31 protein-coding genes and 8 pseudogenes are annotated in these 41,810 nt (G+C 63.2%); 21 read left to right on the top strand and 18 right to left on the bottom strand.

Annotated features, from left to right (window positions below; translation table 11 throughout):
• Window positions 1-215 (top strand): hypothetical protein (locus FHS00_RS17605; protein WP_221188900.1); only part of this gene is annotated, 215 nt, incomplete at its 5' end.
• A 138-nt stretch (window positions 216-353) separates the two neighbouring features.
• On the opposite strand, the gene FHS00_RS17025 is transcribed toward FHS00_RS17605, so the two are convergent.
• A complete protein-coding gene (locus FHS00_RS17025) occupies window positions 354-596 on the bottom strand; it encodes a hypothetical protein (protein ID WP_183475291.1) in 243 nt (80 codons plus the stop codon).
• Between the two features lie 21 nt (window positions 597-617).
• Window positions 618-870: pseudogene (locus tag FHS00_RS17020) on the bottom strand (integrase core domain-containing protein); the annotation flags it as partial.
• Between the two features lie 68 nt (window positions 871-938).
• Between FHS00_RS17020 and FHS00_RS17015 the strand changes: the two are divergent.
• Both FHS00_RS17015 and FHS00_RS17010 read left to right on the top strand, forming a co-directional pair.
• Window positions 939-2,039 (top strand): annotated as a pseudogene (locus FHS00_RS17015) (IS3 family transposase); the annotation flags it as partial.
• 94 nt (window positions 2,040-2,133) lie between these two features.
• A protein-coding gene (locus FHS00_RS17010; protein WP_183475290.1) for an IS3 family transposase occupies window positions 2,134-3,239 on the top strand; the annotation gives its coding sequence in 2 pieces (ribosomal slippage) (window positions 2,134-2,386 and window positions 2,386-3,239; 1,107 coding nt in all).
• Window positions 3,240-3,322: 83 nt separating this feature from the next.
• Here the strand turns inward: FHS00_RS17010 and FHS00_RS17005 are convergent.
• Window positions 3,323-3,793 (bottom strand): DMT family transporter, encoded by a 471-nt coding sequence (locus FHS00_RS17005; protein WP_183475289.1) that lies wholly within the window; start codon window positions 3,791-3,793, stop codon window positions 3,323-3,325.
• A gap of 509 nt (window positions 3,794-4,302) precedes the next feature.
• On the bottom strand, window positions 4,303-4,650 hold the full coding sequence (locus FHS00_RS17000) for an arginase family protein (protein WP_343064616.1): 348 nt from the start codon (window positions 4,648-4,650) through the stop codon (window positions 4,303-4,305).
• 54 nt (window positions 4,651-4,704) lie between these two features.
• On the opposite strand from FHS00_RS17000, the pseudogene FHS00_RS16995 reads away from it, so the two are divergent.
• The 3 genes and pseudogenes from FHS00_RS16995 to FHS00_RS16985 all read left to right on the top strand — a co-directional run.
• Window positions 4,705-4,970, top strand: a pseudogene (locus FHS00_RS16995) (IS5/IS1182 family transposase); the annotation flags it as partial.
• 435 nt (window positions 4,971-5,405) lie between these two features.
• Window positions 5,406-5,672, top strand: a complete 267-nt coding sequence (locus tag FHS00_RS16990) for a helix-turn-helix domain-containing protein (protein ID WP_183475288.1) — start codon at window positions 5,406-5,408, stop codon at window positions 5,670-5,672.
• A complete protein-coding gene (locus FHS00_RS16985) occupies window positions 5,672-6,991 on the top strand; it encodes a type II toxin-antitoxin system HipA family toxin (protein WP_183475287.1) in 1,320 nt (439 codons plus the stop codon). The genes FHS00_RS16990 and FHS00_RS16985 overlap by 1 nt, the downstream gene beginning before the upstream one ends.
• 599 nt (window positions 6,992-7,590) lie before the next feature.
• On the opposite strand, the pseudogene FHS00_RS16980 reads toward FHS00_RS16985, so the two are convergent.
• From FHS00_RS16980 to FHS00_RS17885, 4 genes and pseudogenes are all read right to left on the bottom strand, one after another.
• Window positions 7,591-8,599: pseudogene (locus tag FHS00_RS16980) on the bottom strand (IS110 family RNA-guided transposase); the annotation flags it as partial.
• A gap of 113 nt (window positions 8,600-8,712) precedes the next feature.
• Window positions 8,713-9,078 (bottom strand): annotated as a pseudogene (locus FHS00_RS17805) (IS5 family transposase); the annotation flags it as partial.
• 250 nt (window positions 9,079-9,328) lie between these two features.
• Window positions 9,329-9,469, bottom strand: coding sequence for a hypothetical protein (locus tag FHS00_RS17800; protein ID WP_246391436.1), 141 nt, complete (start codon window positions 9,467-9,469; stop codon window positions 9,329-9,331).
• 185 nt (window positions 9,470-9,654) lie between these two features.
• A complete protein-coding gene (locus FHS00_RS17885; protein WP_183475286.1) occupies window positions 9,655-9,996 on the bottom strand; it encodes a squalene/phytoene synthase family protein in 342 nt (113 codons plus the stop codon).
• A gap of 55 nt (window positions 9,997-10,051) precedes the next feature.
• Here FHS00_RS17885 and crtI point away from each other — a divergent pair, with 55 nt between their 5' ends.
• The 3 genes from crtI to FHS00_RS16955 all read left to right on the top strand — a co-directional run bounded on the left by crtI (window position 10,052) and on the right by FHS00_RS16955 (window position 14,477).
• Window positions 10,052-11,602 carry a phytoene desaturase family protein gene (crtI, locus tag FHS00_RS16965; protein WP_183475285.1) on the top strand — a complete coding sequence of 517 codons (1,551 nt, stop codon included), beginning with the start codon at window positions 10,052-10,054 and terminating at the stop codon, window positions 11,600-11,602.
• Window positions 11,599-13,137, top strand: a complete 1,539-nt coding sequence (locus tag FHS00_RS16960; RefSeq protein ID WP_183475284.1) for a phytoene desaturase family protein — start codon at window positions 11,599-11,601, stop codon at window positions 13,135-13,137. The genes crtI and FHS00_RS16960 overlap by 4 nt, the downstream gene beginning before the upstream one ends.
• Window positions 13,138-13,985: 848 nt before the next feature.
• Window positions 13,986-14,477: a fasciclin domain-containing protein gene (locus tag FHS00_RS16955; protein ID WP_183475283.1), complete on the top strand. Its 492-nt coding sequence runs from the start codon at window positions 13,986-13,988 to the stop codon at window positions 14,475-14,477.
• A 70-nt stretch (window positions 14,478-14,547) separates the two neighbouring features.
• Here FHS00_RS16955 and FHS00_RS18005 read toward each other — a convergent pair.
• Window positions 14,548-14,721 (bottom strand): annotated as a pseudogene (locus tag FHS00_RS18005) (integrase core domain-containing protein); the annotation flags it as partial.
• A gap of 177 nt (window positions 14,722-14,898) precedes the next feature.
• Between FHS00_RS18005 and FHS00_RS16945 the strand changes: the two are divergent.
• Together FHS00_RS16945 and FHS00_RS16940 are read left to right on the top strand one after the other, a co-directional pair.
• On the top strand, window positions 14,899-15,594 hold the full coding sequence (locus tag FHS00_RS16945) for an SOUL family heme-binding protein (protein WP_183475282.1): 696 nt from the start codon (window positions 14,899-14,901) through the stop codon (window positions 15,592-15,594).
• A gap of 31 nt (window positions 15,595-15,625) precedes the next feature.
• Window positions 15,626-15,952 (top strand): annotated as a pseudogene (locus FHS00_RS16940) (integrase core domain-containing protein); the annotation flags it as partial.
• 625 nt (window positions 15,953-16,577) lie between these two features.
• Here FHS00_RS16940 and FHS00_RS16935 read toward each other — a convergent pair.
• The 7 genes and pseudogenes from FHS00_RS16935 to FHS00_RS16905 all read right to left on the bottom strand — a co-directional run bounded on the left by FHS00_RS16935 (window position 16,578) and on the right by FHS00_RS16905 (window position 29,919).
• Window positions 16,578-16,835: a hypothetical protein gene (locus FHS00_RS16935; protein WP_183475280.1), complete on the bottom strand. Its 258-nt coding sequence runs from the start codon at window positions 16,833-16,835 to the stop codon at window positions 16,578-16,580.
• Window positions 16,836-17,446: 611 nt separating this feature from the next.
• On the bottom strand, window positions 17,447-17,794 hold the full coding sequence (locus FHS00_RS16930) for a hypothetical protein (RefSeq protein ID WP_183475279.1): 348 nt from the start codon (window positions 17,792-17,794) through the stop codon (window positions 17,447-17,449).
• 999 nt (window positions 17,795-18,793) lie between these two features.
• Window positions 18,794-20,725, bottom strand: coding sequence for a PAS domain S-box protein (locus FHS00_RS16925; RefSeq protein ID WP_221188899.1), 1,932 nt, complete (start codon window positions 20,723-20,725; stop codon window positions 18,794-18,796).
• Between the two features lie 657 nt (window positions 20,726-21,382).
• Complete coding sequence (locus FHS00_RS17925) at window positions 21,383-23,872, bottom strand: DUF3131 domain-containing protein (protein WP_183475278.1); 2,490 nt, start codon at window positions 23,870-23,872, stop codon at window positions 21,383-21,385.
• Window positions 23,869-26,724 (bottom strand): trifunctional glycoside hydrolase family 18/polysaccharide deacetylase/glycosyltransferase family 2 protein, encoded by a 2,856-nt coding sequence (locus FHS00_RS16915; protein ID WP_183475277.1) that lies wholly within the window; start codon window positions 26,722-26,724, stop codon window positions 23,869-23,871. Before FHS00_RS16915 ends, FHS00_RS17925 begins: the two co-directional genes overlap by 4 nt.
• A gap of 1,057 nt (window positions 26,725-27,781) precedes the next feature.
• A pseudogene (locus tag FHS00_RS16910) lies at window positions 27,782-28,943 on the bottom strand (IS30 family transposase).
• A 184-nt stretch (window positions 28,944-29,127) separates the two neighbouring features.
• Entirely contained in the window at window positions 29,128-29,919 is a 792-nt protein-coding gene (locus FHS00_RS16905; RefSeq protein WP_183475276.1) for a class I SAM-dependent methyltransferase, read from the bottom strand.
• Between the two features lie 119 nt (window positions 29,920-30,038).
• Here FHS00_RS16905 and FHS00_RS16900 point away from each other — a divergent pair, with 119 nt between their 5' ends.
• The 7 genes from FHS00_RS16900 (at window position 30,039) to FHS00_RS16870 (ending at window position 36,288) form a co-directional block, all read left to right on the top strand.
• Window positions 30,039-31,100: an AraC family transcriptional regulator gene (locus tag FHS00_RS16900; protein ID WP_221188898.1), complete on the top strand. Its 1,062-nt coding sequence runs from the start codon at window positions 30,039-30,041 to the stop codon at window positions 31,098-31,100.
• A gap of 139 nt (window positions 31,101-31,239) precedes the next feature.
• Window positions 31,240-31,731, top strand: coding sequence for a peptidase associated/transthyretin-like domain-containing protein (locus FHS00_RS16895; protein ID WP_183475275.1), 492 nt, complete (start codon window positions 31,240-31,242; stop codon window positions 31,729-31,731).
• Window positions 31,732-31,757: 26 nt separating this feature from the next.
• Complete coding sequence (locus FHS00_RS16890) at window positions 31,758-32,342, top strand: ferric reductase-like transmembrane domain-containing protein (RefSeq protein WP_246391434.1); 585 nt, start codon at window positions 31,758-31,760, stop codon at window positions 32,340-32,342.
• 104 nt (window positions 32,343-32,446) lie between these two features.
• Window positions 32,447-33,361, top strand: coding sequence for a YghX family hydrolase (yghX, locus tag FHS00_RS16885; protein ID WP_183475273.1), 915 nt, complete (start codon window positions 32,447-32,449; stop codon window positions 33,359-33,361).
• A 294-nt stretch (window positions 33,362-33,655) separates the two neighbouring features.
• Window positions 33,656-34,063, top strand: coding sequence for a TadE/TadG family type IV pilus assembly protein (locus FHS00_RS16880; protein ID WP_183475272.1), 408 nt, complete (start codon window positions 33,656-33,658; stop codon window positions 34,061-34,063).
• A gap of 4 nt (window positions 34,064-34,067) precedes the next feature.
• Entirely contained in the window at window positions 34,068-35,405 is a 1,338-nt protein-coding gene (locus FHS00_RS16875) for a TadE/TadG family type IV pilus assembly protein (RefSeq protein WP_183475271.1), read from the top strand.
• 250 nt (window positions 35,406-35,655) lie between these two features.
• The gene (locus FHS00_RS16870; RefSeq protein WP_183475270.1) at window positions 35,656-36,288 is read left to right on the top strand and encodes a tyrosine-type recombinase/integrase; all 633 of its coding nucleotides are present in this window, start codon (window positions 35,656-35,658) and stop codon (window positions 36,286-36,288) included.
• Between the two features lie 191 nt (window positions 36,289-36,479).
• Here the strand turns inward: FHS00_RS16870 and FHS00_RS16865 are convergent, their stop codons facing one another.
• Together FHS00_RS16865 and FHS00_RS16860 are read right to left on the bottom strand one after the other, a co-directional pair.
• Window positions 36,480-36,827 (bottom strand): antibiotic biosynthesis monooxygenase, encoded by a 348-nt coding sequence (locus tag FHS00_RS16865; protein ID WP_221188897.1) that lies wholly within the window; start codon window positions 36,825-36,827, stop codon window positions 36,480-36,482.
• Window positions 36,828-36,962: 135 nt separating this feature from the next.
• Window positions 36,963-37,856, bottom strand: coding sequence for a LysR family transcriptional regulator (locus FHS00_RS16860; RefSeq protein ID WP_183475269.1), 894 nt, complete (start codon window positions 37,854-37,856; stop codon window positions 36,963-36,965).
• Between the two features lie 147 nt (window positions 37,857-38,003).
• On the opposite strand from FHS00_RS16860, the gene FHS00_RS16855 reads away from it, so the two are divergent.
• From FHS00_RS16855 to FHS00_RS16845, 3 genes are all read left to right on the top strand, one after another.
• Window positions 38,004-38,447, top strand: coding sequence for a YybH family protein (locus FHS00_RS16855; RefSeq protein ID WP_183475268.1), 444 nt, complete (start codon window positions 38,004-38,006; stop codon window positions 38,445-38,447).
• Between the two features lie 61 nt (window positions 38,448-38,508).
• Window positions 38,509-39,423: a sulfotransferase domain-containing protein gene (locus FHS00_RS16850; RefSeq protein WP_221188896.1), complete on the top strand. Its 915-nt coding sequence runs from the start codon at window positions 38,509-38,511 to the stop codon at window positions 39,421-39,423.
• Window positions 39,424-39,860: 437 nt separating this feature from the next.
• A complete protein-coding gene (locus tag FHS00_RS16845) occupies window positions 39,861-41,024 on the top strand; it encodes a sensor histidine kinase (protein WP_183475267.1) in 1,164 nt (387 codons plus the stop codon).
• Window positions 41,025-41,810 lie beyond the last annotated feature (786 nt).

Genomic DNA, 41,810 nt, shown 5'->3' with positions numbered 1-41,810 from the left:
ATGGCTCTTCTCAGGAAATGGAGGGCGTAGAAGCCAAGCGTTCCGTCGAGCAGCAGGCAAGACTAAGGCGGCTTTGGGCCGCCAGGGTGGCGAGGAGGAAAATTGAACTCGCCCTATGCCTGTTTCATGAGGCAGCCACAAATCGGCAGCTTTGGGTCGAAGAAATAGCTGATAAAATCACTGACATCCGTCCGCCGGCCCATGGTCACCCATAGCGCAATTAGAAATGGGCTTTGGCCTGCTCCTCCGGGTGTTCAGGGACCTGTGGCTGAAAAGGGCCGTACAAATGGTTCAGCCGACCTCTTTCACGAAGCGCAGTCTGCCTCGAAAGCCTCCCCCGCCCTAAAGCTAGATCACTCCGCCAGCCGATAGTGATCGATGTGGAGATTGTCTTCCATGCCTCGCTCGTCACAGGCCATCATTTCCATGTTGGAGGTGCCGTCGATCTTCCCGCCTGCGATGATTGAGGCGCCTTTCCCGAGCGCGTTGGATGTGAAAATAGCATCACCCCGAGTAATGATCTGCCCCCCGTGCATCTGCATGTTGCTCGAGAAGCTCACTCCGCCGATGGCGAGCAGCTGGGTGAGCTGCCCCACCTGAGTGCTCCAGGTCAATTGTTAGTGCATGGTCGGTCTCCGGTCGATGGGCACGATGTTTTCCGGTGCCGGCGGGCGGTATTCCCAAGGCGCTGTGCGGTCGCACGGTGTTGTAGTGCCTCCGCCATCGCTCGATCAGGATCTGCGCCTCGCGCAGTGAGTAGAAGATCTCCCCATCGAGCAGCTCGTTGCGGAAGCGGGCGTTGAAGCTCTCGCAATAGCCGTTCTCCCAAGGTGATCCGGGTTCGATGAAGGCGGTCTTGGCACCGACGGCTGGTCTGCCCCCACTGAAGTGCTCCGCCCACTGAGATAGATTTATCTCGTCAGGAGGAGGACGAAGCGATGGGTGGAAAGCGCGAGAAGCCCGAGGACATCGTGCTGAAGCTGCGGCAGATCGAGGTGCTGCACAGCCAAGGCATGCCGGTTGCCGATGCGGTGCGCCAGGTCGGGATCACGCAGCAGAGCTACTACAGGTGGCGGCGGCAATACGGCGGCATGAGCCGGAGCCAGCTGAAGCGGCTGAAGGAGCTCGAGAAGGAGAACCAGCGGCTCCGGCGGGCGGTCTCCGATTTGACGCTCGACAAGCTCATCCTGGCCGAGGCGGCGCGGGGAAACTTCTGAGCCCCTCGCGCCGCCGCCAGTGCGTCGACCATGTGCGGCAGGAGCTGGGGGTGTCCGAACGCCGCGCCTGCCGCACGCTGGGCCAGCACCGCTCCACGCAGAGAAAGGTGCCGCGTGGCCGGCCGGACGAAGCGCGCCTGACGGCGGACATCATCGAGCTGGCGCGCCAGTATGGCCGCTACGGCTACCGCCCGATCGCCGCGCTGCTGAACCAGTCCGGCTGGCGGGTGGACCTCAAGCGGGTCGAGCGCATATGGCGGCGCGAGGGGCTGAAAGTCCCGCAGAAGCAGAAGAAGCGAAGCCGGCTGTGGCTGAGCGACGGCTCGTGCGTCCGTCTGCGGCCAGAGCGACCGAACCACCTCTGGTCCTACGACTTCGTCCAGGACCGGACGCATGACGGCCGAGCCTACCGCACCCTCAATATCATCGACGAGTTCACGAAGGAGGCGCTGATGATCCGTGTCGACAGAAAGCTCAACTCCACCGACGTGGTCGATGCCCTGACGGACCTGTTCATCCTGCGCGGGCCGCCCGAGTTCATTCGCTCAGACAATGGCCCCGAATTCGTGGCCACGAAGGTGCGGGACTGGATCGAGGCCGTCGGTGCCAAGACCGCCTTCATCGAACCCGGATCGCCTTGGGAGAACGGCTACTGCGAAAGCTTCAACGCCCGCTTCCGCAACGAGCTGCTCGACGGAGAGATCTTCTACACGCTGCGCGAGGCTCAGATCCTGATCGAGCGATGGCGGAGGCACTACAACACCGTGCGACCGCACAGCGCCTTGGGAATACCGCCCGCCGGCGCCGGAAAGCGTCGTGCCCGTCGACCGGAGGCCTGACCTGCTTCCGGGAAACTGGACCGCCGGCTCTGGGAAAAGTCTCGTAAACTGCCGGGCAGGCAACGCGAGGAAGACCGATGCGGACATCTCGGTTCAGCGAACAGCAGATCGCCTTCATCCTGAAGCAGGCGGATGACGGGCTTAGCGTCGAGGAGGTCTGCCGGAAGGCCGGCATCTCCCAGCAGACCTACTATCGATGGCGCAAGAAGTATGGCGGGCTGATGCCCTCCGAAGTGAAGCGGCTGAAGATGCTCGAGGACGAGAACAGCCGCCTGAAGCGGATGGTGGCGGACTTGTCGCTCGACAAGGCGATGTTACAGGACGTGCTGCAAAAAAAGCTGTAGCGCCTGCGCGGGGCCGGCAGTTGGTCGACTACCTCCAGGGCGCGTTCCGGGTCTCGATCCGGCGCGGTTGCGCGCTCCTGGGCTTGCAGAAATCGACCTATTACTACCGGGCACGCCGACCCTCGCAGGCGGCATTGAGACTGCGCATTCGCGAGATCGCGGAAACGCGGGTGCGCTACGGTTACCGGCGCATTCATGTATTGCTGAGACGAGAGGGCTGGGCCGTGAATGCCAAGCGCGTCTACAGGCTATATTTCGAGGAAGGCTTGCAGATTCGAAACAAGCGGCCGAAACGCAAGGTCGCCGCGAAGCTGCGGGAGGACCGGCGCCCGGCCAGTGGGCCGAACGATGTCTGGGCGATGGACTTCCTGTCGGACCAGCTCTTCAACGGCTCGAAAATCCGAGTGCTGACCATCGCCGATGCCTTCACGAAGCTGTCTCCGGCCATCGACGTGCGGAGCCGCTACACAGCTGCGGACGTGGTCGCCACGCTCGAACGTGTCACGCGCGAGCATGGCATCCCCCGCTCGATCCGGGTCGACCAAGGGCCGGAATTCATCTCCAAGGACTTCGATCTCTGGGCCTGGATGAACGGCGTCATCCTCGACTTCAGTCGGCCTGGAAAGCCAACGGATAACGCTTTCGCCGAGGCGTTCAACGGGAAGGTCAGGGCCGAGTGCATCGACCAGAACTGGTTCTTGTCCGTCGAGGACGCCCGGCTAAAATGCGAGGCATACCGCCACGAGTATAATCACGAGCGACCGCACAGCTCGATCGGCAACAAGACCCCGATCGAGTTCATGAAAGCCATCAGCATCACCTGCCCGTTGATGGCTTAGAAGACGGGAAAGACCTCAGGGCCGCGGTCCAGCGTTCGGGGCAAGTCCAGGCCGACCATGCCCTAACAATTAACCTGGAGCACTCAGTTGGGGCAGCTCACGGCACCGGGGCGCGCGACCATCACGATCCCGATAAAGCCGAGGATCGCCGCGATGGCGCGCGGCCGTGTCAGCCTTTCGCCCAGAAGCAGCGGCGATAGCACCAGCACCCAGAGCGGTGCGGTGAACTCGAAGGCGAAGACCTGCGCCAACGGCAGCGCAGCGAGCGCGTAGAACCACAGGTTCTGGGCGCTGAAATGGGCGATGTTGCGCGCCAGATGGAGGCCGGGGCGGCGCGGTGTCACCTCGTGCCAGCGGCGCCCAAAGCTCAGGACGAGGGCGACGATCACCATGCCGATCAGGGACCGCCAAGTCATGATCTCGAAGGTGTCGAGCTCGATCGACACAGCCCGGCCCGCTACCGCCATCGAGGTAAAGGCCGTCACGGCGCCCATCATCCAGAGGGCTGCACGCAGCGGCGCCGTATCCAATGGCCGGGCAATGCTGGGGGTCATCTCTTGGTGCTCCTCAACCGCAGCATGGATTTTTAGGTTTTGGTAGTATGGGTCGCTGGAGTTGCACAATATCTCGGACAAAAGACGCCATCTTATATCGATGGCAGAGTGCGCCGAGATCGCCCGCTAAATTTAGAGACCGGCCTATACCTTACTGAGCGTCGTTCCCGCCACCACAGCTTTGATGTTGCGCATTTTCAGCAGCAGCGCCGCCAATGGACGGGCCTCGCGCTTTAAGGATCGTCTCATTGGGCGCAGTCTCGGGGTCAAGGGCGATTTCGGCGCCGGAACTGGTGATGACGGTCAGTGGCAAGGATCGTTAGCAGGGATGGCCTGTGGCCTCGTCTTCGACGTTCCAGTGTATATTGAGACGCTCAGCTCGGCCGGAACACTGCTTCCCAGCAACATCATTGCCACCGGCACGCTGGTCAGGAGGCATTGGCTACTAGTCGCCGAATTACCTGAAGCCAAGCGACGAGGTGGCGATTTCGATCACCGGGCTCGCCACGCTAACGAACCCGATCGGCTGAGACCGGCCTAGACGATTGCCTGGCGAGACCGGGACGGCGGCTTCGCTGACTAGAGCCTGAAGCCGTGCATCGGCGCAGGCGGCTGCTGCGGCACCCCGGACAGGACGTCTCCTGCGTGCCGGTGCCCGGGGCGAGGCCGGGCGACAGGCTGTCGATGTCGAAAGAGAGGTAGACCGGCGCGTCGCCCACGAGGTCGCGGACCGGTGTCATCAGCCCGTCCAGTGAGCGACTGCGGATTCCCTCTGCGGGGACGACCCTCCAGTCCTGCTCGCGGCCCCACGCGAAATCGCCCGGCGCGTAGCCCGACCCGCGCAAGCCGATCTGCACAACCTTGTCGTTTTGCAGGCAACCATTCTCCCTGGCGCGGCGGAACGGCGTGCCATGCGCGCGGTCGAGTTCTCCTCGAGCCGCCAGGGCGACAGCCCGCTGCTGCCGGAGCTGCTGGCGCAGATCCCGCTGGAGGAGACGATCGGCCAGGCTATCACGTCCGAAGTCGGGTAGAGGCCAAGATAAACCGCCTGAAGCTCTTCCGCGAGAGGATCATGTCACGAGATCCCGACTGCCAAACTGCCAAGATCCATATCCGCATTGCCACCCTGAACCACTTCTCGGCCCTCGGCAGGGCCGAGATCGAAGCCATCTGCTGAAGAAAGGTGAGAAAAGGGGGCAGTCATGCCAAGGCTGCTTTGTGCAACATCGCCACGGAAATCTTCCATGTTCCCCCTTACGCACGTGAGGGTCTTGGTCTTGCCGTTGGGAGCGGTCCATGCCGATACGACCAACGGTCGCGGCTACGCCCGGGCATCTGGCCAAGCGATACCGGGAGGAGATGATCCGTAGCCGGCTCTCGGTCGTAAAGCTCGCAGGGTCAGGCTAAATCTGATTACGGCGCGTCGGTCGTGCCGAAACGCTTGGCTTGCAGATGGTCGGCCGAGGCGATCCGGTTTCGGTCGCCCTCCCAGTAGGCGATCTTCAGGACATATTTAGCATATACACCGAAATCTACATGTCTGTAGTATATTGCTTATGCTACACGCATGGCATAAGGCTCCGATGCTACAAGCATGGCATGAGAGGCGGAAATGGACGTAACCGTATTCCGAGACGTGAAAGCCCTGAGCCAGCAATTGCGCCACGCGCGCAAGGCGAAGGGCTGGTCGCAAGGCGATCTCGCCCAGCGGGCCGGCACGGATCCGCGCCAGATCTCTCGGATCGAGACGGCGGCTCATGAGCCGAAGCTGAGCCTGCTGCTTGCCGTGCTGGCGGCGCTCGAACTGGACCTCGGCCTCGTGCCTCGGCGTGGGGCGTCCTCGCAGACGGCGCGACCCAGGCCCGAGGACATCTTCTGATGGGGCGCAGATCGCTCACCCGCACGCTCGACGTCTATCTCAACGGGCGGCTTTCGGGATATTATGGCTATCGCCCCTCCGTCGGCGCGAGCTTTCGCTACGACGAGGCCTGGCTCAGCTGGGAATTCCGCTTTCCAATCTCGCGCGCCCTGCCCCTGGTGTCGTCGACTCAGACCGGAGACCACGTGGACGCAGTCTTCGAGAACCTGCTTCCCGATGTGCCCGAACTGCGACGGGCGATCGCCGAGTGCACGGAGGCGCGCAGTGATCGGACTCACGACCTCCTTGCCGCGATCGGTCAGGACTGCGTGGGGGCCATGCAGTTCCTGCCGCATGGGGTGACGCCGGCCGACCCGTTTCGGATCGAGGGCACGCCGCAGGCCGAGGCCCAGATCGCGGAGACGCTCAGATCGCTCAGCACGACGCCGCTCGGCATCAATCCGGAAGAGCCCTTCCGGATCTCGCTGGCGGGCGCGCAGGAAAAGACGGCCTATCTCTGGCATGAGGGTGCCTGGCTGAGGCCGACCGGGCTAACGCCGACGACGCATATCTTCAAACGCCCCATGGGCGTGGTCGGCGGCGGTCTCGACCTCACCCGCAGCGTCGAGAACGAGTTCTTCTGCCTGCTCTTGGCACGGGAAATGGGGCTCGAGGCGACCCAGGCCGAGATCCACCATTTCGAGGAGCAGACCGCGCTCGTGGTCGAGCGCTTCGACCGGCGGCCGCGGCGGGCGGGCGGACTGGTGCGCGTCCCGCAGGAAGATTTCCTGCAAGCCATGGGCCGCTTTTCCGGGCAGAAATATCAGCAGCATGGCGGGCCTTCGATGGCGGAGTGCTTCGCGCTGCTGCGGCAGTCCGACGATCCGATCGCGGATCAGGCCGCATTCCTGAAGGCACAGCTCTTCAACTGGATGATCGCCGGTATCGACGGGCATGCGAAGAACTTCTCGATCTTCCTCGAAGGAGACGGTTTCCGGCTGACCCCGCTTTATGACATCATAAGCGCGGCGCCGCAGCAGCTTCGCTCGACGTTCCGGCACAAGGATCTGCAACTGGCCATGTCGGTGGGGCGGCGTGGTCATTACCGACTGGATCGGATCGTGCCGCGTCATTTCGACGAGACGGCACAGAAGGCCGGCGTGCCCATGGAAGCACGACGACGCGCGTTCAGAGACCTTGCAGCAGCAACGCCCGAGGCGCTCCGCCGCGCCCCTGAACAGCTGCCCGAGACATATCCCGCGGAGATCGCGGAGCAGATCGTGGCCTATGCCATGGATCGCCTGAGGCTGTTGAAGGGCTATGCCGAGAGCTTGGAGTAGACCCGGCACGAATGCGCCGAAACGGACGGTATTTTCGTCCGGGCTTAAGTAGCGGCCTGAAGCCGAAGCGCGGGGGACCGAGAGCATTCCGTGCTGACGGGGAAATCAGTATCGAACGCTCTCACCTTCGATGGAGCCTTCCAATCGGTCGAGAACTTCGCTGAGAGGCCGATTGCGCGGACGTGGCAGCGTGGTTTCTCCGTTTCAAATTGAGCCGGTCCTGAGCGGTAAGGCTTCCGTGCGGTTTCTAGGCTCTAGACTTCGGTAACAGGGGCGTCCCAGTCAAGGCGCATTGCACAAGACCGGCGGTCCCGCAGCCGCGAGAGACTGAAGCATTAGTCATACCGCTCCCGGCTTTGAGGGGGCCTTCGCTTGAGGTCCTTCGGGCACATGCTTTGGTCCGTGGTCAGCGCGATGGCTGCCAACAAGATGCTGGTTCGGTGCAATTCCGATGTGCCCATCTCATTAGCGTGCTTGGTCATTACCAGCGACAGTCCTGAGCACGGCATCATCGGAACCACGTCCCTGCGGGACCTCGAAGGCCTGCAACCAAGCAGGCAACGAATAGAGCCGACCGATCGGCTCATCTTCGGGGCAGCCCCTGGCTGGAAGGTGGTGCCGTCGACCCAGATCCGATGCAGGATGACTGCAATGCGACGCGCTAAGGCGACCATGGCGCGCTTACGTCCTCGGCGTTTTGGCAAGCTGAGCTCCCCAGCTTCTCAGCCATGTCGACCGGCCACGGTTCATCATGACAGTTGCCGCCTGGCACAGCGCTCGTCTGAGGGTTACGTCACCGGCTTTCGTGATGCCGCCTGAAACATCCCGTTCGCCGGACTGGCTGCGCGAAGGCGTCAGGCCAACCCAAGGTCCGACCCTCTTCGAGGATACGAAGCGAGCGAGGTCATCGACTGCCGACCTGAAGGTCAGCGCCACCACCGCCCCGATCCCCGGCATCGTCATCAGGCGGCGGCAAACCGGATCGTCTTGGGCGAACTGACGCACTTGCTTTTCGAGGCCGACCAGTTCTTGGCGCAGCGCAGTTCTGGCGCGCAGCATGGGCTCTGTTGCCATTACCAGCATGGCGTTTCCATCCGCCAATTCTCGGATGCGGCTCTCGAACTTGCCGCGAGAAATCGCGCCGACCTTCAGGCCGAAGTTACGGAGCAGTCCGCGCAATGACATCTCCAGAGAAATCATAACTTGCTGTATGGCCTTCCGGGCGCTGAGAACGGCTCTTACCTCTTGAGCGGAAACGGATTTGCAGTGAACTGGCCGGAACCAGCCAGGGTGAAGTAGGCGTGCAATCCTCTCGGCATCGCGGCGGTCCGTCTTGATCGGCATAGCCTTGAGCGCGCCCTTGACCTGCCGCGTCTCCATGAGGACAGGATCCAGCCCCGCTTCGTTCAGAGCACGGTGCAGCCACTGCGACAGAGGGCCTGCTTCCAAGCCGATTGCGGCAATGCTGCCGTCGAGGTCCCTCAGCCAGCGGATCAGGGGATCCGGCTCACAGGCCACTTCGGCCTCCCTGATGATCTTGCCATGCTCGCTGACCACACAGATCGCGACTTTAGCCAGCGACACATCCAGTCCAACAAACAGTTTCATCCCGTAATCCTACACGTTGAACGAATACGGGAACGGCAACAGCCTCGTCTTGATCAAGCAAGCGGTAACGACGATGCATGACGCAGGCTCCGTTACGGCATTCTCGTTAACCTTCAAAGCCAGAACATGACGGTCGCAGCCGAGGCGATGGCAGAGAGGAAGGCCTTCGGGCATCCGTCGTAACGCGTGGCAACCCGCCTCCAGTCTTTCAAGCGTCCGAACATGATCTCGATCCTGTTCCGGCGCTTGTAGCGACGCCTGTCGTGCTTGACGGGCGTGGCACGAGATTTCCGGCCCGGGATGCAGGGTTGGATCCCCTTGTCCTTTAGAGCCTCGCGGATCCAGTCCGCATCATACCCTCGGTCGGCAAGCAGCCACTCCGCGTCAGGCAGGCTGCTCAGCAGCGCTGCCGCCCCTGTATAGTCACTGGCCTGGCCGGCGGTCATAAGAACCTGACAGGGCGCCCCTGGGTATCGGTGACGGCATGCAGCTTCGTGTTCATGCCGCCCTTGGTGCGTCCGATCAGCCGCCCGCGCCCCCTTTTTTCAGCCGCAGGCTGGTCGCCGGGCGATGGGCCTTGAGGTAGGTCGCGTCGATCATGATCGTCTTTCTCTCGGAGCTTTCGGCGGACAGCCCTTCCATCATCCGAGCAAAGACGCCCTTGTCACTCCAGCGTTTCCAACGGTTGTAGAGGGTCTTGGGCGGACCATACTCCTTCGGGGCATCGCGCTACCGCAGACTGTTGCGATTGACGAAGATGATGCCGCTCAAGACCCGCCGGTCATCGACACGCGGCTTGCCGTGGCTCTTTGGAAAGAAGGGCTGCAGCCGGGCCATCTGCTCGGCCCTCAGCCAGAAAAGGTTGCTCATTAGTCATGCTCCTCGGGGAGCCTGAATCACGCAGCCTCATTAAGATCAATGGGTCCTGACCCTAGGCCTAGCTCAACGGCCAAATCATCGCACACATCGGTGGTGCAGAGGCCGCCCTCTGCATCAGGTCGGTCGCACTGGAACAAGGACGATCCCGTCGTGCTCGCTACGACATAAGCCTCCTTTCACAGGCAGGTCGCTCGGAAATAGATCTCGAGCCGGGCGCGGCGCTGCGCCGGGTCGAGACCGGGCGCGTCGGCCGCCTCGTCGGCGGCGCGCACCACCGCGTAGAAGGCGCGGACCGGCGCGCGCAGCGGCGCGGCGATCAGCCGCGAGGCGACGGGGAAGTTCTCGTGCTCGGGGGCCGCGCGGGCGCGCGGGCGGCCGCGGGCGGGCCGGCCGGGTCGGGCGCACCGGCTGCGACGTCGCGCCGGAAGAGGGGGCGGTGTCGATTTTTTCCATGTCGCCGCCCATCCGCGCCCTAATTGGTCCTGCGCCCGCGCGAAAGCGGGATCGAAAGGTGACACTGATGGTAGAGAGCGGAAACCGCAAGACGATCGCGGCTGGCGCGGCGGTTCCGCGATGAACGTGATGCAGGCGCGACCCGCGCCGCGCAGGGTGCTGGTGATCGGTGCGGGGCCCGGCGGGCTGGCCACCGCGATGCTGCTGCGGGCGGCGGGGGCCGAGGTGACGATCCTCGAGAAGGAGGACCAGCCCGGCGGGCGCACCGGCGCGATCCGCCGCGACGGCTTCACCTTCGACATCGGGCCGACCTTCTTTCTCTATCCCGAGATCCCGCGCGAGATCTTCGCCGCCTGCGGCCATGATTTCGACGCCGAGGTCGAGCTGGTGAAGCTCGACCCGATGTACCGGCTGCAATTCGACGACGGGCGGATGATCGACGCCACCGCCGATGTCGAGCGGCTGACCGCGCAGGTGGCCAAGATCGACGCCCGCGACGCGCGCAACGTGGCGGGCTATCTGGAGGCCAACCGCGCCAAGTTCGAGGCCTTCCGCCCGATCCTGCAGCGGCCCTTCGCCAGCCTGCGCGATCTGGCCCAGCCCGACATGCTCAAGGCCCTACCCAAGTTCCGGCCCTGGTCGACGGTGGATGGCGAGCTGCATCGCTGGTTTCGCAACCCCGATGTGCGCGTGGCCTTCTCCTTCCAGTCGAAATACCTGGGCATGTCGCCGTTCAAATGCCCCTCGCTCTTCACCATCATCGCCCATGTCGAATACGGCTTCGGAGTCTGGCACCCCAAGGGCGGCTGCAACGCGATCACCGCCGCCATGGCGCGGGTGGCGCGGCGGATGGGGGTCGATATCCGGCTGTCGGAGCCGGTCGAGCGGCTCAAGCTCGAAGGCCGCCGCGCGGTGGGCGCGGTGACCACCCGCGGCGATCACGACGCCGACGCGGTGGTGATGAACGCCGATTTCGCCCATGCGATGACGACGCTGGTGCCGGATGCGGCGCGCAGGCGCTGGAGCGACAAGCGCATCAAGTCCAAGAGCTATTCCTGCTCCACCTTCATGCTCTATCTCGGCATCGAAGGGACGCTGCCGGACATGCAGCACCACACCATCGCCTTTTCGGGCGACTACCAGCGCAACGTCGCCGAGATCGACGCGGGAAAGGCACCCGTCGAGCCGACGATCTACGTGCAGAACGCCAGCCGGACCGATCCGACGCTGGCGCCCGCGGGGCATTCGGCGCTCTACGTGCTGGCGCCGGTGGGCAATCTCACCGGGGGCGAGGACTGGGCGGCGCTGGCGCCCGCTTACCGCGAGAAGATCCTCGACCGGGTCTCGAAGCTGGCGGGGCGCGACATCCGGCCGCTGATCCGCACCGAGCTGATGTTCACGCCCGAGGATTGGCGCTCCAAGCTCGCCGTCTACAACGGCGCGACCTTCAACCTCGCGCATAATCTCGGCCAGATGCTGCATTACCGGCCCCGCAACCGGTTCGAGGATATCGACGGGGTCTATCTCACCGGGGGCGGCACGCATCCCGGCTCGGGCCTGCCGACGATCTTCGAGAGCGCGCGGATCGCGGCCAAGCTTTGCGGCGAGGATCTGGGCCTGCCGGGGGCGGGCGACATATCGACGACATTGCCGATGGAGGCTGCGGAATGAAGACGGGGATCATCGGGGGTGGCCTTGGCGGGCTGGCGGCGGCCTGCACGCTGGCGGCGCGCGGCCATGACGTCGTGCTGTTCGAGAAGAACGACTGGCTCGGCGGCAAGGCGGCGGTGCTGGAGCAGGGCGGCTACCGCTTCGACATGGGGCCGACCATCCTGACCATGCCGCGGGTGCTGGAGAGGATCTTTGCCGAGGCCGGGCGCGAGCTGCACCGCGAGCTGGACCTGCGCCGGCTCGATCCGCAATGGCGCTGCTTCTACGACGACGGCACCGTGCTCGACCTGCGCGACGACCCGAAGCGCGCCGCCGAGGAGATCGGCAGGCTGTCGCCCGAGGACCGCGCAGGCTTCGAGCGGTTCATGGCGGTGGCGTCGCGGCTGTCGGACGTCTCCGATCGGTTCTTCTTCTGGAAGTCGGTCGAGGATCTGCGCGACACCATGGATCTCAAGGCCAATATGAGCCTCGCCACGCTCAAGGACGTGATGGCGCTCAGGATGCACCGCACCGTGGCCGGGCAGATCAAGCGCGACGTGAAGGATGGCCGCGTGGCGCAGATGCTGGAGCATTTCATCCAGTATGTCGGCTCCTCGCCGCTGGCCTCACCGGCGGTGCTTTGCGGCATCGCGCAGATGCAGCAGGGCGAGGGGGTCTGGTACCCGATGGGCGGGACGCGGGCCGTGCCGCTGGCGCTGGCGCGGCTTGCCGAGAGCCTCGGCGTCGAGGTCCGCACCGGCACCGGGGTGGAGCGGATCGAGGTCGAGGCGGGCCGGGCCCGGGCCATCATAACCGACAGCGGCGAGCGCGTGGCCTGCGACCGGGTGGTGTCGAACATGGACAGCGTGCGCACCTATGCCGAGCTGGTCGGCGGCGCCGAGGGCCGGGCCTTTGCCCGGACCCGCAAGCGCGAGGCGGCCTGTTCGGGGGTGGTGCTCTATCTCGGGCTCGACCGGGCCTACGAGCATCTGGCGCATCACAACTTCGTCTTCTCGCGCGATCCGGAGGAGGAGTTCGGCGCGATCTACGATCACGGCGAGCCGGCCCCGGACCCGACCGCCTATATCGCCGCACCGGCGCGCACCGAGCCGGGCGTGGCGCCCGACGGCGGCGAGGCGCTCTACGTGCTCGTCCACACGCCCTATCTGCGCTCGCATCACGACTGGAGCCGGATGCTGCCGCATTACCGGGAGGTGATCCTCGACAAGCTGGGCCGCGCGGCGGGGATGGAGGACATCCGGTCGCGCATCCAGGTCGAGCGCGCGCTCACCCCGCAGGACATCCACGAGCGCTACAAGGTGCTGAACGGCGCGATCTACGGCCTTGCCAGCCACGGCAAGGTGATGGGCGCCTTCAAGCCGGGCAACCGGTCGCGGCAGGTCGAGGGGCTCTATCTGGCGGGCGGTTCGGCGCATCCGGGTCCGGGCATGCCGATGGCGCTGATGTCGGGCTGGATCGCCGCCGACACGCTCGACACCGATGCGCGGGGCGCGGGCGACGTGGCGCGCGAGAGGGCCGATGTCGCGGCGGAGTGATCCCGAGGCCGCGCGCTCCGCGCGGATGGCGCGGCAATGGCACGACCTATCAGGCGGTTTCCCTCGGTAGCTGACATCGACATAGGCGGAGCGGATCGTGATCCCGCAGATCTTCACCATGCTGCTGGACTACTTGCCGATGGTCCGTGCCCGACCTCGGCGCGAGCTGCGGCCAGCTCTTGATTGCGCAGGACGCGGCCTACCGGGCGGCTGGCGGACGCAGCGATTTGTGCGACGCGACCGGGATCGCCGGCTACCGGCTAAACGCGACGCCGCGCCTGGCTGACGCGCGAAGAAGCCTGAGGGGACGTATTTGATTGCATCGAGATAATTTACAATCTCCAACGTAAACGCGCATGAAGCGGAATGCTGTCGCCCGCTGAGTTCGAGCGGTAGCAGAAACCGAGATACGGGGGCGTCTAAGAAGCGCGGGACTATGCGGTGTTGCGCCCGGCTGTCAGCAAAGCCGGACACGAGGCAAATACCTCGAATAACTTGCAAATCTCAACTATTCGGCTGCGCCGATCACTTTCGGCCCATAGTCGACATTTGCGAACTGCCCCGTGCCGCAGCGCAAGTTGCTTGAAGCGGCTTTTAGCAAGGCTACACAGAAATGCCTGCCATTTCAAAGTCGACCATGCCATGCGGACCGTAGCCCAACTCCCTGCAAGCGCCTTGTTCAGCCCAAGGCGCTTGGCCCGCCATTCCCGATTGAACCAATAGCTGCAAAAACGAACACATATTGCGCAAGAATGTGATAAACAAATGTGGCTTGACGCATCCCTATTGCGATCGGACGCCCTACCTCCTTGGGCATCGCCATTCCGGCGTATTCACAGGAGCTACGCATGATCCGTAGAACATTCATCTCGATGGCCACGGCGACGCTCGTTGCGACGGCGGCCCATGCCGAAAGCCACTCGATGGACACCATGGACATCGTCGACACAGCGGCCAGCGCCGAGAACTTCTCGACTCTTGTCGCTGCGGTTGAGGCGGCCGGTTTGATCGAAACCCTGAAAGGCGAAGGCCCTTTTACAGTCTTTGCGCCGACCGACGAAGCCTTCGCTGCGCTGCCTGAAGGCACTGTCGAAGAACTGCTGCTTCCTGAGAACATGGAGCGGCTGACCGCTATTCTGACCTACCACGTCGTGCCTGGCGCTGTAATGTCTGGCGACCTGACCGACGGCATGGAGGCCGAAACGGTCGAAGGTGGCATGGTCACGATCGGCACCGAAGGTGGCGTGACGGTCAACGACGCCAACGTCGTGACCGCCGACATCGAAGCGTCAAACGGCGTGATCCACGCCATCGACACGGTTCTCATGCCGGAGATGTAAGATCCGATGGGAGGTGGTTTATACCGCCTCCCATCATCTGAGCCAACATGCGGATCCTCAACAGGGCCGCTCAGTTCTTCCGCCCCAGCCTCCGGTCGACAGGCAAGACGCTTTCTGGCGTCGGCGGGCGATAGCCCAAGGCGCTATGCAGCCGGACAGTGATGTAATAGCCTCGACGGCGCTCGATCAAGATCTGCGCCTTGCTCGGCGTATAGATAATAGGCTCATCGAACAGCTCTTTGTGGAAACGAGCATCGTGCCGTTTCCGTTTCGCTTCGAGTTTTTATCTTCCTTGAGGCACGCGTGGAACGGCGCGCCTCCATCGCAGATGGTGACAGGCGACCCATTGCTTCTGGTACCGGCCCGGACACCAGTGGCGAATCCCACCCGGTTTTCCCCGCATCCCGACATGAGGTCCCCCATGCCGCATCTCACCCGCACTGCATTTCTCGGCCTCGCCGCCACCATGATGATCGCCGGTCCCTCTCTTGGCGCCGAAGAAATCGAGACGCCGAATTACGAGGTTCTGGCTTCGGAGACGACCGGCGCGGTGCCGGATGAGACGATTGAGCTCCGCCGCTACGGCCCCATGATCGTGGCTGAAGTTACGGTGATGGCAAGCAACCGCGACGAGGCCTCCTCGAAGGGCTTCCGGCCGCTCGCGGACTACATCTTCGGCCGCAATGCGCCCGGCGGCACGATTTCAATGACGGCCCCGGTGACCACAACGCCAGCGACGTCCGGCGAAGGCGAGAAGATCGCCATGACGGCCCCCGTTACAACCGCCCCGACCGAGAGCGATGACGGGCGCTACACAGTGCGCTTCATGATGCCGTCGAAATACACGATGGAGACCCTGCCGGAACCGCTTGATCCGGAAGTGCGCCTGTCACGCATTCCGGCCCGGATACTTGTGACTTTGCGGTTCGTCGGCGAGCGCTCTCCCGAGCGCGTGGCTGCTGCTGAGAAGGCGATCTTGACCTATCTCGAAGAGACCGGCCTCGAGCCTTCAGGCCCCTTCGCCACCGCCGGCTATGACGGACCTGATACGCCGATTTCAGAGAAGCGCTGGGAGGTTCAGCGTCCGGTGGTTTCAGCCGATCCCGTCACGCCATAGGACGGGTCGAAACCGTCGGCGCATGATCGCTTTCATTGAGGCGGGTTCACTTGGGGCGAACGGCTATTGCGAGAGTTTTAATGCCCATTTCCTAAACGAGCTGCTCGACGAGGAAGCCTTTTACATGCTGCGCGAGGCTCAGAACCTGATTGAGCGATGGCGGAAGCACTACAGCACCGTCCGGCCGCACAGCGCTCTGGGCTATCGCCCACCAGTGCAAGAAAGCGTCGTGTCCGTCGACCGGAATCTGGTCTGCATGGAATGCGATATCGAGCGCCTGACCCGTTACCCGGTCGCACCATTTGGAAAGTTCGGTGTAACTGCTGACGACAAAACCATTCACTATCGGCACCCATGACATTCTAAGGTCGTAGGTTGCCGCCTTATTTTTGCGCCAAAGCAAATTGAAGAAGCCTATCCTTTTGCGTCGCCCATCTGCGCGTCCTACACGCTAGGTCTACCGCATGAGCACCATCCTGTCCGACATATTGGGCACCGAGGGCTGGGTCTGGCTTATGATCCCTCTGCTGTGTCTGCTCCTCATCCATTTCGGGGACCAGAATGGCAGGCTTCGCGAGCTAGTTGTACGCTTGGCAGGCGCGGCGCTTGTGGTTCTAATAATGATTGCCATGGGCCGCTGGTGACAAGCGAGAGCTGGTTGAACCAGTGACCAGCTCCAAAACGCCCTCGCCCATGTCCGAGATCGTGCGCAGCATAGAGACTGTCGCCGCCAGACCGCCCAACATCTACAATCCGTGCACCGAGATCCGCGTCGTCGTTGCGCGTGATGCGATACGCCTGATTTCTTCAAGCGCTTCCTAGAGACCTGGTTCCATGCGAGCGCCTACAAGATCGAGCAGGTCAATATGCGCAAAGGACGGATAACGCTGGGCGAGCTCTGCGCTGCGCTGATCTGACTAAGTCAGGTCAGCCCGGCAAGGTTGGCCCCGAGGGTCGAACCTCGAGGCCGTCAACTGCCGCCTTTAGGCAAAGCAGAGTTCCACGCGGTTCTTTGTTGCTCGGTAGGTTTCGAGCGCCTCGTCGGGATTGCGGACCGGGTAGACCTCAAGCAGCTCGGCGCTGCAGTCGAGTGCCTTCCGGAAATGGGCCTTCGCCGCCCGCGCATCGACTTGATCGCCCTCCTCGCCCTTGTTGAAATCGGCCGTGATTGCGGTCGGTTCATCTTCGCCGGCGGAACGGTAGACGGCGGTCCAGTGGGTGTGGGTCAATTCGATCGACATGCGCATTTCCTGTTGTTGTTACTTTTCGTTCCCGAGCGGTCGTTGACGCCTGGGACGGTTCTCATAGCACGGAAATGTCCGGGCGATTCACGTCGTGACGTCATGTCGCGTCGAGAGCGGGTCGCACACTGGTGCGCAGCAAACATGTATGACCTTCAAAGGCCTCTCTAGGAAGACAATGGCGACGACATATTCAGCCTCCTGAGCCGCGGCTGCTATGCCATCTTTTGCAACGCTGGCCCTTTGAGTGAGAGGGTTCGCTAGGTTCAACTCATCACTAGGCGCGCGCCAGGTCTGTCGGCGTCGAGTGCCACCGCGCAGGAATGCACCGAGATACGGTTCGCACTCGGCGCATCGTTTGGCGTCGTAAGCGAGAAGGACAGCCTCAACGAGGATCGCTGCTACCGCTTTCGCAGCGGATTGAGGCGGGCCAGATGGCCACGCTAGAACTGTCATCTGGACCGCCTGCCTGCTTCACGGCGCGGGACATTGTTGAGTAGCTGGACGCTTATGCATTTGTTATTAAATATACAAATTTATCGTCAGCGCCTTCGATTGCCGCGCTGCCTTAGACCCTATGCGCCAAAGCTTTCGGTCCGCTTCAGCTCACCCTAGATCAATCCATCGGCCGCCGTTCCTTTGCGTAGCCGGCGCAGACTGGCCATCAGCCCCGCGGTGATCTCCGAGCCATTCGGCAGGCACTCGGCTCCGTGCGGTATGCCCACGCCTTCGTTCCAGAGCGACGGATCGAGATCGGCCTCGTCGAGTAAGATCTCGGTCCGCGCGGCAGCACGCTCGACCTGATCGTAGAGCTGCGCCAGCAGCTCCCAAGCCGCAGCTGGAACATTGAGACTGCCGTCAGTCCATCCACCCACCGTTTCGGCGGGCATATCGAAGAACTGCACCGCCTCTTCCCGCTCAAGGCCGCAGATCTGAAGCACGCGTTCGAACGACGTCATGGGGACCCTCGGGAACCGTATTGTTCGAGGCTAGGCGGATTCCCTGCAGCCTCGCCACCCAGAGGATGATGCCAGGTCGCCTTCCTGTAGCACGTGGATCGCAGTGCCGCAGCACCGCAACGTGTCAGAATTTTTGATTGTGAGGTGGATCGACAGGTATGAAGCCGACCGCAGGACGCTCTACGAACGAGAAGCACGACCTGTCTACCCTGCCGGAGTCCCAAGGCGTTGGTTTGAAGGCCAAGCGCGAGCCCGGCCCTTCGGCGTGTTCGATTTGGCCCCATCGTCGCGACCCACATTTCGGTCTTTGAGGATGCTGCAACGGAAGGAGTCGTTACACTGATGGGCCGGAACGCGGCCGATGCCTGGATCCATCTCGCCCTTCGGGTCGAGGTCGCCGCGCGCTGCGAGATTAATCGGGCCACCGACGAGGTGTCACTCGTCTAGGGCATGTCGGCCGCCATCGCCGCCAAGATCAGCGCACCTGCTGCTGTGACGGACGGCTCGACCGACATAAGCGATATACGGGCGGGATTCGACGCAACGTCCCCGTTACGCACGCTTGAGAAAGGAGCAGTCTCGCCCATTTCTTTGAAACGTCGCTGGCTCCACTGCTGGCGCGACGTAGCATAACTGCTCCTTTTTCCTGACGCGATGCACGCATAATGAGCAAAGATACCCCTCTGGACCGACCTGCCCCGACCTTTGCCTCCTCATCGAGCCAAGCTGACGCAGGCAAACACGAGCCGCGAGCCTATGCCTGTGCTTCGCTCCAAGCGGGTGACAATTCCGCTGCGGAGGCTCGAGCCGATCTCCAGTCCCGGGTGACTGGGCTGCGAAGCCGCCTCGAACCTTTGATGCGGACGATTGATGGCGAGGTGGAGGTCCGTATTTCGAGCGACGGATGCGGCGCCTCGGACAAGGTCTGATCCTCGTGGCAACGGCACATGTCGCACATTGGCGCGCTCCTCAACCACGCCATGACCTGCACTACGGCTGTTAGTAATCAGTAGCTTCGCGAATAGCGGTCTGGAGCTGTTCCATGCTGAAGGGTTTAAGGAGCTTCGGCAGGTTCGCGCAGGTGCTGTCCTTCGGCAGTTCGAGAAAGCCGGTCGCGAGGAGCACTTGCAAGCCGGGGTGGCGTTCACGAGCGGCATGCGCGAGCTCCGTGCCACTCATCTGCGGCATCGCGTGATCCGTAAGGAGCAGATCCACTTCGTGTTCATCGAGCTTGGCCAAGGCTTCGGCCCCGCTGTTCGCTTCGATGACCTCGTACCCGAGATCTTCCAGCATGATCACGGTGTTCATCAGAACCAGAGCATCATCGTCGACGGCGAGCACGGTAAGGGGCGTGTCGACTACGCTTTTGTCGGAGGACTTAGTTGAGGTGTTGGCCAGCTGTCCCTGCGGGGCGGTGACCGCGGTGAACCACATCTCAACAGTCGTGCCCTCGCCCTTCCAGCTCTTCAGGATCAGGCGCCCCCCGGACTCTTCAAGCAACCCATGGACCACCGATAGGCCCAATCCCGTGCCCTTGCCGGGGCCCTTCGTGGTGAAGAACGGGTCGGCCGCCCTAGCGAGCGTCTCCTCGTCCATGCCCTCGCCGGTATCCGAGATAGCCAGACAAACTCTTCGGGCCAATGTCCGATCCGTGTCACGAGCGGATGGGGCCTCCTCCTGGGAGATGCGAATGGTAAGCCGGCCACCATCGGGCATGGCATCCCGCGCATTCGTTGCGACGTTGAGCAGCGCCAGTTCGAGCTGCGCGGCATCGACCATCACCGGCGGCATGGCAGGCGATGCTGACACCTCGATCTGGATGTCACCTCCCAGCGACAGCTGCAGGAGGTCACGCAGACCCTCGATGAGAGACGGCAGGTCTACAAGCCGTGGCTCCAGCGGTTGACGGCGGGCAAATGCCAGCAGTCGGCCTGTCAAAGCTGAACCACGCTGCGCGCCTTGCAGCGCGTTGTCGATGAGCCTGGTGATCTGGGGATCGTTCGGAAGGCGCCGCTGGAGCAGCTCAAGGCTGCCGGAGATGGCCATCAAGAGGTTGTTGAAGTCATGCGCGATGCCGCCTGCCAGCTGGCCGAGTGCTTCCATCTTCCGCGACTGGAGCAGCTCCTCATGGGCGACCTCGAGCGCCTTCTGCGCCTCCCGCTTTTCGGTGATATCGCGGGTCACCTTGGCAAAGCCGATCAGCTCGCCCTCATCGTCGTGGATCGCGTCCACGACCACGCTGGCCCAGAACCGCGTGCCATCCTTGCGCACCCGCCAGCCCTCGTTCTCAAACCGCCCTTCCTGTCTGGCGGTTTCAAGCGCGCGCAAGGGCAATCCGTCCTCGCGATCCTCCTCGGTGTAGAAGCGCGAGAAGTGCTTCCCGAGGATCTCCCACGGAGCATAGCCCTTGATCCGCTGCGCGCCGGCATTCCAGCTGGCCACATGCCCGTCCGGGTCGAGCATGTAGATCGCATAGTCGGTCACACCTTGCACCAAGAGGCGGAACTGCTCCTGGCTTCGCCGCAGTTCCTCTTCCCGGGCGCGACGCTCGGTCAGATCGCGCGTGATCTTCGCGAAGCCCAACAGGTCCCCTGTGGCCGAGCGGATCGGATCGACGACCACATGCGCCCAGAAGCGGCGGCCGTCCTTGCGAACCCGCCAGCCCTCCCCCTCGTAGCGGCCAGCATTGGCAGCCGTTCTCAGGATCTCTTCCGGAAGCCCCCTCGCCCGATCGTCTTCCGTGTAGAAGCGGGAGAAATGCGCCCCCATGATCTCGGACGCCGTGTAGCCCTTGAAACGCTCCGCCCCGGGGTTCCAGCTCGAAACGTGACCCCCTGAATCGAGCATGTAGATCGCGTAGTCGGTAATCGCTTCGAGCAGAAGCCGATGACGTTCGTTTTCGCTGACCGGCATCGCCACGGCTTCAGTCACGCGCACCTCCCCGGAATCGTTGGAGCGCTACGATTGTCCGCGAAACGCTCCGATAGACTATGGCACCTGACATGTTGCAGCGCATCGCTGTCGGCGTCCAGCGCAGCGCTTCAGGCCGCTGAGGCAGGTGCGACAGAGGATTGCCCGACGGCGAGGAGATTGGAGATGTCGAAACGCAAGCAACACGCGCCCGACTTCAAGGCCAAGGTCGCGCTGGAGGCTTTGAAAGGCGAACAGACGGCCGCCAAGCTGGCGAGCCGGTAAAGCATCCTATACCTTCGCTTTCTGATCCTCGCCCATTGCGCGTGGGCCAAGGCGCTCGTTCGGGTGTACCTGAAGGATATGAATTTTATCTCGCCCAGTCTCCTCGATACCGCCCCGATGGCATATCTTCTTCTGCCGGCGCTCTTCTTGTTCCTGGTCTACCGGCGAGACCACCATGGCCGCCTTGGGATGGCCATTCGCGTCACGAGTTCGGCCTTGGCAGTCCTGATGGCCACCGCAGTGCTGCAGCTGTAGAACGGCACGCTGCGCGAGATCCCACTCTCGTTCGACTTTATCCTCTTTGCAACGCATGCCCGTGGAGCTGTCTGTAGACCGCTTCAGCTTGCCTTCATCGAGACATCCCAGATCATTGGGGGGTTCAGCCTCCGGAGGTCAGACATTTGCATTCGTAACTCGATAAGCAATGGCCTGCAGGATGATCGCGTTGGTATTCAAGTCACTGTAGTTGGGCATGGCGCGATCATCCGCCTCGTAGATACCTGGCGAAAAGCCAACCTGCTGGCGCGCGCGCGCGCGTACATGGTCTAGCACACGTTCGGTGTAGGGATGCGGCCTCCAAGCCGCCCAGAGGTAGGCCGCCTTGCTGCTGATCACTGCATTGGCGTCCGCAAAAGCCTGCGAGCGATGACGGGCATGTCCGTTCACCGTATCGGTAGCCCAGCGGCGCCCTTCTGCATCAAGCTGCAGGCCCGAATAGAGAAACCAAGGTTCGCGATCAATGGGGCATTCAGACACGCATTTAAGTCGGCCCGTTTCCTCGTATTCCTCGAGTTGCGCGGCAAAGAGAAGATCGGCGAGGTAGACGGACTCGGGCGACATGCCGAGTTCGACAGCCTCGAGAAGCAACGGCTCAGCGCCCAATGGACCGATAAGGCCGGAGGCCTCGATGAGCGCCATTTGCCCATCGGAGCTTGAGCGCCCTCTCATCACCTCATAGGGCGAGCGCGCGTCGAACCCCCAGATCCGGAAGGCGTGGGCTGCGTAATGCGCACAATGCGAGCGGTAGGAGCTGTGGAACATGCCATCCGTGACATTCTGGATCTCCCCTGCATGAATTACTGCGTCGAGGTCGTAGGCGTGTACGATGTCTGAGGGCCGGGCCTTGGCCGCAGGGTGGTTCTCGAGCGCGTAAAGCGCAGCAAGCAGCCGGCCTGCGTCACAGGCATCGAAATCTCGGGTCCCCCAGCGAGGCCGGTCAGTGCGGATCCAGCCTTGCGGCAGAAGGCGCCCGTTGTAGCGGCGGCCCACGATCTGCGGCATGATCCGAGCACTGCGCGCCTGGAACTCGGCATCCGCGATCAAGCCGAGATCATGCGCTGCGATGAGCGCGTTGATATGACTGCCCACATCCCACATGGTGACGGCCTCGTGCAGCCGCCGGCCACCTTTGCCGTTGTAAACGGTGGCCGGGCACAGCCCGGTGACCGGATTGGTCCAGGTGGAGAAGTAACGCCACGCGCAGCGGGCGTCCTCCATGAGCGCCGCGCGTTCCGCTGGGGACACCGCTTCTACCGGCTGCACCGCGCCTTCGCGGAAACGCTCGGTGCGCCGATGATGACCGATATACGGGCTCTGCGGCAGCAATCGCTCCAGCGCCGTCGGGAGTGCGACCGCGCGTCGGCCCGGGCGCGCAAGCATCTGCTCCAAGCCGCGCAGCAGTGCGGTCTTCAGAACGCCGCTGCGGACACGATCGGCATCGACCAGCAGCACCTTGTCCTCAATTTCCTCGGCTTCCTGCTCCAGTGCATAGATCGTGTCCGGATCCGCCAGCAGGTGTGAAGGCAGCACCAGCGCGTTCTCCGCACTCAGGCCTCGAAAGGCTCCTGGCCGGGGTTGCAGTATGACGCTCTGTGCTGGCCCGGCGGAGGTTTCTGCCAGACGCATACCCCGCCCGGCCTTTCCCGGGTCTTTGCCCGGGATCAGCTTGAGCCGGATCCCATCAGCGAACCCCACCCCCTCCAGCACTAGACTGTAGCTATGAGCGATGCCGCGTGCGGCGAGATCTTCGCTCAAGGTCTGAAAGGCCGGGCTGTCTTCGTTCCGTGTCACGAGGTGCAGCAGCAGATCCCGCCCGTAGCCGTAGTCATCGCGCAGCTGCGCCTCCGACAGCGTGAGGTGCGCCAGTCCACGCACCGCTTCGGCTGCCAGCGCTTGGCTCGCAAAGACCGCCGCCTTGGCCGACAGCTGCGCCGGGGCATCGCCGACGAGCTGTGCCATCGAAATCGTCCAAAGCACCTGACTGCGTTCCGTGTCGATCTCCCAATAGGCTCGGCGCGCGTCGTCCAAAGTCAGGGCCCGGCCGCCCAGAAAGCGCACGGTGCCGTCGGGCCAGCGCTCGCTCCGCAGCGGGCCGCTTTCCTCGGGCAGCAGGAGCACGGTATGCAGGCCGGCGCCGCGCAGGCCCTGCGGCGATTGCGGGCGCTGTGGCGTATCGCAGGCGATCGAGCGGATCGGTGTTGCGGCTGCCGCATCTCCTAAGAGGGACTTGAGCCGTGCAACCATCTCGGCCGCTTGACGGGCCTGAAAGTAGCTCGAGAGCGTGGCCAGTTCGTGGATATGCGGTGCGATCTCAACGAGCCCTGGCACTGCACCCGCGACCTCGGTCAGAATGTCGATGACGGGGTTGTCAGGGCCGAGCCTTCCCGCGCCGGGGGCATCGAGCGTCACAAGGCAGGTGGCGGGTAGTCCTTGGCGCTTAAAGGCTTCCAGTACCACGCGTAGGACCTCGGGAGGCGTCTCGGCGTTGATGTCGCGCAGCACGGTGTAGCTGGGCACTACTCGGGTAGCTGCCAAGCTGCGAGCTGGCAGCAATCCAATCAGTGCCGTGCCGGCGCCCTTGAGCAGGTCGCGGCGACCGATCACGCGCGGCTCAGGCCTGCCGTCAGCATGCTGCCCCCTCTTTGCATTCGGCCCCATTTCGCAAGTCGCCCTGACGCGGCACGCCAGAGAGCTCGATAGACGCAATAGTAAAGGACGGGGCGATAAATGAGGCGCTGGAGGGGCAGCAGTAGTAGCAGGCGACGATCCTCGCCCGGATCGAAGCGAAACGCCGCCGCCGCGACCAGAATCTCGAGCAGCGGCAACAGCGCATACCCGAAGAGCAACAGCCAGGAAGGAGCTTGGCCCGTGCCGTCGGCCTGCATCCAGTCCCACAGGTTAAGCAGGAAAAAGGCATCGGCGAGCGGCGCAAGGAAGGGCAGCAGGTAGCCGAAGAGCGCGATGTCAGGGAGCGCCGTCAGGCCCAGACCCGAGCCCTCGCGCCAGGCGTGGCGGTGCTTGAAGGTAGCCTGCAGCGTACCGAGCGACCAGCGCAGCCGCTGGGTCATGAGCTGCGACAGGCGGCACGGTGCCTCGGTGGTGACGACGGCCGTTTCGTCATAGATCACCCGGTAGCCCGAGCGGATTACCGACATCGTCAAATCGGCATCTTCGGCCAACGTCTCGGATGAGTAGATCCCTGCTTCGAGCACGGCCGTCGCGCGCCAGGCGCCGAGCGCGCCCGGCACGACCGGGATGGCATTGAAGCACTCGCGCGCGCGGCGCTCAACGCCTTGCGCGGTGATGTATTCGAGCGCCTGCAGCTTGGTGAGCCATCCAGTGCGGTTGCCCACCACCACCTTGCCGGCGACGGCACCCACCTCCGGGTTCGCGAAGTGCCGCACCAGCCGAGCCACGGCATGCGGGTTGATCTGGCTGTCGGCATCAAGGCAGACGAAGATCTCGGCCTCGCTTTCGGCAAGCGCGGTATTGAGCGCACTGGCCTTGCCACCATTGGCTTGGCGGATGACCCGCAGCCGCGGATCCTCGCACATTGCCCTTGCGATCTCGGCGGTACCGTCGGTCGAGCCATCATCCACGACGATGACCTCGAGGTAGTCATAGGCACTGCGCAGAGCGCTCCGGATGCATGCGGAGATGACCTTTGCCTCGTTATAGGCGGGGATGACCACCGCCACGGTGGGGCTGTCTCGGCCCGACAGCAGCGGTGCCACGTGGCGCTGCCGTAGCCGCGCCGCGGCCAGCAGGAAGACCGAGCGCCCTGCGCCGATCACGAAGGTCGCCCAGAAGCCGAATGCCAGAAGCGTCCAGCCATTGCCGATCAGTTGAAAAGAGAAACGGTGGAAGGACTGTGCAAGCGCCGGCGCGGCCGGCATCAGCGTGTAGCTCGGCACATCCAGCAGGCCCGCCAGGGTGGTGAACTCGTAACCTTGAGCGCGCAGCTGCTCGATGATCAGTGGGACCGCCTCCACGGTAGCGCTCTGATCTCCCCCGCTGTCATGCAGAAGCACGACGCTGCCCGCCCCTTCGGCAATCTGCGTGATAACCGTATTGGCGAGCGCCTCGGGGGACTCTGCCTTCCAGTCCCAAGGCACCACTTCCATGCCGGCGATGACGTAGCCGGCCTCGTGCAGCGGACGCAGCGTGTCGAGCTCGGCGGGATGGATCGGACCGCCGCTGCGCATATAGGGCTCGCGGTAGAGCCGTGCCGAGACGCCGCTCGCGGTGCCGATCGCGAGCTGTGTCGAGTTGATCTCGAGCCGGGCTCTGGCTTCCGAGATCGCGTCCATCTTTGGATGCCAGTAGCTATGCGACCCGATCTCGTGGCCCTCCTTCAGCATTCGACGGAGGATCTGCGGCGATTGAGCGACGCGCTGACCCAGTACAAAGAACGAGGCAGGCACATCCTTCGCAGCCAGAACATCGAGAATGGCGGGAGTGTATTCGGGATCCGGCCCGTCATCGAAAGTGAGGACGATTTGGTCAGGGCGACCCCGACCATAGAGTTCGACAAGCGCTGCGCGCGGCGTGATCTCGTAGTCGAACCCCGTGATCTCATCATTTCTCGGATCGCGGGTGATATGGCGCAGCCCTGTCACACCGGCCGGACCGGGGCGCACGAAGGGACCCGCGCCCAGCTGATGGACGTAGCTGTCAAAGGACACGCCGCTCAGCGCCTCATCCGTAGCGCCGGCAAGGCGTGGCCAGATCGCCGGATCCTCGAGCCCCGCGCCCCACACCGCGACCCCCGCAATGGGGCGAGCTTTCAAAGCTCGAAGCTGGCTGTCGAAGGAAGCGAGATCGAGAAACCAGGCGCGCACCCGCCCTCCTGTTTCGTCCCGCCAGCTCGCGTAACTGTTGCCGCTCTCGCGGCTGAACGCCATCTCGCCATCCGCGAGCGAAAGCTCGGTCACCGCATGCGCGAAACCGACCCGCTCCGGTAGAGCCATCTGCGGATGCCACAGCACGGCGCCCGTTCCCAGAGCCAGCACCAGCCGGTCTTCGGGTACAAGCCCCTGCACACGATCCACCTCACCGGCAAACCAGTCGCGCGCCGCGAGCGGGCTCGGCGCGGTCCCGATCCAAGGCTCGACGAAACCCTTGGCGATGACATGCTCCGCGACACGTCCGGCGGCCTGCAACAGCTCTGCTTCCGTCCCTGCCGGAAAGATGGCGCAGCGCTCCATGTCGCTTGCACGGCTTCGCTGCATCCAGTCCCGCAGGAGAGCCACGCGGTCAGCCAGAGGCGTGCCCACCAAGGCACTGAAATCGAGGCAGTATCCCGGCCAATCATGCTTCAGGGCTACTGCCTGCAGCGCCTCGAACTCGGTCTCGAGCCGAGACGGGGTCGTCGCGAGCACTGCAAGATAGTCCGGAGTCACGTTCACCACCGGCCAGGTGGCAATGCCCTTTCGGGTGGCCTGAACGATGGGCATGCGCGCAGCCGCCGTTTCCATGTCGAGCTGCGCGCCCCCGTGAGGCGCTGCGAGCGTGGCCCATTCGGGCAGCAAGACATCGATCAGCCCGCAATCTTGCCGCAGCGAGAAGGGCGCATGCTGGGAGGACGAGGGCGCGAAAGCAAAGACCGGGCGGCGGCGAGCGGCATCGGGTGCCGGGCAAGCTATGTTAGGCATGTTTCCGGCTGGCAGGAGCACCTGAGCCCCGTGCGGTCCCGGGGGTTCGAGCCCGTGTAGATGCTTATGCGCGCCCAGACCGGGGGAAAGGATGCCTTCCTCTTTAGGAGCTGTGACGGGCGTTAAGTGGCCATCATGCCAGATCTCGATGAAGAACAGTGTGGCCCAAGCCGCAAGAAGCCCCGAGGCGAACATTAGCCCCAACCGCAGGCGCCCATACCGTCGAGCACGCGGGTCCGCAAATACGCCGGCGGGCAAGCCGCGCAAGACACGGGGAACCACGAAATCTGGGGTGCGCTGAGGCATGAGGGATCACCGGACCAATTCCTGCGAACCACGCCACCGGACCGATCCCATCCCCGGCGAAGAGAAAGCTCTTCATCGGAGGCAGTCCCGCATTCTGCGGGCCGTGCCCCGTGGCGTGATTGTGTCATTGGTAGGGCGACCGCAGCGCGTGGTCCAGAAATCGCCCCATTCCCACCCCATAAGAGCGCAAAACCAGCGGATCTAGTTAACTATCTGGAAACAGATGGAATTGAAGCGCTGGTTTGTGCCGCCTGTGCAGCACAGTCACAGCGGCCGAACCCGAATCTCAGGGCTCCGAACTGCGGTGAAAAAGTGGCGACCCGAGCTGGTCAGCGCGAGGTCAGATCGTTGAAACCAGCAAGGCGATTAAGCCTCGGAGGAGAATGACGCGACTTACGTGGAGAAAGAGATCGCGCCACCGTTGATAGGGACTTTGCAGCCGAGCATGCGCAGATCTGCCGCTCCGGTGTGACCCAGCGAATGTTCGTAGTCCGCCCGGAATGACGGGGTCTATTCCCGCCCTTCTCTGCTGCGACCGCTTCCGGCGGTGGGCTCAACGGATCGACGCAACACACTCCGCAAACTTCTCCGCAGGCGTTTGATACATAAGCGTCTTGCGGGGTCTTTCATTAAGCTGCCGCGCAACGGCGCTCAATTTCGCTTGGCTATATCGGGACAGATCGGTCCCGCGGGCGAAATACTGTCTCAGCAGCCGGTTCGTGTTCTCGTTGGTTCCCCCGCTGCCAAGGGCTTCGGGGGTCACAGAAATACACGTCGATTTGGGTGGCCATGGTAAGGCGCTGATGGTCAGCGAGTTCTTTTCCGCGGTCCCAGGTCAGAGATCTATACAGTTCACGGGGCATTTTCTGCGCCTGCTTGATCAGCGCCGACACGACGCTTTCGGTGTCTTTGTTGGCGACCTTGATCAGCATCACGTAGCGCGACTGACGCTCGACCAGCGTTGCGATGTAGCTGTTGTTCGAACCGCCGATGAGATCTCCTTCCCAGTGGCCCGGGACCGCGCGATCCTCCACCGTCGCTGGCCTCTCGCGGATCGACACCGCGTTGGTCACTTGTCCAAGACCGTTGCGTTTCAGGCTGGCATGCCGGGACCGGCGGATCGTGCGCTTGGCCCGGAGATGCCCAAGCAATTCCTTCTTCAGCACGCCACGAGCTTGAATGAACAGGCTTCTGTAGATCGTCTCGTGTGACACTCGGCGCTGCTCTTCGTCTGGAAACATCCGCTTGAGCCAACCGGCGATCTGCTCTGGCGACCATTTTCGGCGGAGCTTCTGCGAGACTGTCCGGCTCAAGCTCGGGTGGCAAGCCAGCTTGCAGATCTTGGGGCGCAGGGCACGGTCCCAAGCGGCCTGATCTGACCGCGCGGCCCTGTAGCTGTCAGATCCTCCATTACGACTGACTTCCCGACTGATCGTCGAAGGCGCCCGGCCAAGCTGAGCCGCGATGACCCGCATCGAATGCCCTGTGCTGAGTCCTCGGGAAATCTCCTCCCGTTCATTCAAGCTGAGAGCCGATCTCGAGCGCTTCCTGTCCGTCGGACGGATGCCCCCAGTGGGAGACAACACGGAAAAAATCGACGAGGACTGCCGATCAAATCCGCGTCCGATCGAGCTCATGGACTCGCCGCGCCGCCATCGATCCCAAATCTCAGCGCGTTGAGTGGCCGTGTAGTAGATCCGCCGCCGTTGTTTCATCTCCACACTCCATCTCGGCTTCAAGATTGAAGTGTTGCGTCGATCCGTTGAGCCCACCGCCCAAACCGGCCATTCATCACCTCGATGCTGCCGCAGCGCGGCTGATCAAAACCTGCCATTAGAAAAACGTAGCGCGTGAGCCCACGTTTACTCCGAGCCTGCCCGAGCCAAGGCACTACGTCAGCTACTTCTGTGCCTTCATGATGAGCGCCGGCATATCGAATTCGATCATCTTGCCATCGACAGTGAAGGGCTCCAGGGCGGTCTTGGCTTCACGGAGGAGCCGATCGAACTGCTCGTCCGTCAACACACCGCCAAGCGTCCATACGCAGGCGCGCTCGGTCGATACCAAGCAATCGATCGATTTGAATCGAACCTTTCCGGTGCGCCGGACAATATCGGCGTCCCCAAAACCCGCCTCGCTACAGATTGCCCGCAACAGGCTGGCATCGCCGAGGCTGAAGGGGGCACGGAAGGCATCGCCGACTGCCCTGCCGAACAGCCGGTCGAGCAGCAGCGCAAAGGCATCGTAGCCGGGTGAGTTCTCGACGGCATCGCAGACCGCGACTGCCAGTCGGCCGCCCGGTTTCAGAACGCGGATCATCTCGACAAGCGCTTTCGGCTTGTCGTCGAAGAACATGAAGCCGAACTGGCTGACGACCGCATCGAAACTGTTGTCCGCGAAGGGCAGCGCTTCGGCCATTCCTTCCCGCCATTCGATCTCCTCCGGCTTGCGGCGCGCGACTGCGAGCATGTCCGGGTTTGCATCCAGCCCAACGACCTTGCCTGATGGGCCGACAATCTTTGATACGGCCAGCGTCAGTGCGCCCGTGCCACAGGCCACGTCGAGAACTCGATCACCCTTTCGAACACCAGCTTCGGCGGCAACCACTGGGCCCCATGGTGCAAAAAGGGCTGGCACGAATTGCTCATCGTAGACGTCAGCCGGATCACGCGCTTTGTCCTGGACATCCATCGTCGCCTCCCTGCGTTGCACGGCGCGGCAGAACAACTGGCTCTGCCCCTCTGCTCAGGATATCCTGAGGCATGGCGCAGACCCATCACCGGACATCCATATCCCTTGCTGGATCGTCCATGATGCTGCTCGAACTGTCCGGGGATACGCGGCCGGACACGGCCGAGGTTCCGTTTCTCTGCCAGACCTCGGCCACCGATCCCCTGTCCGATGTCTTGAGGGTGGTCAAACTTACCGGTGCGGTCTTCCACCTCGTGGAGGCGTCGTCTCCGTGGGGCGTGGCGGTGCCTCGAGCACGCGACTACTCTTCCATCATCCTGCCGCGTGCGCAGCACCTGATCTCATACCACATCATCTTGAATGGTTCGGGCTGGGTCGAGGTTCCGGAGGTCGCCTCCACGCCGTTCGAAGCCGGCGACATCCTCGTTCTTTCTCATGGCGAGCCATATTCACTGCTCAGCGCGCCGGGACAGCGCCCGGAATACGACCAAGAGGCGACAATTGCCTTCTTCCGCGAGTGGATGGCTGGCAAGCTGCCGTTTGTCACCCGCGAGGGTGGCGGCGGGCCCGGAGGGGCCGAATACATCTGCGGTTTCCTGGGCTGTGACATGCTCCCCTTCAATCCGCTGCTTGCCGCGCTTCCCCGTCTGCTTCGGATAAGGCGCTCAAAGTCACAAAGGCAGGATCTGCTCGGAGAACTGATAGACCTGACGCTCTCGGACGCCTGTCGGCCCCAGATCGGGAGCGAGTCCATCCGCCTCAGGCTAAGCGAGTTGATCTTCGTGGAAGTGGTCCGCCTGTGCCTCGAAGCCTTGCCGGCGCATGAGACCGGCTGGCTATCGGGTCTGAAGGACCCCTCGATCGGCAAGGTCCTGACCTTGCTCCACGATGCCCCAGCGCGCCCCTGGACACTCAAGCAACTGGCCCAGGAGGCGGGCATGTCTCGATCGGCACTGGCTGCGCGTTTCTCGCATCTGATCGGTCAGGCTCCGATGCAGTATCTCACGCTTTGGCGAATGCAGATTGCCGCACGCCTCCTTGCGGACAACTCCTTGAAGGTCGCCGCGGTGGGAAAAGAAGTGGGGTATGAGTCCGAGGCGGCCTTCAGCCGGGCTTTCAAGAAGGTCGTCGGCGCCTCTCCGGCGAAATGGCGTGACGAAGCCAACCGGGTCGCGGTCTGATGCCGACAACCTCCTTGCACCGCCGAGAACCAAGCTCATGCGGATGTGCGAGTCATACGCGATGGAAACGCTCATGACAGAAGCACGGCGGCCTCGTTTGCGGTATCGTGACAGCCAAGCATCGCTGAGGACGATCGACATGCCTTCTTCCCAGTTCACGCGCCGCGGGCTGCTTGCCGTATCGGGTGCCATTATCGTTTCGAGCCTCACTGGTCTCGTCCGCCCGGGACATGCCTCAGGGCTCGCGCCGACGCCAACCATGCGCGGCGGGGCCAACAACTATCTGCCCGGCGCGCCGATCGTCGAGCGCATCGGTGGTGGCGGCTTCTGGATGTCGGGCACGGTTCGCCGCGCGGGCGACGGGATGCCCCTGGCGCGGCGCCGCATCCAGATCTGGGCCCATACCACCGAGGGCCACGAACGCGACCCGCATAGCCATGGTGCCACCTTGACCGACGCCGAGGGCCGCTTCCGGCTGGAGATGCCGCAGATCGTCCCGGCGTTCGGCCAGCCGCACGGTCATCTCGCCTATGACGATGGCGTCGAGTTCAGGACCGTGTTCCTGCGTCCCATCATGCGCAGCGCCCGCGACACGTCCTTGTCCGCCGATTTCGTTCTCGAGCCCGCCTGACGCAGGTGTTGCCTGCCAGAACCATATTGATCTGGGGCTGCCTTGCGGCCGCGGTGTCGGTGCCGATCCTGATCGCCGCGCGAAGCCCGCTTCTGCAATGGCGCCAGCCGATCTATATCGTGGGGGGCTTCGCCGGGATCGTCTCATTGGCCGCCATGCTTTGCCAACCGCTGCTCGTGGGGGGCTACCTCCCGGGACTGCCAACGCGGCGTGGAAGACGCGTCCACCGCGTCGTCGGCACCGTCGTCGTGCTGTCGGTCGTCGTCCACGTCGCGGGCCTCTGGATCACCAGCCCGCCCGACATGATCGACGCGCTCACCTTCTCGGCGCCGACCGCGTTTTCGGCCTTCGGCGTCATTTCCATGTGGATGCTGTTCGCGGCCGCGGGCCTCGCGCTGGCGCGTCGGCGCATCGGGATCAGGTCCTGGCGCGCCGGTCATGCCAGCTTTGTGAGCCTGGCCGTTCTGACCGCCGTTGCCCACGCGATGCTGATCGAGGGCACGATGGGCATGGTGTCGAAAGCCGTGCTCTGCCTCCTCGTCCTGATCGCGACCGGGAAGGTCATGGCCGATCTCAAGATCTGGCGAAGTTTTCGCGGCCGCAACATGTGATGCCGGTCGCAATGGCCGGGATGCGCGGGACAGTGACGCAATTCGTGACCCCTGCAAGGGCCATACCGTGGTATTGAAGTCGGGTCCGGTAGGGAGATCAGCACATGAATGACCAGACCCCTCATCGCCGCCTGACCGCGGCCGATTTCGATCAGGAATTGCTCGACCTCTATGACTACTATGCCCACGGCAGGATCTCGAAGCGCGAGTTTCTCGACCGCGCCGGAAAGTGGGCCGTGGGCGGGCTGACCGCCGTCGCGATCCTTGGCACGCTCGCGCCCGATTATGCGCTGGCCCAGCAAGTGGCCGAGGACGATCCCGACATCTTCGGCGAGGATATCACCTACCCGAGCCCGAACGGCACCGGCGAGATCACCGCCTACCTGGTCCGGCCCATGCGGACCGACCCGGACCAGCCGCCCGCGGCAGTGCTGGTGGTCCACGAGAACCGCGGTCTCAACCCCTACATCCGCGACGTGGTCCGCCGCCTTGCCAAGGCCGGCTTCGTCGCGATGGGCCCGGACGGGCTTTCGTCTCTCGGCGGCTATCCCGGCAACGACGACGAGGGCCGCGAGATGCAGCGCAGCCTCGACGGGGAGGCGTTGCTCAACGACTTTTTTGCGGGCTTCGAATACCTCCGGTCGCTCGACGGCACCAACGGCAAGATCGGCGCGACCGGCTTCTGCTACGGCGGTGGCGTCGTCAACAAGCTGGCCATCGCCTATCCGGAGATGGCCGCAGGCGTGCCGTTCTACGGGGCCACGCCCGACAGCGCGCAAGTCGCCCGGATCGAGGCGCCGCTGATGATCCAGCTTGCCGCGCTCGATCAGCGGATCAACGCCATGTGGCCGGAGTTCCAGAAGGCACTCGAAGAAAACGACAAGCGCTACGAGGCGCACATCTACCCAGACGTAAATCACGGGTTCCACAACGACACGACGCCGCGCTACGACGAGGCTGCCGCGCAGCTTGCAGAAGAGCGCATGGTGGCTTGGTTCCGGACTTATCTTGTCGGCTGAGCAGGACTCCATTCTTCGCGGCCGGCCCATAGCCGACGTTGATACGTTACGCAGCGAAGGTCTGCACCGCATCCACGTTGCCTACCCTGCATTTGGAGCAAAGCTGCTGAAGGTTCCTTAATCGGGGCGGGGTTGCCACCGATTTTGAGTGGTGCCCGGGCGCCTCTCCGCCGCCGCAAGCCGGTCGGACGGTTGCCCCGAACTTGTATTCGAAGCGCCGTAATTTCGGCCAGAACTTCCGACATTTGAATGCCATAGCGACGAACGCCATGCCGGAGTGGTCCCGTAGAACTTGTGCTGCAAATACTGAACGCCTTGACCTCCAGCAAAGACGATGAAGGCGGCAACGTCACGATCGAGTTCGTGCTATGGGTGCCGTTGGTCGCGTTTCTGCTGTTGCTGACCGTGGATGTCGGCCAGATCTTCCTGAAACAGGCTCAGGCTACGCGGTTGGTGCAGGACGCAAACCGGGCACTGTCAGTGGGCAAGATCCGGACCACCGTCGCCACCGAGACCTTCATCAAGGATCGCCTTGCGGGCTTCAGCACGGCCGTGACCGCGCAAACCACATACGACCCCGGGACTGGCATCATCTCGACCACAGCAAAGATCCCGTTGCGCGATCTCACGGTTACCCAAGCGCTGCCTATCGGCCAAGGCGCCACGGTCACCATTCAGTCCAGCCATATGATGGAGTTCTGAGCGGATGCAGGCCGGTCGCGGATTCTGGCTGGGGCTGATCGCCAAGACACGGCGCTTCAGCACTGATGAAACAGGTTCGGGCACGGTGTTCGGACTTTTCGTCTTCCTCGCCATGGCTGCAATCGGTGGCCTCGCCATCGATGTAACCCACGCGTATTCGGAGCGCACCCGGCTTCAGGTCGCAGCAGACGTAGCCGGCCATGCGGCCCTGTTCCACCGGCGCTCCATGTCTTCGGACGATGCCAAGGTCGCCGCGATAAACCTCGTGCAATCGACCATGCCGCAGTCGCGTTTCGGCGACTTCATCCGCCCTTCCGATTTCGAGTTCGGAACCTACGATTACGTGCAGCGCTCGTTCGTTGCCGATGCCGCCTCGCGCAAGGCCATACGCGTGAACACAGGCCGCCTTCAGGCCCGGGGCAACCCGATCGAGAGCTTCGTCAGTCAGCTCATCGGCCGAGATAGCTGGGACGTGCGAACGTCCTCTGTCTTCGTAGGTTTCCTACCGCCATGCTTCCGGGAGGGGTTCACCGCCGAAGGCCCGGTGCTGGTAAGTTCGAACAACCTCTATCTCAACGGCTTCTGTATCCATTCGAACACCCGCGTCTCGGTGAACAGCAACAACCTGTTCGAGCCCGGCACGGCCGTGTCCATGCCGAACCTCGACCTGCTCAAGATCCCAGCTTCTGGCTTCACAAATAACGCGGGGCTGGGTGCCGCCCTCAAGACCGAGAAGCAGGACATCCGCGAGATCCGGCACCTGCCGGACATCATCGCCAACCTGTCGAAGCCCGGCTCGCCTCACTACCCGAGCTACCTGACCAGTTCGGCCGTCATCAACCTGTCCAAGCCTAAATACACGCCGCTTGATTTCACCGCGGGCCGCATCCACCGCATCGCCTGTTCGGGAGCCACGGCCACCATTGATACGCATGCCACGCAGGCGGTGATCAAAAACGCGGTCATCCTAACAGCGTGCGATGTAAAGATTGGCAACGGTCTGGCGCTTGAGAATGCGGTTATCGCCACCACGAACACTGCACAAAAAGCGATCACGGGTTCGAACTCCTTCCGTCTGGGCCGTATCGACAACTGCCAGCCCGGCGGGGGCGCCCAGCTGCTCGCCATTGGCGGAGTGAGCTTCTCGAGCAACATGCAGATGCACGGGGGGCAGATCATCACGCAGGGGGATGTTACTTTCTCGTCCCTTGCAACCGGGAGGGGCGCCTCAATCATCGCAGGCGGAAAGATCGACGGCACCTCCAACATGGAGATGATGGCCTGTGACGAGCTCGGCATGGAAGGCAATCTCCATATCGATCACTATCGGCTGGCGGAGTGACCCGGGGAGGCCCGCACCTCACCTGACAGGAGCCCCAACGTCCGCCCTTCCATGCTTCGAGCGGTCCCGGCCGAACTCAGTCATTCGCTCATGCCGCAGCGAATGACCGCTTCCCGCCCTCAGACGGCGCCCCTCATTGCGCGGGACGCAGAGCACATGCAGCGCGCATTGGGGACTGGTTGCAGTGCTATAGGGCAGTGTCGGCATGGTGCCGGCGTCGTGGCGGACGGGGCGGGTTGGAGAAACCGCCATGTCCACGACAAACCTTCCCGCCATTCGTGAATGCCGCCCCGCCTGGAACAAGGGGCGCATCGTCGGCCAGAAGCTACCGCTCCTGCCGAGACATGTCTGGGCGATCCGGGTTAGACTTGAGATTGCTGACCGTGTCAGGGACCTCGCGCTCTTCAACACAGCGATCGACAGCAAGCTGCGCGGCTGCGATCTTGTGAAACTGAAAGTCGCAGACGTCTATGCCGCAAGTCAGGTGAAGGAGCGCGCCTCGATCATCCAGAGCAAGACGCAGAAGCCAGTCCGTTTCGAGATCACGGAAGGCACGCGGAAGTCTCTCGCGGCATGGCTCGCCAATCCGATGATGGTCGGATCGCAGTATCTGTGGCCGGGCCGCTTTCACGAACGCCCTCATATTTCGACACGCCAGTATGCGCGCCTCGTTCGAGACTGGGTGACCTCAATCGGGCTTGAGCCGAGTGCCTATGGAACCCATTCGATGCGCCGGACCAAGGTTGCGCAGATCTATCGAAAGACGGGGAATTTGCGGGCGGTCCAACTCCTGCTTGGGCACACCAAGATGGACAGCACGGTGCGCTATCTTGGAGTAGAGCTTGAGGACGCCCTCGCCATCGCCGAGGCGGTCGAGATCTGAACAGCAGGGCCGCCCCTGAGAGGGCGGCCCGGAGCCGACTTTCGATCGCAATCCGGGCGAACGGCAGGTTCGAATGATCCTTCTACCAATCCATTCTCCGAGCGCGCAGATGTTCGGGCGCGAGATCAAGCGACCATGTCCGGAGCGAACCGACGCTCCGCAAAGCATGCCATGCGGAGCGTCAAAGCCAATCAGTCGGCCCGGGTCACGACCGTCACGGTGGGCGCTGCCGCGACGCCAGCGCCTTCCATCGCCGATTTCAGCTCGTCGGAGTTCAGGAAGCCCTCCGCGGCTTCGAGGCTTTCGAAGCCGTGCAGGACCGTCACGTTGTTCGGATCGGCGGGGTCTTGGTAGACTTGCTCCATGACGACGCCGCCGGCCTGCTGCTCGTCGGAGAAGTCATCATAGATCTGCCGCCAGGCGGCATAGTCCTCGACCGGGTGGCTGATCACGGCCAGCACCGGAGCGTCCTGTGCGGAAGCCGCGACCGGCAGGGCAAGAAGGGCCGAGACGGCAAGGCTGCGGATGAACGGGATCATGGTGTCCTCCATGGGTTGGGTCTGCCGACGACATTCCGCGTCGCCGATACCCATAGCCTGCCGGAGGATCTTCGATGTCCGTATCCACTCAGGCGCAGATCCGGACGGCGTTCACGCAGAGGCATGGGCAAGCCGTCAGACTGGCCCCCAGAGCGGCCCCTGCGGGATGTTCTCGCCGACGAACTTCATGAAGCTGCGGATCGGGGGCTGGGAGTAGGCCTCCTTCGAGGCCACGACCCAAAGCGTGTGATGAAGCTTCTCGTGCCGGAAGCACGGCACGAGATCGGGCTCGAAATCTCCGGCAACGCAGGGCAACAGCCCGAGCCCGGCGCCCGAGCGCAGCGAGCCGACCATGCCGGTGACGGAATTCACCTGAAGCGCCCGGTCCGTCTCGTCGACCTGTTCGGCCAGCCAGCGCGCGGCCCCGATCGCCTCGGCCAGTCGGCCGTTGTAGAGGATGAACTTGTGGCCCTCGCACGCCTCGAGGCCGTGCGGCGCCCCGTTCTGCCGCTCGTAATGGCGGCTGCAATAGATCCCCCAGGGAATGAGGGCGAGCTTGCGCGCGATCAGCGTATCGCCAGTGATTTCGTCCGCCGCCCGAAGGGCGATGTCGGCCTCGCCCTTTTCCAGCGATATCTGGCCCGTGCTTATGTCGACCTCGAACTCGATGTCCGGATGCTTGGCGCGAAACCGCGCGAGCACCGGAAAGCCCCAATGCTCCATGGCCTCGGGGTTGCCCGTCAGCCGTATGACGCCCGAGACCTCGCGGGACAGGCGCTCGGCGCGGGTCTGGATCGTCTCGGCCGTCGCTGCCATCTGCCCCGCCAGGTCGAGCAGGGCGCTGCCATGCGGAGTCACCGCGTAACCGCGCGGATCGCGTTCGAACAGGGTCAGCTTGAGCGCATGCTCCAGCGCCTGGATGCGGCGGCTCACGGTCGTCTGATTGATGTTCAGCCGTTTCGATGCCCCCAGCGTCGAGCCTTCCTGCGCCACGACGAGAAACAGCCGGATATCGTCCCAGTCGAACATGAAACCCACTCCCCCAAGCGCGTCTGCATTCCCGCAGGACGGTTCTGCGACGGATGAGCTACTCGAAAACGGTCTGTCGCATGATCCTCGATGGTAGACCCTGGTGCCGCATGACGCAGCGGCAGGCATAACCTTAAGAGGATAACCATGCTTCGCACAACAATTCTGACCGCCCTCGCCATGGCAGCTCTCACCCTTCCGGTCGCGGCCGACTCGATCGAGGCTGAAGAGGCGAAGATGATCGAGGCCTTCGCCCAGGCCCTCGGCGGCGAGGACGATGCGCTCGCGCCGCACCTCGCGGACTCCGCAGTCTACATGCCCTCCACCGGCGGCCGCTTCGAGGGCGCCGAGAGCATCGCAAGGAGCTTGTCAGACTTTCCGGATGTCGCGGATTTCACGGCCAAGATCGACGACAGGGTTCCGCTGGGCGAGGGTCACACGCTCTTTATCGGCACCTACAGCGTGACGCTGCCGCCCGAGATGGGCGGGGCCACGCTGCCGGGCAAATACGTGTTGGTCGCGGAGAACACGCCCGATGGGATGAAGCTCCTGCGCCACGTCGCCTTCCCCGCCCGTGGCATGGAGCGCTGACCAATCTCGCGCGGTGCCGGGCCCGACCACGGCAATGCAGATGCCAAGAAAGGAAACCACCATGACAACCGCCACACAGCACCGGATGCCAGTCAAGACGCGCGAGATGCACAACCATCATTTCGACAGCACGATCTGGAACGACCTCGTGTTCCGCGACAACGACATCGTCATCTCGACCTATGCCAAGTCCGGCACCACATGGATGCAGCAGATCGTCAGCCAGCTGATCTTCGAGGGTGCGGAGGCGCTACCGGTGGCCGAGATGTCGCCTTGGCTCGATCTGCGGGTGCCGCCCAAGCAGGTCAAGCTGCCGGAGGTCGAGGCCCAGACGCACCGCCGGTTCCTCAAGACTCATCTGCCGGTCGACGCGCTCCGCATGTCGTCTAAGGCGAAATACATCTACATCGGCCGGGACGGGCGCGACGTGATGTGGTCGATGCACAACCACCATTCGACCGCTAATCAGGCCTGGTATGACGCGCTGAACAAGACCCCCGGCCTGGTCGGCCCCGAGATCGGGCCGCCGCACAAGGACCCCGTCGCGTATTTCCGCCACTGGCTGGAGAATGGCGGCGTGCCGTTCTGGCCGTTCTGGGAGAATGTCCGGTCCTGGTGGGACATCCGCGACCTGCCCAACGTGCTGATGGTGCACTTCGCCGATCTGAAGCGCGACTTCGAGGGCGAGCTGGAGCGCATCGCGGCGTTTCTCGAGATCCCCATCCCGGAAGATGCACGCGCGCGGATCATCGAGCATTGCTCCTTCGACTACATGAAGCGCAACGCGGCGGCCTCGGTCCCGCTCGGCGGCGCGTTCTGGGACGGCGGTGCGCAGAGCTTCATCCACATGGGCACGAATGGGCGTTGGAAGGACCGGCTGCCGTCCGACCTATCAGACGCGTATGAGCAGCGTGCAGAGGAGGAACTCGGGAAGGATGCGGCCGCGTGGCTGAAAGAGGGTCGGCAGGTGCGGTAGTTCGTGGATCTTGCCATTGCGGTGCGGGCCAATCGGAATGCCGTGAATGAGGTCAGCACCGCGTGGTCTCTCGAGCGCGCTCTCAGTCCACATTGGACGGCCGGTCGCTTCGCTGACGAGATGTCGCAGATCAGCCTTTGCCGACCTTCACTGCATCTGCATGGTTTTCGCTGCACCCGCGAGGACCGCTCTGAGTGAGGGCGGGTATCGGGCATTCGCTGCGCGCGACTTGAATGTCCCGTCCCCTACGATCGTTTTCCTGGATGTCAGTTCTGTCGCGGGCCGCGATGCGATTGTTCTTTTCAAGGGACGGGCAGCAGTGCAGCATCCCACATCCAGACAGTTGTTCGCCGCGAGACGCCACCATACTGGTTCCGCGAGGGGCGATCTAATCTGCCATACTGCCTAAAACACAACTGGCCTGCGGAGGTGCCGAGATGGAGCATATCGATCTATCCCATCGCGCCGAGTCGGCGCGGCTCTCTGCGGTGCGCCGCTATGCGGTGTTGGACACGCCTCCAGATGGGGCCTTCGACCGCATTGCCAAGCTGGCGTCGAGACTCCTGGGCACACCGATTGCCATCATTTCGATCGTTGACGAGGATCGTATCTGGTTCAAGAGCCACGCGGGCCTTGAAGGTGTGAACGAGATTGCTCGAGACCCCGGCCTATGCGCCTCAGCGATCCTGCAAGAGGGTCCATGGATTCTCCGTGACGCATCGGTGGAGCCGGTGGCGCTGGCCAACCCGCTCGTCGCGGGAGAGTTCGGCCTTCGCTTCTACGCGGGTGTCCCGCTCAGAACCCATGATGGACATGGCCTTGGCACGCTGTGCGTTATCGACAAAGAACCGCGTGATATCACCCCTGAACAGACGGCAATCCTACAAGATCTCGCGACCGTGGTCATGGATGAACTCGAGCTGAGGCGCGATGCCATCGAAATGCACGAGGCCTTGCGGCGCGAGGTGCGCGAGAAGGAGATCCTGGCTGGGGAAGTCGAGCACCGGGTCATGAACAGCTTGCAGCTTGTCTCCTCTGTTGCGAGGCGCAAGGCGGCGCAGCATGAGGGACAGACGGCCGCCGAGCTCAATGACATCGCCGCGCGCATCGGAGCCATCGCGCAGGCCAATCGGCACATTCAGCAGAGCTTGCCCAGCCTCGCTCAGGACGGCGATCTGGCCCTGTTTCTGAATGTGCTGAGCCGCGAGCTTTTCCCGCTCTGTCCGCAAGGCGGCCTGATCGAGATGGAATGTGCCTCGATCCAGCTGGCTCGAGAGCGGTTGGTTCCGATCGGCCATCTGGTCACGGAGCTCGTATTGAACTCCGTCAAGAACGGGGCCAAGCGGATCGATCTATCCGGCGAGATGGTCGACAAGCATTTCAAGCTCGAGATTGATGACGATGGACCGGGCCTCAAAGTCGGGTTCGATCCGCGAGAGAGCAAAGGGCTGGGCATGGTCATACTTCAGGCCATGGCTCAGAAGCTCGACGCCCAGGTGACCTGGGGCCGCAGCCCACGAGGTGGCGCACGATTTACGATTGAGCTCCCTATCAACCCGGAAGCAGCAAGGGAGGCTGCAAGAGAGGAACACCTGCACTGAGCCGCCTCTCCAAGTCGATCCCGGCACCTTGGTCCCCTACATCGAGTGTCGCGGTGTAAAGGCCCTGCGCTTGCTGACAGGCCCTGTCGCGCCAGCTTCGCAAAGCTCGCTGCGTTATTACAAAGCGCGGGGCACGGTGGTCCCCCCCTGATCGGGGCGTTTGTGGAGGCGCGGCCCACCGATGGTTTTGAAACGGCAGCCCTTCGTCGGATCAGCGCGGCGTGACATTACTGCATCAGTCCCGTTCGCATCGAGGGAGACCTGAAGCTGAGGACAGCGACTCATTGACCCAAGGTCATCAGCATCGACCGTTTCCTTGTGGGCTCGTTGTCACGCGGCCACATCCTCCCCGGCAGGGTAACGAGTGCGGCTCGCCTTGTTCCGGCGAGCCTTTTTACGATCACTGTCATCGTCTCCGCCATCGCTTCCAACCGCCAAGCCGGACAGCAACTGTAACTTGCTTCCCTCTCGGGACTGCCAGTTCATCCAGTGCGCTTGGATGCGCATGCCGGAGATCGATCGCACCGGCCAGGAAAGTGGCGGCATCATCCGCGAACGACGTGACGCACGTGATCCGGACAAACTGGCTCACCAAGATGCAGTCAGGCGCCTAAGATGTGCCGCGGAGTTTGTGCTTCAGCACGAACTTGCAGAGCCGAGCAAGGTCCCAGTGCCGCGTGAAGCCCCCTCCCCGATATCCCGCCTCCCTTTCCAAGCTGGCATGGCGCACCATCTCGAGAATCCAGCCACAAACGAGGTCGGGAACGAATTATGTCGAGCAACCGC

It is taken from the genome of Limimaricola variabilis (assembly GCF_014195545.1).
Lineage (GTDB): Bacteria > Pseudomonadota > Alphaproteobacteria > Rhodobacterales > Rhodobacteraceae > Limimaricola > Limimaricola variabilis.
The sequence above is the reverse complement of the archived record's forward strand: the minus strand, read 5'-3'. Positions and strand labels throughout refer to the sequence as shown.

Bases quoted from the DNA above. Each gene is read 5' to 3' on its own strand.
- FHS00_RS17005 (WP_183475289.1), bottom strand. From the start codon at position 3,793: ATGACCCCCAGCATTGCCCGGCCATTGGATACGGCGCCGCTGCGTGCA.
- FHS00_RS16990 (WP_183475288.1), top strand. From the start codon at position 5,406: ATGGACGTAACCGTATTCCGAGACGTGAAAGCCCTGAGCCAGCAATTG.
- FHS00_RS16985 (WP_183475287.1), top strand. From the start codon at position 5,672: ATGGGGCGCAGATCGCTCACCCGCACGCTCGACGTCTATCTCAACGGG.
- FHS00_RS17800 (WP_246391436.1), bottom strand. From the start codon at position 9,469: ATGAGCAACCTTTTCTGGCTGAGGGCCGAGCAGATGGCCCGGCTGCAG.
- crtI (WP_183475285.1), top strand. From the start codon at position 10,052: ATGAACGTGATGCAGGCGCGACCCGCGCCGCGCAGGGTGCTGGTGATC.
- FHS00_RS16960 (WP_183475284.1), top strand. From the start codon at position 11,599: ATGAAGACGGGGATCATCGGGGGTGGCCTTGGCGGGCTGGCGGCGGCC.
- FHS00_RS16955 (WP_183475283.1), top strand. From the start codon at position 13,986: ATGATCCGTAGAACATTCATCTCGATGGCCACGGCGACGCTCGTTGCG.
- FHS00_RS16945 (WP_183475282.1), top strand. From the start codon at position 14,899: ATGCCGCATCTCACCCGCACTGCATTTCTCGGCCTCGCCGCCACCATG.
- FHS00_RS16935 (WP_183475280.1), bottom strand. From the start codon at position 16,835: ATGTCGATCGAATTGACCCACACCCACTGGACCGCCGTCTACCGTTCC.
- FHS00_RS16930 (WP_183475279.1), bottom strand. From the start codon at position 17,794: ATGACGTCGTTCGAACGCGTGCTTCAGATCTGCGGCCTTGAGCGGGAA.
- FHS00_RS16915 (WP_183475277.1), bottom strand. From the start codon at position 26,724: ATGCCCATCGTTCAGGCCACCCGAAAGGGCATTGCCACCTGGCCGGTG.
- FHS00_RS16905 (WP_183475276.1), bottom strand. From the start codon at position 29,919: ATGGATGTCCAGGACAAAGCGCGTGATCCGGCTGACGTCTACGATGAG.
- FHS00_RS16900 (WP_221188898.1), top strand. From the start codon at position 30,039: ATGATGCTGCTCGAACTGTCCGGGGATACGCGGCCGGACACGGCCGAG.
- FHS00_RS16895 (WP_183475275.1), top strand. From the start codon at position 31,240: ATGCCTTCTTCCCAGTTCACGCGCCGCGGGCTGCTTGCCGTATCGGGT.
- yghX (WP_183475273.1), top strand. From the start codon at position 32,447: ATGAATGACCAGACCCCTCATCGCCGCCTGACCGCGGCCGATTTCGAT.
- FHS00_RS16875 (WP_183475271.1), top strand. From the start codon at position 34,068: ATGCAGGCCGGTCGCGGATTCTGGCTGGGGCTGATCGCCAAGACACGG.
- FHS00_RS16870 (WP_183475270.1), top strand. From the start codon at position 35,656: ATGTCCACGACAAACCTTCCCGCCATTCGTGAATGCCGCCCCGCCTGG.
- FHS00_RS16865 (WP_221188897.1), bottom strand. From the start codon at position 36,827: ATGATCCCGTTCATCCGCAGCCTTGCCGTCTCGGCCCTTCTTGCCCTG.
- FHS00_RS16860 (WP_183475269.1), bottom strand. From the start codon at position 37,856: ATGTTCGACTGGGACGATATCCGGCTGTTTCTCGTCGTGGCGCAGGAA.
- FHS00_RS16855 (WP_183475268.1), top strand. From the start codon at position 38,004: ATGCTTCGCACAACAATTCTGACCGCCCTCGCCATGGCAGCTCTCACC.
- FHS00_RS16850 (WP_221188896.1), top strand. From the start codon at position 38,509: ATGACAACCGCCACACAGCACCGGATGCCAGTCAAGACGCGCGAGATG.
- FHS00_RS16845 (WP_183475267.1), top strand. From the start codon at position 39,861: ATGGAGCATATCGATCTATCCCATCGCGCCGAGTCGGCGCGGCTCTCT.